The following is a 57,671-nucleotide window of genomic DNA, read 5'->3' on the forward strand; positions in this document are numbered from 1 at the left end:
GTGACGAGCATTGGGCAGCCTGGCGTTTGGCCCGGAAGCTGCACGGCAATGGCTGGACGATCTGGACGGAGGAAGCAGACGCGCTTGATTCAGACGCCGTATGGACGCACGATTCCACTGGAGACAGTCGTATTTCTCGGTTTATCCGCCATCAGGACAAGGATGCTTATGCCGAGGATATGCTGCTCAAAGGCGGATACGACCGACATGGCGATAATGGGTTTATGGGGTGGCAGCGAGAGCGGGATTTAACGGCTGTTATTCGCGCTTTTTTCACAAAGCAGCTTCCTTATCGTTATCTAATGCACTTCGCTATCCTCAAATGGAAGGACTCGGAAGAAGTCATTCTAGAAGGAGGCGTCTCCTCCAAACTAGAGGAAGGCGTTGCAGTCATACGCAAAAAACATCGAATAATCGCACAGGGAGATACGCTCTTTATTCCATGGGATCCGATTGGTGAGACAAAAATATACCACTGGAACGCTAAGGGAGGAGAAAGCACTTGGCTTCTTCCAGAAAGCTGGCCAGAGGACGGGACGATCAAGCTCTATCGGCTTACGAATCAAGGTCGCGTATACGTCCGCGATGTACAGGTTGTCTCCGGCACTGTCTCGGTGGAAGCAGAGGCTAACACGCCTTATGTTCTCTATAAGACAGATGCGCCTCCGGTTCAAGACATCGATTGGGGAGAGGGCAGTCCGGTTAAGGATATGGGCTTTGACAGTCACGGTTTCCGCTGGTGGTCGAAAACTTCAATGTATGAAAACACGGATCATATCGCGATTTCGGAAACGAGCTATGGTCAATCGTACTTGCGAATAAGCGGTAATGACGGAGCCGATGCTCGCGTATATCAGTCGCTTTTAGGCTTGGAGAAAGGCAAATCCTATTCAGCTTCGGTATGGGTGGAAGTGTCGGAGGGGAGAAGGGCGTCGATCAGTATAGACGGCTTCGGGGGACCGGAACAGATACGATCCATTAACCGTACGGATTTCGTCAACTGCGATGCAGATTCGGATAAGCGGGGAACGTATTATCAGCGGCTGCAAATCCGATTTGAAATACCGGTTTCTGAAGAAGATTTTTCGCCTGTTATATCTCTTGTTGCGGATAAAGGCGAGCACAATTCCTACGTGCATTTCGATGATGTTCGAGTTAAAGAAGTGAGTAAGGCGATTCAAACGGAGCATGACTTTTACGAAAATTTTGAAAATGTGGATGAAGGCTGGGGTCCGTTCGTCAGTGCCAGCTTCAATGTTGGCAAAACGCATCTCGCACAACGTCATGAGGGATATACGGAAGATACAATCGAAGGAGAATGGTCGTTCAAAACGATGGATGAGGTTTCCGGTGAGCTGATTAGAACTTTGCCATCTACTCTGGAACTGCTTCCCAATCAAAAGTACCGATTGTCATTCGAATACAAAACAGAAGAGGAAGCCCAATATTCGGTTTCTGTAAGGACAACGGATGGAGGAGCTTCGCAGGAAGTGTTCAATGAACCACTCCGTAAGGGACTGCAGCGATTTTCAGCAGAGCTGTTGACTGGACCCTATACAGATTATTATTTCGCCATCATAAGAAATAACGTTAATAAAGGTTTCTTGGTAATCGATGGTTTCACTGTCGATCAAATCTCGTTTCAACCAATCGATGGTGGGCCGGAAGGAGAAATACCAAATGGCTGAAGTTTTAGTTGAGGAGTATCGGGGTGGTGAGCATAGCGGCAAGGGATCAACTGATCGCAACGGGAGATCGTTGCCGTGCTGGCCTATTTGGCGGATATGTTAGAAAAGGACATCGTGCTAGGTGTCGACGGCTGTGGATGTCCGGTATTTGCTATACCGCTCGACCGTCTGGCGATGGTATATTTAAAGCTGGAACGATCGGAAATAATTGGTGATGCTGACATTCGCAGGGCGGTTCTATATAGTGATGGACGGTTCTGAGGAGGAATGGCCGATCATTATGGCGAAACGGCGACGGGGGCTCTCATCAGCCACGCCGGAGGAGAATTGCCGGATGAGCTGGACACGGTTATCGAGCTTGAGATGATTGAAGAGTAATTGAAGCGCAATCTTAAAATAGTGAATAGAGAGCGAGGCGATTTTTCTCATGATAACAGATCAAAAGTTAGTGCCCACAGCGAAGCAGCTTGAGTATCAGGATTGGGAATTTGGATTGTTTCTACACTTTGGTCTAAGAACTTTTTATGAAGGTTATGCTGACTTCGATGAAAGGGCTATGACACCAACTGCTTTCAATCCAGTGAGTTTAGATTGCGAACAATGGATTCGGACTGCAAAGGAAGCCGGGATGCACTATGCGGTTCTTACGGCGAAGCACCATGACGGATTTTCCAATTGGCCGTCCAAGTACAGTCAATTCTCCGTAGAAGCATCACCTTGGAAGGATGGAAAAGGAGATGTCGTTCGCGAATATGTAGACGCTTGCCGCAAGTATGGCGTGAAGCCAGGATTGTATTATTCTCCTTATGATGGCTCGGCAAATTTCTATACGCAGGACGCAAAGGCCTATGATGATTACTTCGTGAATCAAATCACGGAGCTGCTAACTGACTATGGCGACATCGACATTCTTTGGTTTGACGGCTGCGGCTCTGAGGATCATCAATACGATTGGGACAGAATAATCGGTGTAATACGTCAATTGCAGCCGAACATATTAATTTTTAATATGGGAGATCCAGACTTCCGCTGGGTTGGAAATGAGGATGGTGTAGCGCCGAGTCCTTGCTGGAATGTGGTCGATTCTACTGAATTCTCAATATTGACCGAGGAGAAGGAGAAGCTGGATAGTCAGCTGTGGCTGCCTGCTGAATGCGACGTACAAATGCGTCACAACAGCAACAGCTGGTTTTACAGCGACGAAGATGAGCATATGGTCAAATCTGTCGATGAGCTGATGGGGCTTTATTACCTATCCGTTGGTCGCGGAACCAATTTGCTGTTGAATATCGGGCCAGACCGTGAAGGACTATTTCCTCAGAAAGACTTGGAGAACCTACAAGCGTTCGGAGAAGAAGTTCGCAGACGGTTCGGAAATCCAATTGCGACACTTGCAGATTGTGCTGTGGATGAGCTGAAATGGTCATATACACCGAGAGAATCACATTTAGTCGATCATATTGTCATTCAAGAGGATTTAACGAATGGAGAAAGCGTTCGTAAGTTCGCAGTCTCGATTATAACGGCGAAATCCCGCCGTCCGATCACTGTATTCGAAGGCACAAATATCGGTCATAAGGCAATCATCCGAATTCCAACAGTGAAGGTTTCTGGTGTAATTGTAGAAATTCTAGAGGTGGATGGAGTACCTGTAATTCGCGATCTGTCGATCCATTATGCTGGGTAATAGAATCTGATTGTCTAGGTTATTGATCATATAATAAAGAAGAAGTCCGGGACTCCAATGATGGAGAGCCCGGACTTTTTTGACGAAACCAAAGGATTTGTGTTGAAATTGTAGAAACAATATTCATGATGTCAAAAAGAAAATTGTGCTTATCATTGTCTGTACCGAAATCTAAAGGAGTAGATCATTATGCAATATAGGCGTCTTGGCAACAGTGGGTTAAAGGTTTCCTTATTAGGTCTGGGGACAAATGCATTTGGCAAACGGGCTGACTTCGAGGCAACCAAGCAAATTTTACACCGCGCTTTAGATAACGGAATTAACTTTATTGACACGGCTAATATATATGCGGCTTCTGAATCAGAGAAAATGATTGGGAAGCTGCTTGGAGACAATCGTCATAACCTTGTATTGGCAACCAAGGCAGGCTTGGTTAAAGGGAAGGGCGTTAATGAAAGCGGCTCGTCCCGGTATCATTTGCAGACAGAGCTTGAAAGCAGTCTGAAGAGATTGAAAACAGACTATATTGACCTTTATCAAATTCATACGTTCGATCCCCACACACCTCTGGAGGAAACATTGCGTACACTCGAGGATATGGTGCGGTCGGGGAAAGTACGCTATATCGGCGCTTCAAATTACTATGCATGGGAGCTGATGAAGGCACTGGGATTAAGCGATCGGCTGGGGTTGAATCGGTTTGTTTCTACTCAAACTAGCTATTCCCTCGCTGATCGTACACCGGAGAATGAGCTTATCCCGATGTGTATCGATCAAGGAGTGGGCATTATTCCGTATTTTCCATTAGCGGGCGGCATCCTCTCGGGCAAATATAGTTCGCAAGATAAGACTCCTGTAGGCTCAAGAGCACATACGGATCCTAACTTTGGTCGATTTATTAATGATAATTCGATTGCGTTAGGAGAGAAGGTTAAAAAAATCGCAAATGAGCTCGGATGCACGGCGAGCGTGCTTTCACTGGCATGGCTTATGCAAACCCCTGTCGTTTCAACCGTCATCGTAGGTGCTACAAGCGAACAGCAGGTCGAAGAAAATTTAAAAAGTATACAATTGCACCTTGAGCCAGCGGTTGTGAAGGAGCTTGATCTAATAAGCAATGGTTATCGTTTTGGCGAACCATTCGCGGTTTATCGGCTGCCAAAGCCTTAATTTCACTGTTTAGGACTTTTTGAATAGATAGGTCAATATAAGTGAAATTGAGGCATATAACAAGAGGGAGAAAAAACCAAAAGTGGAGATGGAAATATGAAATGGAGTAATGCGTTACGTTGTCTCTCCGTCCAAAGAAGTTTGATTCGTACGGCCATTGAAGTACACTCTTCGCCTGACTACTACAGAGCGAATTGCACAACCATTATTATTTCTGCAAAAACTTCGACAATATCACATGCTGAATGAGACAATCCCGAATATGTAATGAGAAAGCCTCCAAAACCTCAGCGAGAGTTGTGATGGAGGCTATATTTTCTTATGATTCGTATTCCATAGTGGGCAAAGATCAAAAAATAACTCTAAAATAAAATAAATGGCATGAGGCAGGCTAAAAGATCCGATGGCTCCAGCCGTTAAGCTTGGCGAATGCCTCCACGAAGTAGTAGTCTCCGTATACAAGCGATACGTTGATGTTGGCGTTCTCAGGCTTATGTCCAGTGCCTTGGAGAAGAATCGCTTCATGGTCCGGATTGTCCCAGGTCGCATAATTCTCGCTAAGTGAATAAAGGATTCTCTCGGCAGCCGCGTTATAGATCCGGCGTTCCACGGATGGAACCAGCTCAGCAAGTTCGAGCAGACCGGATGCTGCGATGGCGGCAGCGGAAGTATCGCGCGGCTCGTTTTCTATGTTTTCTACGCGGAAATCCCAATACGGCACATAGTCTTCCGGCAGGGCGGCGACAAAGTAATGCGCTACCCGCTTCGCCGCGTGCAAATAACGCTCAAGTCCGGTGCATCGATAAGCAATCGCGAGGCCATGAAGCGCCCAGGCATTGCCTCGACTCCACGCCGAGGAGCCGGAAAAGCCTTGACCGCCCAGCGATTCTATAAACGCGCCCGTCTCCGGATCAAAAGATAAAATATGACATACCGAGCCGTCCTCGCGAATGGCGTAACGGAGGAAGGTGTCCGCGTGACGTATCGCGATATGCTTGTAACGCGGGTCGCCGGTCGTGCGACTTGCCCAGAACAACAGGGGGATATTCATCATGCAATCAACAATGGCCCAACCGAGCGCCCCTTGCCCGTTCCACGCACGAATAAACTCGCCATTCACGTTGAAGCGGCCCGCGAGGAAGTTTGCCGCCTCCAAGCCGATTCGCAGACCTTCCTGATCGCCCGTTAATTCGTATTTGATAACAGCAGTCGGCAGAAACTGAAAGCCGACATCGTGATGCAATTGTACGGGATGCTCGTAGAAGCAGCGCTCCAGCTTGGCGTCCCATTCCCAAGCGGCTGCCTTGAATGACTCTTTCCCAGTTGCATCATGCATAACCCATAGCAGGCCAGGCCAGAAGCCGGACGTCCACCAGTTATCGTCTGTGCTGTCATAGATGCCGTTGGCTTTTGCCACATGTGGCGTTTTATCTCCAATTTGGTTTATCATGCGCTCTACCTTTTCGGTTAAATGCGCCAATATTTTTTCTTTGTATGCCTGATTCATTTTGTAGTAACCCTCCTCGTTGACCCATGATTGTGGTTAAACTGCTTGGTATCATTATAGTCTCTGACAAATGGGCAAAGTTACGCTACAATGGTTAAAAATGTTGTTCTGTTGACTTGTTGAAATGAAGGGGTGCAGTCAGTGAAGGGGACGCTGTTTCAGGAAATGGACTACGAGGGGCTGTCTTTTCTTTGGTCATATCGCAACTGGTCGCAGCAAGATTTCGAGGGGTATTACCATTGGCATCGGGGCTTCGAGGTGCTGGCTGTGCATCAGGGACACGGCTCGGTTACCGTCAACCAGAAGACGTACGAGCTTAAGCCAGGCATGTTGTTTTATTTTAAACCCTATCAGCTGCATAGTGTTTATGCGGAAGTGGATGAAAGCCGGCCGTATGAACGAAGCGTCTTTCATTTCGACCCTGTATTTATGAAGGGCTACTTAAGGACGTTTCCGGCTCTTTATGACGTCTATAAACGAATGCTTCAAGGGCTTATCTCTTTGCAGGGCATAGATATGATCGATTGCAATGAAGAGTTGAATGCAGCTTGCTCCGCATTCCAGAATAGCTTGCTCACTTCCTCCGCCAGCAGCAAGGACGAGCAGAGCGCGCTTTATTTGTTAAACGTGTTGTCGTTAATTAAACGAAAGGTTATTCCGGGGCCCAAGCAGGAGGAGCATATGAAGCCGATTCGCCAATCGGAACATGTTATGGCATGGATTGAAAATCATTACGGGGAGCCCTTTCAGCTGGAGCTGCTTGCGGACGAGCTCCATATGTCAAAATCTTATTTGTCCCGGCTGTTTCGGCAAGAGACGGGTAGCAGCATTACGGGCTATTTGACAGCCCGCAGAATGCAGCAGGCTTGCAGTTTGCTTCAAACGACGAACAAATCCGTAGAAGTGATCGGCGAGCAGGTAGGGTTTACGAGCACCTCTTATTTTATTAGCCTGTTCAAACGGATTATGGGCGTTTCTCCGCATCAATACCGCCTGAGACTGTAGCGGAGAGCAGCGGTAATATAATAAGATGCTTCGTTCCAATTAAGGATTCTCTACCTTGCGAAGCTGGTTCCGAACGCGGTATTTGCTGGGACTGGCGTGAAAATGAGCCCGGAAGGCGCGACTGAAATAAGGGTAGCTGTGAAACCCGGAGGCTTCGGCGATATCCTCCAGTTTCATGTCGCTGTACAGAATTTTCTCCGAGGCAATAGACAGCCTGATCTCGATGACATAACGCATTGGAGATTGCCCGAACGCTTGCTTGAACAAGTGGGAGGCTGTCGATACGCTGATGCCATAACGTTCGGCGATATGGGTCAGCGTCAGTGGCTCGGTAGCATGCTTCTCCAAATACTGCTTCATTTTGTAAGGAATGTTGAGCTCCGGCTTGGAGGCCGCCGCCGTCTGCATCCGTACATACCTCTCGATAGTTAGACATAAAACTTTGATCAAAGCGTCCATCATTTCCGTATTATCCCCATGAATATTCCGCTTCTCATAGATCAGTTTTCTCCACAATGCCAAGAAGTCTTCCGCCGTATCCAGATGAACCTTGCTTGGAAAATCGTTCCGGCTGCACCACTGCTGAACCCATGCTCCGCTGCAGGATAAGTAGTAATCGGCGCTCTCAATTGGCTGAGAGGCGTCGGCGTCTTTATCTGCCTCAACCACTAAACGGTAATATTCCCCTGGCTTGCGAATGATCAGATCGCCGGTCCGCACAACATGAGTCTCATCGTTAATCTCGACACGGCATGTCCCTTTTACCTGGAAGCGTAGGAGCAAACGATTGTCGGCTGAGCCCTTTTGCAAGGAGCCGGTGAATGGAGAAGTGTGATGAGAATAACCGATCAACAGGCAATCGATCCACGAAGCGTCCATTATTTGCTGCCACCTCCAAGTGAGTAAACTATTTCTACTATCATAAATGTTGCAAAATAAGTCAACAAGCAGAGAATCGGATATTCACTTCTAAATCAGTTGTCACTATACTGGGGATTAATGAAGTGAAGGGAGATGGTCGTTTGTTGAAGGATAAGATTGCGGTTCAATTGTATACGCTGCGTGAGGAATGCCAAGCAGATTTCCCGGGAGTTCTTCGTAAAATAAGTCAAATTGGCTATGGCGGCGTACAGTTTGCGGGCTTTCAAGGTTATGACCCGCAGGAACTCAAAGCGGTTTTGGACGAAGTTGGATTGAAGACCGCGGGTATGCATGTTGGTTTCCATGACATTGTTGCGAACACAGGCAAAGTGGTCTCGGACGCCAGGCTGTTCGGCACACGGGATATTATTTGCCCGAGTATTCCCTCTGAGCTGCGAAATGAAGGCGGATATAAACAACTGAAGAAAGATTTGAACGGTATTGCGAAGCAGCTGAAGGGCGAAGGTTTTCGAATCAGCTATCACAATCATGCTTTTGAATTTGAAACGGTGATAGAGGGGCAGGACGCGCTTTCGTACTTGCTTGAGGCTGCTGTAGACAATGAAATCCTCGCAGAGCTGGATGTATACTGGCTTCAGAAGGGTGGTTTTGAGCCAGCATCATTCTTCAAGCCATATGCGGACAGGATGCCGATTGTCCATATGAAGGATATGACCGCAGACGGTGAGCAGGCATTTGCGGAAATCGGTACAGGATTGATTGAATTCGAACCGATTATTCGCTGGGGAGAGGAGAACGGAGTCGAGTGGTACGTAGTAGAACAGGATGTTTGCAGAACAGCACCGATGGGCTGCGTGCAAACTAGCTTTACCAATCTATATCATTTAATGTCAAATCTGCAACCGAATCTGTTCGGTGAAGCCTGAGAACGCGACTGCCGAAAAGGCGCACCTCAGTGAGCGGCGAATCGAACAACCGGAATAGCTTTGCTGGCTTTTTTTGCAGAGAGAGGACAGCTCGTCCGAAAATCAAACCATCCGGCGCTTCTCAACTGAAGCGCCGGATGGTTTGCCCGTTATGGAAAGGGCCGGCAATACGGATATGCTCGCAGGGCTCGCTCTGGTTGGCGAGGCGCCACAGCATTTTGTCAGCCGCTTTATATCCGGTCTCCCTGATTAGAAGCTGGGGGCGGCTTAAATGCGGCAGCGCCGCCACCGGTCCGTTGGCCAAGCCGACTAGGGAGATGTCCTCCGGGATGCGATAGCCGAGGGAGGTAAGGTTGTCGTACAGCCTTACGATATCTTCATCGATGCCGGCAATGATTGCTGTTGGTTGGCCGCTGCGCAGCTTGTCGATCAGCATGCACTCGTCCCAAATGTCGGTTATTTGCAGTTCTGCGTCATGATTCAACTGAAGCTCACCCATCATTTCCTCAAACGCCTGCCATCTTCTTGTATACCCTCGTTGGCTGTGAATATCTCCTACGTACATAATACGGGTATGGCCAAGCTGCGCGAGCCGGTCCACGGCCATGCAGACGGCTTCGAACACATCCCAGATTACGCTGTCGATTCGGGAAAGCGGTCTCGGATAATTAATTAGCACCTTGGGTAAAGGCAGCTCGAACAGCTTGCGTTCCGTGGAGTCTGAGAGCAGCCGAGGCGCAATGAACAGACCGTCCGCCGTCGGCAAATTGCGCTGCTCCATCCAGCCCGAGAATGCGTGATCCGGCACATCCTCATCCAACACATAGCATTCCAGTCGATGCTCCAATTGATCGAGCCTCTCTCTTAATCCCTCTGTCAACAATACGTTGTAATTCATAGATTGCCGGGATTGTATCAATACAAATCGAAATTGGAAGGTAGGATAGGGCGTGATGCCGCGGCTGACCATCTCACGTGCCTGAGATACAGTCAAATAGCCGCGTATGAAGGCTGTTCGGGTAATACGGCTCCGCGTTTCCTCGGACATGCCGGCTCGTCCGCCCAGCGCTTTGGATATGGTCTGAATCGAAAGACCAAGTTCTTTGGAAAGATCGTGCAGAGTAATCGATTTACGAGTCCCCAAGTTCAAAACCGCCTTCCTCTTTTCTCCGTGTGGTTAGGGGATGTGAACTTAAAGCTATCGTCCACGCTAACGCTTGACAGCTCTATTTTAAACTAAAGTTAAACTACTTTAGAAGTCCTCCGGCTCCTATAATGAAAATACTTTCAGAGGAGGGGTTAAGCATGAGAAAAATAGAGACGGATATTGTAGTATGCGGCGGAGGGCCGGCGGGGATCAATGCGGCGCTGGCAGCTGGAAGAAGCGGGGCGCGAACGCTGCTGATTGAACGATACGGTTTTCTTGGCGGCATGTCGACTATAGCTCTGGTCTATCCATGGATGACCTTTCACACGATGGATGGAAAGCAGGTCATTGCCGGAACGGCGCAGGAAATTGTAGACCGCTTGATGGCCGAGGGAGCTTCGCCCGGCCACGTTCGCGATACGGTAGGCTTTGTAAAGACGATCACCCCTTATGATCCTGAAGTGTATAAGGTGTTAATCATCGATATGCTGCGCGAGGCTGGCGTGAAGGTGTTGCTGCACAGCTTCATGGACGAAGTGCAGACAAGGGACGGCCTCATTGAAACGGTACGATTGGCTACCAAGTCCGGGAAATATGAAATTTCGGCGAAGCAGTTCATCGATGCTACAGGGGACGCCGATCTGGCCTATCTGTCAGGCGCGCCGTGCTTACAGGGACGCGACAGCGACAAATTGACGCAGCCGATGACGATGAAGTTCCGAATGAGAGGCGTTGATCTGGCGAAAGTAAAACGGTATATGATCGAGCATCCGGACGAGTTTTACAAGAAGACGCCTTTCGATGAGCTGGAGGAACTGCCATTATCCGGCGTATTGGGTTACTTCAAGCATTGGAAGGAGGCTGACTTGCCCATTAACAGAGACCAGGTCCTGTTCTTCACAGGTCCGGGACCGGACGAGGTGCTTGTCAATACGACTCGTGTTCAAGGGCTGGACGGAACTGAACTGGAGGATTTGACGGAAGGAGAGGTGCAGGGCAGGAAGCAGGTGCGCATGGTCGCGGATTTCATGACCCGCTGCTTGCCAGGCTTCGAGAACGCTTCTATCTCTTCGGTCGGAGCGCAAATCGGCATACGCGAGAGCCGAAGAATAGACGGCTGCTATTCACTCCAGGTACAGGATGTTGTGGAAGGACGCGCGTTCGACGATTGCATTGCACGAAGCGGCTATCCCATCGACATTCACGATCCGTCCGGCAAGGGCGTACAGGCCGCATGGGTCCAGGGAGACGGGGCATACGATATTCCTTACCGCTGTTTGCTGCCGAAGAGGATTGACAATCTGCTCGTGGCAGGGCGCTGCATCTCGACGACGCATGAGGCACTGGCAACGACGCGTCTGACACCTAGCTGCATGGCGACGGGACAGGCTGCGGGTACGGCGGCAGCAATTGCATGGGAGCAGGGTATATCACCGGGAAAAATAGACATCGGACAGCTGCAAGAGCGGCTAGTTCATAACGGCGCGCTGCTGCGCAGCGGGCAGACAGTATAGCGCGTATCCACCAGCGAGATAACGGCCAAATGCAATTGAAGAAATAATTGGAACATGTTAGACTTTTTCATTAGGTCGCCTCGTATCGGAAGTTTGTTGAAAAACAAACATTCTACCGGATGAGCGGCCTTTTTCACCATGTGTTTGCGCTTAATATCTGTCAGGAGGAATTGGTGAAATGAAGCGGTATATTTCGATACGAGCCAAATTTATAACCATGTTCGTTCTGCTTATCACCATTCCATTCCTGATAAGCGGAATCAGCACTTACAATAAATTTGCAGAGGAAACCGAAAAAAACTCCAGGGCGTACTCTATGCAAATTATGAATCAAGTGAAAATTAATTTGGAAAATACGATAAAAGACGCGGACAGAATAACTGTGGCTCCCTTGTATAACGAAGACGTGCTGCGTATTTTGGAGAAGCACAGTTATGAAGAACTAGGCGAAGAGAAGCTTATTCCATCGGCGGAAATTACCAAAATGGCAAGAGTAGCGTCTTCGCTCACATTGGACCAGCCCGGAATTGAACGAATGATCTTTTTCACCCGCGACGGCATTATGTACAGCGTCGAAGAAAAACTGACGCAGCGTTATTGGAACGAGAAAGGGAATAGCTGGATGCAGGAGGTGCTGGATGCGGAAGGAAGGCTTGTCATTATCGAACCTCACGAGACGACTTATTACAAACGATCGGAGCGGGTTATTTCCGCTGCCAGAGCATTGAATCACCCTGCAACGGGCCAAAGCATCGGAGTCGTCAAAATTGATTTTAACATGAAAGAGCTCGAAGCGTTATTGTCAGAAGTATGGTTGAGTGACAACAGCCAATTTTACTTGACAAAGGATAACGGCGAGCTGTTATTTCCGGATGAATCGGTTAATTTTCCGGATACCGGTCCGGGTGACGGAACGATAGATTGGAACGGCCAGACTTATCTGTACACAACCATGCACTCCAAATCAACGAAAGTGAATATTCACGGACTTATCCCGATGGCCGATTTGCAACGGGGCGGCAAGGAAATCGTCGGATTTACGATCCTCATTTCAGTCATATCGCTTATCATTGCCTATTTGCTTGCGATCATTACGTCAGAGCGGCTGGTCAGGCCGATCCGTTATCTTCAGTCGCGCATGCGGCGGGTAAAGGACGGGGCTTTCAGCGAACGGGCAGATTTAAGCTTGATGAATCGCGATGAAATCGGGCAATTGGCCCAGGGTTTCAATCTGATGGTGACGGAAGTGGAGCGGCTGGTCAAGGAGGTATATGAAACGAAACTGCGCGAACGCGAAGCCGAGCTGTCGGCTCTGCAAAGCCAGATTAATCCGCATTTTCTGTACAACACGTTGGAATTGGTAAGCATGCAGGCGCTGAAGGAGAGAAATCTCGAAATCAGCGACATTGTTGCCAGCTTGGGAAAAATGCTGAGATACACGGTTGACAAGCAGGAACGGCCGGTGCAATTGAAGGAGGAGATACGGTTCGTTAACGCTTATTTGCAAATTCAGTTATCCAGGCATATCGAGAAGCTGAGTTCGAAAATGTATGTGGATCCGTCCTTCGAATCTTGTCTTGTACCAAAGCTGCTGCTTCAGCCGCTGGTTGAGAATGCATTGGAGCACGGAATGGGGAATAGCGGATTAACGATAACGATCAGGGCATCCGTGCTGGATCAGGATTTGCTCCTGACTGTACAGGATAATGGGGTGGGGATGCCGCCGCAACGTTTATATGAGGTTCGAGAGCAGATGTTGTGCAAGCCGGAGCGGGACGGCAGCCGTCCAAAGTTTGGAGATACGCTTAAAGGCTATGCCATCAAAAATATTCACCATCGCATTCAACTGCTTTATGGCGTGGAATACGGCTTAAGCGTGGAGAGCGATGAGGCTTCCGGAACACTATGGAGAATCCGGCTGCCATTACGATGGGGGGAATTGGAATGTACAATGTGATGCTGGTAGAAGACGAGAAGAAAATTCAGGAAGGGTTAAAGAAAATGATCGAGGAAGTGATCGGCAGTTACAGGGTAACCGCAGAAGCGGAGCACGGTTTAGCTGCGCTGGAGCTTCTCAGAATGCAATCGGTAGATTTGCTGATTACGGATATCCGTATGCCCCAGATGAACGGAATCGAGTTATTGCGGCATGTCCGGGGGCTGTATCCCGACCTTCCCGTATTAATCATCAGCGGGCATGAAGATTTCACTTATGCCAAGGCGGCGATGCGTCATAATGCGTCGGATTACATCCTGAAGCCGGTGGACCGGATTGAGCTCTCCCATTTTCTATTGAATTTGAAAGCGCGGCTGGACCGCGAGCGGGCGGTAGAGACGCCTAACGCCGAAGCGGCCCACGAAGATCTGACGATTCGAAGAGTGAAGGAACTAGTCGTCTCTTGTCTGGATCAGGATGTTTCACTTCAATTCATCGCGGAGCAGGTACATTTGAATCATCAATATTTATCTACGTTATTTAAAGTGAAGACCGGACAAAATTATTCTGATTATGTGACGGCCTGCCGGATGAGTAAAGCCAGGGAGCTGTTGACCCATACACATCTGAAAATATACGAGATCGCCAACCTTTGCGGCTATGCCAGCGCCAATCACTTTATGGCCGTGTTCCGGCAGCATTGCGGAGTGAAGCCTACCGAATATAGAAAAAGGCCGCTGGGTTAAGGCCGGTCAGATCAATGAGCACAAAACAAAACAAATGCTATGAATATCGTAGTTTTTCTCGAAAAATCGTTGTTTTTCACTGACAGGCTGACTTGTATACTTATTGTTAAGCGCTTCCAATTGGTGCAGAGACTTTATGTATTGCGACAGAATGATTACATTCGGATGTTCGGGAGGTGTAAGTGAAAGCTCGGGTTATATTGGTAGCGCTTACAAATATACTGCAAGAGAAGAACAAATGAAATAACATGAAAGAAAGGATTTGATGGATAATGACTAGTCTTACAAAAAGATCTACAGTGTTATTATTAATCCTGAGTATGCTATTAATGGGTTTGATGGGCTCGAGCCGCGTGCAGGCCGAAGCCGATACGGAGTCTGCAAACCGAATCGTATTCGAGGAATTTGAGAACGGCGCTCCGGATGAGTTTGTTCTCGATTCCGATACGGACACCTGGAGCGCCACGGCGCGCAATTTGACTCCGGAGACGGCGTACTCCTTTAATGAGGTGATCGTATCCACACCGGCACTTAGCGGAGATTCAGCAACCCCGCTGACGATCGCGGGTTATCGGGCCAGCGGCAGCGATTCCAATATTCCGGAATATGTCATTGATAGCGATATTCAGACAAGGTGGTCGGCGTATGATGATGGGCAATGGATCGAACTGGATCTGGGATCGGAACAGCTGATTTCTTATCTGGGAGTCGCTTTCTACCGAGGAGACAATCGCAGCAAGACCATTGATATCGAGGTTTCGAACGACCAGACCAACTGGACCCGCGTATACAGCGGCGACAGCAGCGGCACGACGATCCAGGTTGAAGCCTTTGGTTTTGAAACCGTCACCGCCCGATATGTACGGGTTGTCGGGCGCGGAGTAAGCGAATGGACAAGCATTTCGGAAATTCAGGTTTACCCTCCCCATGTGGACGGGTTTATATTAAGTTATGTGGAGATTCCGCCAACGGGACCGGATCCGGATTCCCCAATTCCGACAAAGGCAGGTCTCTATTATGCGGATGGCACACCGCATGTGCCGCATGAGGCTCAGACAGTGACCGGCTCTACGTATAATGTCCTGGACTTCGGCGCCGATCCTGCCGACAACGGATTAGATGACGCTCAAGCTATCCGGGCTGCACTGGCTGCAGCGGTGATTGGGGACGAAGTGTATATTCCGAACGGACACTATCAATTAACGAGCACAGATATGGATGGAGTTACCCATTTCATTATGAAATCCGGCGTGCAGGTGCGCGGCGAGAGTCAGGATGGCGTTCTGCTGGTCTCCGACCATGCTAATGAACAGGGAGAATATGCTACGGTAGAAGGCATCGTATTCCGCATGACCGGAAAAAACAATATTAAGATCAGCAACATGACGATTACATCCAGCTGGGACTTAAATTATTCAACGAATACGTCGGTTGCGAATCCGAATCGGGGCGGGCCTAAGCATGTGATCATGATTACCTCCTCTTCCGGCAAACCGTCCTATAACATTACGCTGGACGGACTGACGATCGAGAAGTTTCAACGGATCGGCGTTGTAATAACGAACAGTCATGATGTTATCGTGGAAAATTCACTTTTTCGCAACGCGACGGACTTAGCCGAGGGCGGAAACGGATATGGCGTTTCCATCGAAGGCAAGTCCAAGGAAAGCCGGCTGGGCAGAGAGGACGACTCTCGTTTCAATGTCGTTCGCAACAACGAGTTTATCGGTCCCTATCTGCGTCACGGAACGATGGCGCATTCTTACACGCATAACAATCTCATTGAAAACAACTACTACTTGAACTCGGCATTAGACGCTATCGATTTCCACGGAGAAGACGAGTATATGAATGAAGTAAGCGGCAATCATATCGTTGGCGGCGGCGAAGCGGCTGTCGGCGTCGGCAATCCGGGCGCTACGCATGATGCCGCTGGACCAGGCAATTACATTCATAACAATTTAATCGAGAATGTGAAACGGTATGGGGTACAAGTGTACTTGGGATCTCCTGATACGATTATCGAGAATAATACCATTACCGGATTTACGAACGCGGGGAGCCAGGGAATACGTCTGAAAAATGCGCCCGGAACGATTGTGAAGGGCAATCAGATCGTGAACAATACGGCTTCCGACTTCTGGGGTATAATTGCAATGAAAGACGACGGTGATCCGACCAACGCCGGGAACGGCGCAGGCATACCCGAGAATATTGTCATTCAGGACAATCATGTTACGGGGAATACGAATGGCGTTATGATCTCACACGGCACGAATATTCGTCTCTTCGGCAATGAGATCAGTGGAAATACCGGGACGGATTATGAGAATCAAGTGGTGGTTTCCGAACTGATACCGGCAACCAGGGCGGCAAGCGTACAGCAAAATGCTCAGAACGCCCCGGTTGCGAATCTCTTACAGATTAAAGGCGGAAAAGATAGCGAATCGGTGAGAAGTTATCAGCAATTCGATCTGAATTCCATTGAAGGCAAGCTGGCTACCGCATGGCTCTACGTGTATGGACAAGCGCTGGAGAGCCCTGCTGGAGAGACGGGAGCTGCAACTTCTCTCTATGCAGTGGATAGCAATGACTGGGACAGTGATACAATGCAATGGAATACGTATCAGTCTCCGCCAGAGCTTGGTCAGAAGCTCTCGACTGTGCAGCTGAATAATAAAGGCGAGTACGACTGGTATGTATTCGATGCGACTGTGCTCGTGCAAGAACGTCTGAATGGCGATCGGACGATATCGCTTGCTTATGCCCAGAATGCCGATCAAACCGGTTACTTGACGCATCTATACAATGGATCCGACTCCAGCTATAGGCCTTACCTGCGGGTTGAAACTTACCCTCCCGTCGAACTAGCGGCCGTAGCGGTAACGGCGGATCGTTCGCAGCTGGTGCCGGGCATGACTATCCAACTGCATGTGACCGGCACATACAATACAGGATCGGACGTTTCGTTGGAAAATGCGGACATATCTTTCATAAGTCTGACGCCGGATCTAGTGACTGTTGATAATACGGGCGTGGTTACCGCGCTTCAAGCTGGAGAAGCAACATTGCAGGCAACTGTCGTCTTGGATGGCGTTGCTCGCACTGGAACGTTCGTTCTTAATGTAACCAATAATCTGGCGATTACTGCGCAGTTATCGGTCGACTCCACGCTGGGTACAAATACAAAAGATAGAGTACTTGACGGAAGCTTGGAAACTCGGTGGATATCAAACGGCTCCCAAACGCCTTATCTGATGCTGGACTGGACAACGGAGCAAACAATCAACGAAGTGAAGCTATGGAGCGGACATGTGCCGATTATAGGCTCGGCCAACTGGCATGTCAGAGATTTTGATCTGCAGATCTTGGAAGACGGAGAATGGAAGACGATAGCCGAAGTCCGAGATAATGATCAGGACGCTTTTTTGGGTCAGTATACGACGTTGAATTTGGAAACCCCCGTCGTGACGACTGCCTTGCGCTTCCATTTTGTCCGTCCGTCATGGGGCAATGGCAATTCGAATGATAGGATCGCCAGAATCAATGAGGTGTTTGTCGGCTTCGTCAACGATTAGGAACCATCTCGGCCTAAGTCCTTGTCACGAGGGCTTAGGCCGAAGTTCTGTTATACAGCTGGTTCTATTAAAGTACTCGAATTTACATAGTTTTTCTCGATTTCGTGTTATTTTTTCTGGAGGCCATCAAATCTATACTAGTAATAGAAAGCGATTACATACATTGAGAGGGGCATAAAAATGAAGAAATACGGGTTAGTCTTGCTGTCTATTGTATTGCTGCTCGGCTTGCTGAGCGCATGCGGAGGAAAAGGAAATAACAATAATGGCGCCTCAAAGGCAAACAAGGAAAATACGAACAATACGCCGAGTGCGGAAGTGGCTGCTGAGTCAAAAGATCCTGTGGAGCTTGAGATGTCCGTTTGGGGCAGCGATGCCCAGGTGGCGTTGTATGACGAGCTTGCTGTGGAATACAATAAGCTCCATCCGAATGTGACAGTCAAAACTTCCGTGATTCCGTGGGCGGACTACCAGCAGAAACTGGCGATCATGGCAGCGACCAAAACCTCGCCTGATATCGTATGGATCTCAGAGCGCATGATTCCGCAATTTATGAATGGGGGCCAGCTGCTGGATATTTCGTCCGTGAAAGAGGATGCGGCTTATGCGTTCGATGATATACTACCATCCACGCTCACTGCATTTGAAAAGGAAGGCAAACTGTACGGCATTCCATTCTCTACGCCGCCTCAGGTCGTTTTCTACAATAAAAATCTGTTTGAAGCGAATGGATTGAAGTCGCCAATGCAGCTTTATGAAGAGGGCAACTGGACTTACGATGAGATGGTCAAAGCGTCCGAAGCGATCTCCAAACCAAAGGAAGGGGTATACGGCGTAAAGTTCATACAAAATTCCTCCAACTGGTCCGACAATCTGATTCCATTGATTTGGGCGATGGGCGGCGAAATCTTCAACGAAGACACAACGCAGTTCGCTATGAACACACCGGAGGCGGCCAAAGCGATCAATCTTTTTAAAGGGCTGCTCGATAAGAAAGCGCATCCAAGCATAGGCGAACAGTTAACTTTCGATACAGGTAAGCTTGGTATGGCGTTTGAGAACGTTACCCGTACAAGCGCTTACCGTGACAAAGTCGATTTCGAATGGGATATTGCTCCGCTTCCGAAAGGCGACCATGGCGTCAAGGTGCCTATCGGCTTTGCAGGCTATTCGATCTTCAAAGACGCAGAGTATCCGAAAGAAGCATTGGAATATTTAAAATTTATAAGTAATAAGGAAAATGCAGCTAAAGTAGCCCAGTTTTTTGTGCCGCAGAGAGAGTCTGTTCTGTACTCCGATGAGTATCTGAACAAGTTCCCGTTCCCGACTGTTGAAACGATGAAATTGGCTGCGTACGATCGGTTGGCCGAAGGTATAATCCGGCCTTCCCATCCGAACTGGGTCAAGATTGACGAGCAGGTGACATTAAACATGGACGCGATTTTGCTCGGTTCCACGACAACCGAGCAAGCGTTGAAAATTATGGAAGACAGCATTAGTCCTCTATTGAAATAACCCTCCAGAACGATGGAGCATTGCGAGATCGCCATATGAACAATAGGGCGATCTTGCATATTAAAGGGAGGGTTGCGTCATATTCACAACAGGAGGTAGGCGCGAATGGCCGGAGGTAAGTCAGCAGGTTTAGCAACTATGAAATCAAAAGAAATGTGGATGGGATATTTGTTTATACTGCCTATTGTGGCGGGATATTTAATCTTTCTGTTTGGTCCGATCGTTTACGCTTTCGTGATGAGCTTTACGAATTGGTCGTTATTTGGAAATACAGCGTATATTGGTTTGGATAACTATATTTACGCCATGCGCGATGATCCCGTCTTCTGGGATACGGTCGTGAATACCGTATATTTCTCTGCAGGCTTGGTCCCGCTGAACATTGTTTTATCGCTTTCGCTGGCCATGCTGTTGAAACGGAAAATATGGGGCATCGGCTTGTTTCGGACCGCGATCTTTACGCCGGTAGTCGTTTCCCTCGTGGTTTGGGGGATCGTATGGAAGTTTATTTTCTCTACGGACGGCGGATTAGTCAATCTGCTGATCCGAACGTTTGGCGGAACAGAGATTCCCTGGCTTTTCTCGGAAATTTGGACGATGCCTACCGTCATAGTGGTCAGTACGCTTAAAGGCGTGGGTATGAACATGGTCATCTTCCTGGCCGCTCTGCACGATGTGCCGAAGGATTATTACGAGGCTTCCAAAATTGACGGGGCTTCGCGCTGGGAAACCTTTAAATCCATTACATTGCCTATGATTACGCCAGCCGTATTTATGGTAACGATAATAACCGTTATCGGTTCTCTTAAAGTGTTCGGACAAATCTATGTGATGACAGGCGGAGGGCCGGGAACAAGCACGTACGTGATGGTCTTCTACATTTTCAAACAAGCGTTCCGCTCCTACGAATTCGGTTATGCATCGGCACTGGCATTTATTTTGTTCAGCATTATCCTGGTTCTGACTTTGATACAGTGGAAACTGAGAAAGAGATGGGTACATTATGAACAATAAAAAGATAACATCCAGCCTTGCATCCTATCTGGTTCTAACAATCGTTTCCTTCATTGTGTTGTTCCCTTTTTTTTGGATGGTCAGCACATCCTTGAAGACGGAATCCGATGTGTTTCTATTTCCGCCCCAGTGGATACCCGAAGCTTGGGAATGGATCAATTATATTCGCGTGTTTACGGAAATGCCGTTTCATCTCTACTTTTTTAATAGTATGTATATCGCGGTGCTCGTCACGGCAGGCACTTGTTTCTTGTCCGCATTGGCAGGCTATGCGTTTGCCAGATTGCACTTTCCATTCAAAAACGCGATCTTTCTGTTCCTGCTCAGCGGGATGATGATTCCTACGGAAGTTACGGCCATTCCTTTATTCAGCTGGATGTCAAAGCTCGGATTCATCGATACGCATATTCCTCTGATTCTTCCGCCAATGCTTGGAGCGGGAGGGATGTTCGGTGTATTTCTCGTACGTCAGTTTCTAATTACAGTTCCTATTGAACTGGATGAAGCAGCCAAAATGGACGGGTGTTCGCCGTGGCGCACGTTCAGGTCGATTATGCTCCCGATCTCCACGCCCGCATTGGCAACCGTAAGCATCTTTACATTCATGAATAGCTGGAACGAGTTTTTTGAACCTCTTATTTATTTAAATACGAAGGAATTGTTCACGCTGCCGATCGGCTTATCACTGCTGACTACGGATGCCGGCGTGGACTGGCCGCTGCTGCTTGCCGCTTCGACCATAGCAACTGTCCCGATTTTGGTCGTTTTCTTCCTGGCTCAGAATAAGTTTATTGAAGGCATTGCCAATACGGGCTTGAAATAATGCGTTTTCTCCAAAAAGGACTGCCAAAGGTCAGGACAAGATCAATGGATCTTGAGGGAAAGCGAAGAATATAGCTGAAAAGTTTGGATCAATAGGAAATTGGCTGTAAGAAAAAGGAATGATACCGTCTATTCTTCAAAAAAGAGCAATTCCCAGTTGAAAAAGGGGATTGCTCTTTTCATGTTTAGCGGCTGTAGCAAATCGTCACGGAGTCAAAGTTTTGCTTTTAGGTTTCCCTAAATAGTGAGGTATATTCAGAGTTCCCTAAAGATTTTCAGAATAGGAAAGGCAGCGCATAACAGGATGTGAACTGGTTATTCTATAAAAATGTTAGGGTTGATTTCACATAAGAATGCATGTAATGCGGGGTGATTTTGTGAATATTCAGGAGGATCTAGTCAACCACTTGGCTGAGCTGCGTAAAAGACTGCTCATTGTTTTCTTTTGTTTCATTGTCGCTATGAGTGGCGGGCTTTATGTTTCCCCCGGTATATTGCGGTACATCAAGTCTGGCTTAACCGCCCAATCGGTAGAATGGAATGTCTTCTCGTTCACAGATGGTCTGTTCATCTACTTGCGCTGCGCCTTTCTATTCGCCATCCTGTTCACGCTGCCTGTCGTGCTCTACCAAACCTGGGCATTTGTACGGCCCGGCTTAACGGAAATAGAAGCAAAAGGAACGCTGGCTTATGTGCCCATATCCTTTTTGTTGTTTCTTGCAGGCGTCTCGTTCAGCTACTTTCTCGTCTTTCCTATGATGCTCGGGTTCATGATTGAAATGAACCATACCGTAGGTGCAGTCGAGACTTACGGCATAGATCGGTATTTCTCCTTTCTGTTCAGCGTCGTGTTCCCGCTCGGCGTAGCCTTCGAAATGCCGCTTGTCATATTGTTTCTGACGAAGCTTGGATTGTTGACTCCTGAGCGTTTGAAAGTTTCACGTAAATACGCTTATGTCAGTTTGGCAGTCGTCGGGGCTTGTATATCACCGCCGGACTTCGTCTCTCATCTGTCCGTAACGGTTCCGCTGCTGCTGCTCTTTGAGATCAGCGTGCTCATTTCCTACAGGTACGCCAAACGGCTTGCCGCAATGCCATCACCTACTTGACGAAAAAAGGAGATTTGCGTATGTTTAACAACATTGGCGTTTCGGGGTTAATTATCATTCTGTTTATTGCGCTCATCGTGTTCGGGCCATCCAAGCTTCCCATGCTTGGCAGAGCATTCGGTGACACACTGCGTGAATTCCGCAGCTCAACGCGCGGCATCGTAGACGAGGAGCAAAACAGCGCGTCTGCGGAAAATAAGGATGACGTGAAGAAGCTGTTGTAGATTTAGATTTAGACTTAGACTTCAGAAACATAAACAAGAAAAAAGGCCGTTCCCGTATCGCTTCGGGAGCGGCCTTTTGTAGCTTCTTGACACCTTGTACGATCAGACCAGCAAGCCGCCCTTATCTCTATATTTCAAGATTCCCTCGGCCGCGCGGTAGGCCAGCGCCCCAACTGTATTCGTAGGGTTGTAACCGGCATTTTGCGGGAATGAGCTCGCGCCTACGACAAAAACGTTATGAGCATCCCACATTTGACTATAGGTATTAACCGCTGACGTGGCTGGGTCAGAACCCATTATAACGCCTCCGGTGTTATGCGTGGATTGGTAGGTCGTGATTTCGTAGGGACCAAGCTTCTTTAAATAATCGACCTTGTCCGCGCCCATTTCCTTCACAATATTCATGCACTGCTCTGCCAAATATTTCGCCATCTCGCGATCCTGCTCCTCGAAATCGAAAGTGATACGGATCAGCGGATCACCGAAGGCATCCTTGTAGGTTGTATCCAAATCGAGAAAATGATGCTTGAACGACATAGAGGCGCCCTGTGTCCCTACAGCTAGAGATCTGTTCGCGTAATGCACCGACTTCGCCTTGAAATCCGCGCCCCAGGCGGCAGTGCCAGAGGGAGTAGGATTGTTCTGAATAGGGCGAGCGCCACTCTGAGTTAACGCGATAACGCCGCCATGGATAAATTTTAGATTGGAGTGGTCGAAGTTGTCGCCGTTGTAGTCATCGATAGAAACACCAAGTGAACCCGCGCCAGCATAAGTATTGAATTGCTGATCCTCGAAGAAGCCAATCGCGTTGCCCTTTGAGACCTGATAAGCGTAGTTCTTGCCGATGACACCAGTTCCTGACGAAGATTCGTAAGGCTTGCCTAGATTCGACATAAGCAGCAGACGGACATTGTTGAATACGTAGCTTGTCATAACGACGATATCCGCAGGCTGAATAATTTCCTCACCAGTCGTTACGTCCGTATACATGACACCGGTCGCTTTGCCGCCCTTATGTAGAATCCGACGAACGTTGGAATGGGTGCGGATCTCGAACTTCCCTGTTTTATTCGCGACTGGAATAACGGTGACTACGGGATCGGCTTTGGCTCCGTATTCGCAGCCAAAGCGCTCGCAATATCCACAATACTGGCATGCGCCGCGGGAGATTCCGTCGGGATTCGTGTAATTTTCCGATAGGTTGGCAGATGGCATCATAAATGGGTTCAGCTTCAGACGTGTGGTCGCGTCGCTGAACAGCTGCATAGCAGGCGACTTTTTCATTGGGGGAGTCGGATAAGGCTTGCTTCTTTTGCCTCCTAGCGGATTGACCTCTCCTGAAATGCCGGCCATTATCTCGAACTTGTCGTAATAGGGATCGAGCTCGTCGTAAGTAATTCCCCAATCCTGAATCGTCATATCAGCCGGGATTTTGTTCTTTCCATATTTCTCGATCGTCTTGCTGCGGATTTCGAAATCATAAGGCAAGAAACGATAAGTCTGCCCATTCCAGTGAACGCCGGCCCCGCCAAGCCCATCACCAATTAGAAATGAGCCGTATTGCCGCATCGGCAGCGCGCGAATTTTTTCAGTACTTCGGAATGTGATCGTTTCTTTGGACAAGTCCTGCATCATTTCGAAGCGCAGCGCATAACGCAGCTCATCATGCACCATGTAATAATCCTCGGTCTTCCGCTCTTTGCCTCGCTCTAATCCGACGACATTTAATCCGCTCTTCGTCAGCTCGGCGGCAATGATGCCCCCGGCCCAGCCAACTCCTACAATGACTACATCGGTTTTCGGTAATGTTTTGGCCATATTATCCAATATCCTCCGCTTCGCTAGTGAGTTACCAAATGGTCCTGCAGACTGTTCGGTGCGATTTCTTTGAAATCCTTGTCGATGCTGTCTGTATAGCTCATCTGATTACCCGGATACTTGCGCATTCGCCACCCGTTCATATCAAGATTCCCGCCATAAAGCGGGTCGCTGTACGCACCTTCAAGCGTGCTGCTGCGCAGCATTCTGAAGAAACCGCTCGCGGATATTGTCGTCAGCTTCACAGTGTCCGTATCGAAAGCCTTAAGAACCTCATCCTGCTGCTCAACGGTTAATTCCGTGAAGCGCTTCTGGTATTGCGTCATGCCGTAATTTTGCATTTCACGCAGACCTATATCAAAAATTTCCCGACGTTTCAGACGGCCTTGGTAGCCTTGTTCCTTTTCACCAGCAAAGAACGGAGGCGTCATGTAGTCACGCCCGTTAAACCCCCAATCCCCAGCCAGCTGATGATCGATGAAAAAAGCGACTCCCAGCGATTTAGCGCCGGGACCATTTTCATCCTCGGGAAAGATTCTCTCAGTAGCGCTCTCGACGATGCTAAACTGCTCTTGGGTAAAGAACATAAGCGCGCGGTTGTAGTTTTTGGGTTCAGCCTTCTGATTTTTATCAGGTGCTGTGGTCTCCGTTTTCTTCGTTGGTTTTCTGTTGATTAAGGAGCCGAGCGCTCCGCCTACGACGATACCGCCCAGCGCGTAGCCCGTATTGACTAGAAATTTGCGTCGGGAGTTGCTGTTGATCGTCTCATTGCCCTTGTCTTTCTGTTTGTCACTTTGATCCAAATGCTGCACCTCCTAGAAAGTTGTATCGATCCCCTTTATTATTTTCCAAGAAGTCATGAATATTCATTTCATGGATAGGGTCATGCTAATATCAGGCTATTCATTTTATGGAGGAGGATAATTAGATGACTATTACCAGTAAACTGCTCGTATTTGCAGTAGCGTCAATTGCTTTGACCGGCTGTGCCAATGGGACGCCAACCAACATGCAGTCGCAAACTGTTCCCAAACAACATGCGAAAATGATCCACGATCCGTCTGTCATTCCAAATGAAGCGGGGCCGAAGCTGTATACGACAAATGAACATGGCAATACCACTTATGGAAAGGGTACTAGCGTCTATAGTACGATTGGCAGTTCTGGTCTGCACTCGAACGGCTTCTCAGCACATCTTGAATCCAGGCTTAGCACACTTGGCATTTCTGACGTTCGCGTATTCGTATTCGATGATACGGTCGTGCTTGCTGCGGAGAAGCGAGAGGCTTCCGCTTCGCAATACGATGAAATACAGAAGAAGCTGCTTACCCCAATGGAAGATCTATCGGGCAAAGAGAACTCGTCGAAGGCTGGCCACAGCGGAATGAAAAGCGCCGGCACGGGCGAGCATGACAATTTATCAATGGCAGCGAGCCAGATTAAGACGCTCATAGGCGGGGACGTTAAAGTAATGACAGTTACGGGGAAAAGAGCGGTGAAAGCAATCGAACAGATTCGGGCGGACGCGCTGGCTAAGGATATATCCCCAGACAAAATAGCCAGCGGTATCCGTGTACTGTTAAAGCTAGTGAAGGAAGATCGAAGTAATAGATAAAGGTGATCTAGGCTTTGTCATGCTAAGTAAACCAAATATCACGAAAACGAACCCAGCCCAGCGATTCGAGTGATATGCCGCGAATAGATGGATGAAACGCCGTTTTCAGATGCTTTTGGTAAAGGAACAGTAAGCTATGTCTATCCTTGAGTTTCGTCTCGATTTGCATGAATAAGCTTGCTCTATGCTTAACAGAAGGCTCCGATAAAATAAGTGAAATGCTGTGTTCAAGCGTTTCATGCATATCTGGAAGCGTATGCTGCTGCATGCTCCTGAATAAATCAATGAGCCGAAGCTCCCGGTGCTCGTCCAGCATGACGGCGAAGAGCAGCAAGTCAGCGGTCATGCGGGCTGCACCTTTAAATTGTTCAGCGGCTATGAGCTTAATTTCCAGTGAAATTCCCGCTTTAACGCATATCTCTTGAATGATCCTTGCATCTGTCTCGTACTGAGGGATCGTTGCTATTATTAGTTTCTCGCCGCGATAGCCTGAATCATCAAGCTGTTGCTGTATTGAACGGTAATTAGTTTGGATAGGAACAGCATGAAGGCTGCAGTCATCCGGCTGCGGCCAAAAGCTGTCTGCTTCCGTAATCGCATCCCCTGACAGTTTATCTAGAAGCTCACCTCGATTTATAGCAAAATCAATCGCCGCGCGAATCGCGGCATTTGTAAGCGGTCCATTCTTCAGCTCGTTGACAGTAATAAATTTACAGGTCATTCCGGACTGTCTCACCTGCTGCCATTGTTCAGCCGCCATATCCGAGAGCCGAACATTATGCATCACTTCGTACGGCTGCAGCGCTGTCGATTTATCCTTGCGGTCACTCTCCTTCATCGTCCAAACTTCTACCCGATCCAGAAATGCTCGACCTTGAAAATAAGGGGCAAAGGCTTCCAGTATCCAAATGCCCTGTTCATTGCCGGCCAGTCGAAAGGGCCCAGTACCAACAGGCTTGCTCCCGAACTGTCCGCCGGCAGCCTCGCAAGCATCCTGAGGAACAATTGACGCGCGATTAGACGTTAAGAAGGCTAGAAAAGTTTCATTTGGCTGGGCTAATCGAATTTGTATAGTCGTATCATCGGGCGTTTCCATAGATACGATGTCAGCATAGACCCAGCTGTACAGCCCAAACGGAGCAAGCTTCATAAGGCGCTGCAGGGAATACGATACGTCGGTGGACCGCATTTCGCGGCCATGATGAAATAGAACACCCTTACGCAAATAGAAGGTCCAAAGTGTCCGGGTATCATCAACATCCCAAGCGTGCGCAAGATGCGGTAACAGCTGCTCACCCTTCGCATCCATTCGCAATAACCCGTCATATAGCTGATTTACGAGATGCGATTCACCCGTATAATGAATCGTTGCCGGGTCTAAGGAGTGGATCGTTTGCGGAAGCGGGAATCTCAGCACATCCGTTCGCCGCTGGCCATCCACCTCTGAATGAAAACCGAATTGACTGGAAAGCCAGTCTTGAAATTGCTCGCGCAGCATAGGTGTATCATCAATTCCATTTAGAAGCTCAAGCGCCGAATGTATATCTTGTTTCTGTACCATCTCTTGCGCTTCCTGAAGAGCAATCGATTCTTTGCTCTCCAAAAAAGCCAGCAGAGAACGATTGCCCCGTCCTCGCTTAGGAGTCCAAGTTATCCAGTTTTCCTGCTGCATTCTCTTCAAGAGCAGCACCATATTGCGGTGCGTGCAATCCAGTATGGCTGCGAGCTCCTGTGTCGTCGTTTCGAAGGGAATGTCTTCTTGCAGCTCTGGGAAAGAGCGCCGCAGCGTCAAATAGTGCCGCCGTATTTTCATAGCTATATCTCCTAACCTTTAAAATATGAAATTAGGTAAAATTAACTTACACTTTTTGTTCTTGTTTTATAGGTTACAATAAAAGGAGGATATTAACAAATAAGGAGTGAACGCGATGAGAGATCCGGCACCTTGGAAAAAACGGTATGAAACGATACTGTTACTTGCCCTATTGTTTGGTTTAATCAGCCAATATTTATTTGTTGGAAGAGCAGCAGGCGTTTCAGTCATTGTATTTGTACTTGGATTCTATAGTCTGTTCTTTTATGCGGTTAAAGGAAGGATGGGCGGCTTTGAAAAGTGGCAGGGGCAATTCAGCTCAGGCTGGCTGCTTATGATTCCCATCGTGCTGCTGACATTGTCGTATGCTTTATTCGCCAATAGCTTCTTCCGTTCACTAAATATTGCAGCCCTTCTTGCACTCATCATAGCGCAAACGATGCTCGTAACACGATCTGGAGCACAGCCTTGGCATCGGGCTAGATTTTATAAGGATATGATTATACAGGGGATCGCGAAGCCGCTTTCTCATATAGCCGTTCCTTTTAGTTTAATTGGTGGGTTATTGAAGACGGACACTAATGAAAATAAAACGAATAGCCATATTCGTAAAATAGGGCTAGGACTATTACTTGCAGCACCGCTTCTAATTGTCGTAGTTGCTCTGCTCGCTTCTGCCGATCAGATTTTTCTTTCATGGCTGAATGAAATTCCAGAACTATTTCATCTGAACTCCATGGGAGACGGTATTTGGCGGATGATTGTTGCAGGGAGCATAGCTTTGTACACCTTTTGCTACATATGGGGGTTGCTGTTCCGCAAGCCTAAGGATGATTCGAATGGTTTAGAGCAGCCCGCTGTGCTCACTTATGTTGAAGGTATCGAGAAGAAACCGAAGGAGAGATTGGAGTTTGATCCCATTACAGCAGGCACGCTCCTGTTAAGTATTAATCTCGTTTACTTGCTGTTTGTAGCTATTCAGTTTTCTTACTTATTCGGCGCGGCCAATGGGATGCTGCCTGAAGGTGCGGCATACGCCGAGTACGCTCGAAGGGGGTTTGCAGAGCTAGTTATGGTTGCGCTTATTAATTTAGGCGTGCTGCTATGCGGCCTGTATTTGATTCGTCCAGCAGGTAAAACAGCGGAGCTAATCCGTAAGGTGCTGCTCAGCCTGCTGATTGGCTGCACCTCGGTCATGCTTATCTCCGCATACAGTAGGCTGTCTTTATACGAGGAAGCGTATGGATTTACGCAGACTCGTCTTTTGGTTCATGGGTTTATGCTATTTTTAGGTATACTGCTCGCTGTTGCTTTAGTTCGTATATGGAAGGAGCACTTTTCCTTAGCTAAAGTCTACATCTGTACAACAATCGCTGCTTACTTAATCATGAACTATGCTAACCTGGATGCCCGCATCGCAGCTAACAACATCGATCGATTCGAACGAACGGGAATTATCGATATTGCCTATTTACGCACATTATCCACGGACGCGGCGCCTGCGCTGTATAAGCTTTATGACAAGCATCCTGATTTGGAAGGATTAGAAGCTGTAATTAAACAGCAGAAATCTGCTGCTCTTAATGATAATAGCTGGCAATCCTGGAGTGTGTCTAAGCAAAGGGCGAAGTAACCGGTCGGGGGCTGTAATTAGATCCTTCAAAAGTGTAACGTTAAAAGGTGGACACCATCTCCGCCTATTGAATGGAAAAGGGGTTTATTATCGATGCGTTTAACGAAGAAGCGGTTGCCGTTGTATCTTATAATTGTCGTTTTTGCTAGCATTGCCTTTCTTTATTATCAAAATAACGCGATTGGCATTACTAGATTCAAGGTAAGCACGGATAAACTGCCTGTGGCCTCTGAATCTTATCGAATCGTTCAGTTGACCGATTTGCATAGCAAAGCGTTTGGCAAGGGGCAGCAGCGATTAGTTCGTAAAGTGAATAAGCTTAAGCCGGATCTCATCGTTGTAACCGGTGATTTAGTAGATAGCAAACGGTACAACGAAGAAGTAAGCATGACCCTTATGAGGGAAATGGTGAAACAGGCTCCCGTCTATTACGTAACAGGAAACCATGAGTATTATTCGGAACGCTTTGAAAGTTTAGAACAAAAGCTGGTGGCTGCAGGTGTTCACGTCATGCGTAATACGAGTGAGCTTCTTCAGATTGGTGCAGGTGATGAAAAAGGGACGATTCGAATCGCTGGCATTGACGATCCTACCTTTTATAAAGAGGCTGACGGCGATTTTGCAGCAGTGGATGAAGAGATAGCGATTGCGCTGGAGGGAAGTAATAATGAGGATACATTTACGCTGCTTCTATCGCATCGGCCGGAGCTATTCTCCATGTATCAGAAAAATAACATTGACCTGACTTTCTCAGGTCACGCACATGGCGGACAAGTGAGACTGCCTTTTGTTGGAGGTCTTATTGCACCAGGCCAAGGCTTATTTCCAAAGTACGATGGAGGCAAATATGCTGAAGATGGCTCAACAATGATTGTCAGCCGAGGACTTGGAAACAGTATCATTCCACAGCGATTGTTCAATCGTCCGGAAGTTGTTTTGGTTGAGCTGATAGCCGCTAAGTAAGTTGTAGCTTACAAAAAATCACGCCTGTTGATTAACCAATATAGGTATCTGAAAGCAGAAATGGTTACTCGGTGAGTAAATAGAACGATTGGTTACAACTATCTATTTGTCGAAAGGATATTGCTTTGTATGTGATTAATCATTGGGAGCTTGGAGGCCATATTCAATTAGTGTCACAATGTGAAACTAATTAGTATCTTTATGGAAATAGCGATGGTGTAATTTCAGAATATGCAACTAATCCATCAAAAAGAGGGCATAGATCGCGCTTTACCAGCAATTACGTTCATCCGTTGACACTAAATCGCCGTTTACCCTATTACAGCCTCATATAGTTTCAGAATTTGAAACTACGCGGCACACGGTAAACGGCTGGGCCTTTTTCTGGCGGCATAAGCTCATTTCACGGCGAAATATAGGAAGAGCACAAGCGTGAAACTTTTACTCTCCAATATTTATACAAACCGTTTTTGAGCTCCTTATTGCTTGTTATTGGTTTTCAGTATTAGGTTAATCAACAGGCTTACAAAAAAATAAACAAAAAGAGACCCACAGCAACGGGCTGCGGGTCTTAAGGTATTTATATATTAAAAAAGGGGGTCGAGTTCTATTATAGACCTAGTTCATTAAGGGTTGATGAAAGTTATGTTTCAAATTGATTACAATTAAGTGTAAGTATTTAGTAATTAAGATTGATTTTGTCTTTAAGAGGAGGCAAGCTCCTTGATCTTCTGCCATTCGTTTAAATGCTTCTCTAGGTTGTTGATGAGTGAGTTTACATTGTTCAAAAAGTTCTCTTGTTCACTCGGCTTAATACTTTGAAGAGATTGAAGAATGGCTGGCGATAGCGGACTATGCTCAGGAAGGGCGGCGATTAGCTGCTGCAGCTTCAGTTCAACAGGTAACACCTCTATTACGAAAGCATTGGCTGTCTCCGATTTGGAAGCTGTCCCAGGCTTGGCAGTTGACTCAGACTTATCAACTTTTATCGGCGCAGCCTTTGGTTCAGGTGGCTTCGCTCGCTCCGCTTTGTTCTGCTCATGGGTAGACCAGGTTTCCAGAAGTCCGCTGCCTGTCTTGAAGAGAAGCTTGTCCTTAGTGCTGTCTGAGATCGTCTTATCTTTGAAGAGCTTGGCAATCTTCTTCACGTCACTAACCGGCATCTCGTCTCTCGCAATGATGAGCGCGAGTGAATCGCGGTGCTCTAGCGGGAGGTCCTTCAAAGGCAGCAGCTGATCTTCCGTCAGCTTATCCTTCTTAATTTCTGTACCGCTAACGATTAGCTTCTTCACCGAATTGGCGAATTTCAAAAGCTCGCATTTGTTCTTGATGTAGGATTCTGGCTTGCCTAGCTTTCCTGAAAGGTACTTGGTTGAGCTTCGGAATTTCGGATCGTTAAGCAGCTTGTTGAACGCTTCCGCTTCCTCAATTGGGGAGAACCCCTCGCGAGTTAAATTCTCCGCTATTTGCTCCAAGTAAATTTCCATTTCATCCGTTACGGTAGATACGATGCAAGGAATAGTTGGCCGTCCAAGCATTTTACTAGCTTTGTAGCGGCGATTTCCATAAATGATTTTATAACGACCGTTTGTCGTCGTTCTCACCTTGATCGGAGAGAGCAAGCCGATTTCATCGATGCTTTGCATCAATTCCTGAAGCGCCTCTTCGTCAAATTGGTATCTGGGCTGGTCCGTATCTTCATCAATTAAATCTGTTATTATTTCGACAATGTCCATCTGATTTCTCCTATCGTTCGATTAGCTAGCCTGTTTAAGCGTCCGATGGGGACTTATCTATTATATATCACAGATGAAAATGAGCCAATGATTACGCGATTTAATAGACTACAAATACACAGAATTGTATGTTAGTATCTATCTCATGATTAAATTTCCAATTAGGAGATGAGTTCGCATATGCATGAGGAAGAAGATATTTTACAACTTGTTAGAGACGATGCATGGATGATGGACATTTTGAAAGCTGCTAAATTATTGGATCTTCCTGATTGGTGGATATGCGCAGGCTTTATACGCTCGAAAATATGGGATACCCTGCATAGGTATAAGGAACGAACGCCCCTAGACGATGTTGATGTTGTTTATTATGATCCTGCTCATTTGAATGAGTCAGAAGAACAAAGATATGAACAAATGCTAGAAAGCGTGCTGCCAGGTATTCCGTGGTCTGTAAAAAACCAGGCTAGAATGCATCTTGTAAACCATACTCCTCCCTACTCATCCTCCGTGGATGCAATATCCAAATTCCCCGAAACAGCAACAGCATTAGGCGTTTCTTTAGATGAGGAGAATAACCTTATTTTAACGGCACCATGCGGCATAGACGATGTGCTCAAGCTAGAGGTAAGGCCTACTGCTTATGTTTTACAAAATGAAGAGTGCGCCAGAGCCTACAGAAGACGATTAACTCAAAAAAACTTTAAAAGCAAATGGCCAATGATAAAGATTGAGACCATCTGAACTGCGTTCCTCCAATACAAATCTTTTAGCAATTTAGATAACGATAGAAGAGGATGAAATGTATGAATCTTAGATTAGTTTTATCATCCATTATGATTATAGTGATTACCTTCTTGGCATCAAGCTGCAGTAATATCTTTACTATAAAAGAAAAAAATAGAGCACAACCTGATAAAACGAGTTCAATATCTATCGTAATTAACAGCCTAGGAGCAACATTTCCCGCTGGACTTGATGAGAATTCTAATCCCTATTTAGACTATATCGAGAAAAACACAGGACTTACGGTGAAGGTTAATCTTCCTCCAAATGAAGTGTATGAGGATAAGCTGAATGTTTTTATGTCCTCCGGTAATGTACCCGATTTGCTGCATGCGTATGATGCTGTCTGGATAGACAAGTATATGAAACAGGATGCTTTAATGCCGCTTGATGATCTGCTTAATAAATTCGGGCCCGATCTGAAGGAGAAAATACCGGAATATGTATGGGACAGAGTACGTTATAACGGGAAAATATATGCCATTCCGAGTTTGAATGAGGTTATGGGTGTAGAGTTGATGTATGCACGCAAAGATTGGTTAGACCGTTTAGGCCTAAAGCCGCCTGTCACACTTGACGAGTATTATGAGGTGATTAAAGCATTCACGCTTAATGATCCTGACGGAAATGGGATCGATGATACATACGGACTCATTTTGACAGAAAACATGGGGAGATCGGCTCCTTTTTTCGGTGCATATGGTGTTCAACTGGATAGTTGGCTTGAAAAGGACGGAGAGCTTGTAAACGGCGGTGTTATGCCGGGGACGAAGGAAGCGCTTTCGTATTTGGCGAAGCTCTACAATGAGAAGCTTCTAGATCCCGAGTTTCCTTTGAATCGGTTGAATAACTTGAATGAGAAAATAGCCAATGGAAAGGTTGGTCTATTCTCGGCTGCCTGGTATGATACCCGTGGTCCAATTGCGGACAACAAAAAGAAGGATCCGAATGCGGAATGGATTGCGCTAGAGTATCCGACGGGACCGGATGGCCAGAAGGGCGTGTATGACAGAGATGTTATTCGCGGTTACAACATTATTCCAAGAGGCGCAGTTAATCCGGAAGGCGTTATTCGTTTTTTAAATTTCATCGTAGGAGAGGGCTATAAAAGTTTGAAGCTTGGCTTCGAGAATGAAATATGGAGCATGCAGGATGGGGTCATGGTGACAAACTTTGAAGAGCATGATAAGCATGTGTACAGAGGAATTTATCAGTCACTTGTGGACGTAGAGGATGCAGAGCTATCCAAAGAGCGATTAGATTCGTTGGGTGACTATAATCTTTACAATAACTTGCAAAAGATTAACGATAATTTAATAAAAAATAAATTTTATGGTTCACCTACTCCGGCGATGATTACGTACAAGGAGATTCTGCAGACCCAGCAGGACATGTTTATTAAAATCGTCATGGGCATTGAGCCGATTGATAGCTTTGACCAATACGTAGAGAAATGGAAGCATGAGGGCGGAGATGAAATGACGAGAGAGGTAAACGAGTGGTTTAAGAAGCAGGACAGTGTCGAGGTGCGAAAGCAATGATAGCTTTGGTACGCTTGCTGCGTGACAGATTTTCGCGGAAAATTCAATTCCGGCTAACTCTCTATTTTTTGTTTATATTGCTTCCACTTGTTCTAGTAAGTTTGTATGCAATCGAGAAATCTAGAAGCATTATTTATGAACAGGCTGTTGATCGAACGGAAGTGGCCTTGTCGTCGGCAATGGACTATATTGATCTGACCCTGCAAAACGTTGAAGAAATATCAACTCTACTTGCTACGGATCCCGGATTCATAAGTTTATTAAACAATAACGGTTCTGACTTATCGCCAAAAGCTATTATGGAATTCTCTGGAATGCTAAAGCAGTTGTCCAATGTAAATTCGGTCAATCATATTGTCTCACAAATTTCTTTGTACCATGTGCCCTCCCGCATGATTATTTCAACTGGATTTGGAGGGAGAAGACTCTCTTCACAACTTCAGCATGAATGGATGGTCAATACGGCACGAAATAACGGTACAGGAATACGCTATATATTGGCGGATGAGGCTATTAAGGGTGCAGGTTCGTTCGGCGATATCGTTGCTTCGGACAGCATATCTTTGCTGCGATCGATGGATTTGTACAATGTGGACAGGAAGCCTAATTTGCTCATTATCACGTTGAATAAAAGCAAGCTTATTGGTGTGATGAAGACGCTCATATCTTCCAAAGGGGCCAATGTTTTTTTGCAAAATGACAGCGGCAGAACGGTAGTTGGTACAGGGAGTACGGACGAAAATGCTGGTCTTCCTGTTATTTCAGATAAAGAAATGACGGTATCGATAGATTCCAAATATTCAAACTGGCGGCTTACACTGATACAACCAAAGGAAGACCTGTTCAAGGAAACCAACCAGCTGCGAATATTCACCTTTATCATTATCGGCATCAGTGTACTTCTTGCCCTAGGTATTTCTTGGGTTGTCTATAGCGGCATAGCGTCTCCTGTACATAAGCTTTCACGGGGTATGAAGCAGCTTGGAATCGGGAAATTAAATTTTCAATTGACTAATAACAGGAAGGACGAGTTTGGATATCTTATTGATGCATTCAACCAAATGGTCATGTACCAGAAGCATCTGATTGAAGACCATTATGAGCAGCAGCTGCGTATGACGAAGACGGAGCTGAAGTTTTTGCAATCGCAAATTAATCCGCACTTTCTGTATAACACACTAGATTCCATCTACTGGAGCGCGAAAAATTATGAAGCGGATGAAATTAGCGAGATGGTCATGAATTTATCAAGATTTTTCCGATTGAGTCTAAACAAAGGGCAAGAGGTATTCACGATTGAGGAGAGTATCGCCCATCTCCATTACTACATCCGAATTCAACAAATTCGTTTTCTTGAAAATTTTACAGTGGACTATCAATTACAAGAAGAGACAACTCATATTCCTATTCTTAAACTACTGTTACAGCCTTTGGTAGAAAATGCGATTATTCATGGGATGGAAGGAAGGGAATACGGAGGCAAGCTGCTTATCTCAAGCTGGATCGAGGATTCTCGAGAGGTGAGAATAAAGGTTAGTGATAATGGCTCAGGAATGGACAATGATCGACTTCTCTATATTCAACATGAGCTAGATCGGTTCAGCAAGCGAAATCACCAGCTATTATCCAAGGAAGAAGAGAGTATAAAAGATTTATTCGGACTTCGTAATGTCATTACGAGAATGAAGCTGTATTATGGGCCGGAAGCTGAGCTTGTGATAGACAGCAGCAAAGGTGAAGGTACAAGTGTCACGATCGTTCTGCCGCTCGAAAGATGCAGAGAGGATCTCAGTTTCAAGACATCTAATTTTAATGTTCAGGAAGAAGGGGAGCAGCTCATATGAATTTGTTGATTGTGGAGGACGAACCTCGCCTGAGAAATGCTTTAGCCTATAACATTCCTTGGGAAGAGCATGGCATCGAGGTAGTGGGTCTAGTCTCTAACGGGATAGAAGCTTTACGAGTAATTGAACACAAGAAGCCTGATATTATGCTTATTGATGTTCAGATGCCGGAGATGGACGGTATAACTCTCGTTCGCAAAATTCGAGAGAATGAGACCGCGAGCAGCTTTATGAAAATGATTATATTGAGCGGTCATGATAATTTTAAGTTTGCTCAGGACGCGATGGAGCAGGGCGTGTCCAAATATATGCTGAAGCCTGCGGGCGATCAGGAAATATTGGAGGCGGTGCTGGAGGCAGCCCACCAGCTTCGCAAGGAGCTGGAGCATTGGCAAAGCCAAGCAGCACTGCAGCAGAAATGGCAGGAGCATCTGCCTCATCTGCAAAATAGCTTTTTTCAGCATTGGGTGAAAGGGGATTTTGCCGATTGGGAAGTGCTGCAGAAAAGCAAAGATTTATTTATCGATCTGGATAGCGATAAGCAGGTTGCTGTAGCTGTTGTCGATATGGATCCGCTTCCGGAAGGGGATACACGGTTCGGGCCTAACGATATGGGGCTGTTGAATTTTTCTATGAATTGCATAGCGAAGGAGCTGCTGGATCATCCTTCCTGCTGGGTGTGCATCGATTCGCAGGGGTATACGCTTCTTGTATTTCTGCTCGATCCTGGGCTAGAGACGGAAGAGCATAAGAGTAATACGATGCTACGAATTAATGCTGCTGTCGTCAAGCTGCTCTCCCATACGAAGGAAGTGCTTAAGCTGACGGCAAGCGCTGGAATTTGCTCGGGCGTTGGAGGAATTGGCGATGTAAGCATGCTTTACGCGCAAGCCTGCAGAGCGCTGCAGGAGCGGATGATGTATGGTCGTGATATTGCGATACCATACCGTGAGCAGGATAGGTTGGATCAAGGATTACAAGCTCAGCCGAATCTAGAAAAAACGTTGGAAATCGCTTTGGAAACCGCGGATGAGGAAAAGGCGATGGAAGCGCTGAATGGCTTGTGGGAAAGCAGCTTCAGTAAGGCGGAATCAGCCGGTGAGATTCATGAGGCAGTGCTTTACTTGAACAGCTTGTTGATTCGTATGATTCAGAGGCAGGGCTGGTTAGTTAAAAACGTAGTGGATAGTGACATTGCCTACTTTCAGAATATTAAGCTGTTAAGCACCAAGGAACAAACATGGTCTTGGCTTGCTCGCACAGTCAAAAATATCTCAGCATACATGCAAACACAAAGGAAAACGACAAGCAATCAGGTTGTTAAGTCCATCCTATCTATTTTGGACCAGGAGATCGATAAGGAAATAACGCTGCATATGGTTGCCGACCGGCTGTACGTAAATTCATCGTATTTGAGCAGGCTGTTTAAGCAAGAAATGAGCGTGTCGTTCTCGTCTTATGTATTGGAGAGGAAAATGGAGAGGGCTAAGCTGCTGCTTCAGGAAGGACGAAAGGTTTACGATGCGGCCAGTATGGTCGGGTATCGGGATGTCAGTTATTTTACCAAAGTGTTCCGTAAATATTGGGGTGTTAATCCCGGGGAATTTAAATCTTAATCTAATAAATGAAAAGGCCTTCAGCGTAATTCCTAACGGAAACGCAGAAGGCCTTTTTTTCTATGACTATAGTGCATCAAATTACGCATCAAATTACCACAAATAGTAATGACACTCACCTACTCTTAAAACGCGCTAGCCACTAAAATTTTAAATAACAAGTAACCCAATGAGCGAATACAGAAGGAGGAGTAAGAAATGAAACAAACCATAGCGGAACCAAAGATGATCCGTAAGAAACAAAACTACCGAATGCAGCTATGGTTCGATGTAAGGAAAGAATGGGATCTCTATTTGCTGCTTATCCCAGGCATATTGTTCCTTCTGATTTTCAAGTATACACCTATGTACGGAATTATTATTGCCTTCAAAGATTTCAATATATTTGACGGTTACGGTGCCAGTCCATGGGTAGGCTTGAAGCATTTTGAGAAATTATTTACTTCACCTGATTTTTTTCTAGTTTTAAAAAATACGATCATTATCAGCCTTCTAAAAATCGGGATATTATTTCCACTACCGATTGTAATCGCTATTATGCTGAATGAACTGAAAAATATGATTTTCAAACGCACGATTCAGACTGTCATTTATTTACCGCATTTCTTGTCATGGGTTATCGTTAGCGGTTTGTTTATAGACATGCTTTCGGTTAACGGGGGATTAGTCAATAAGATGCTCGCTTCTTTTGGAATAGAGCCTATTGCCTTCTTCCTTGATAACAGCGTATTCCGCAGTGTGCTGGTTACGTCGGCGGGCTGGAAAGAGACAGGCTGGAGTACAATCGTTTACCTAGCTGCCTTCACGATGATTGATCCACAGCTTTATGAAGCTGCCAAAATCGATGGAGCAGGTAAGCTCAAGCAGCTATGGCATATTACGCTTCCGGGTATTGTACCAACGATCCTCTTGATGTTCATTCTACGACTGGGCAACATTCTTGAGGCGGGTACGGAACAGATTTTGGTCATGTACAATCCGACCGTATATAAGGTTTCCGACGTGATCGGCTCCTACGTTTATCGTATGGGTCTCGGCAATCAGGATTATAGTTTTACAACCGCAGTTGGATTGTTTGAAGCGGTTATATCCTTCACGCTTGTCGTTGCGGGCAATAACTTAAGTCGGAAATACTTGCAGCGGGGAATTTGGTAGAGGAGAGGAGCAATCACATATGGCTAATACGAGTTTAAACAATCCTGTACCTGCAGGCGGAATAGCAAAGTCTAATGCAATCAAAAGTAAACCGTCTGAGAAATTATTTACAGTCTTTAACTACGTGTTTTTTATACTCGCAGGTATCACCACATTGGTGCCCTTCATCAATCTGATCGCCAAGTCGTTCAGCAGTGAAGGAGCCGTTGTTTCAGGGAAAGTAGGATTACTTCCGATAGGCTTTCAGACTGGGACATATGGATATGTGCTGCAGGATTCCATGTTTCTTAATTCTTTGAAAATATCGATTCTCTTGACGATTGTCGGTACCGCTCTCAGTCTTCTCTTAACGACTTTGACTGCGTATCCGCTTTCGAAGACTAGGCTTCGCGGCAGAAAATGGCTTCTGCTTATGTTCATCTTCACGATGCTATTCAGTGGGGGACTTATCCCGGTATACCTGCTAATGAACAATTTGCATCTTGTTAATACGCTGGCTGTACTTATATTGCCAGGGATGGTGAGCGTCTTCAATATGCTGATCATCAAAAACTATTTTGAAGGCTTGCCGGATAGTTTGGAGGAATCAGCCAAGCTTGATGGAGCGGGAAACATTAGGACTCTGATATACGTCATGCTTCCATTATCTTTACCGGTTCTAGCTACAATCGCCTTGTTTTTCGCCGTTGGCTTTTGGAATGATTATTTTGCTTCAATGATCTACATTACCGATCCAGGCCTCAAGCCGCTGCAGCTATATTTGAAGGAATTACTTGTATCCTCTAGCGGTGAATTTATGAAGGAAAACATAGACGCTGCCCTTAACGTAACCCCTCAATCGATTCAGGCTGCATCCATCTTGCTTGCTACATTACCGATTCTAGTTGTCTATCCTTTTCTACAGAAGTACTTCGTTAAAGGCGTGTTAGTGGGTTCAGTTAAAGGATGATTTGATACGGCTGGAGAGGTGGTGGTGCTTCCATTACTGGCGGTATGGCTTGTGCGCCATATTCATCTACATGTGCAAGTGCTCGAGATAGCTAAACTTAAAGTGACTATGGGAGGTCCAACTATGTTAAAAAAATCAAAATCAACATTGCTTACTGCTGTTCTCGCAATAAATCTAGTAATCGCAGGCTGTGGCGGATCAAATGATCCAGCTCCATCTCCAACAAGCAAGCCTGCAGACGCAGCTACAAATGCTCCGTCTACTACGCCAGATGAGAAGAAGCCTAAGCTTCGCATGCTCCTACAATATTCGAATTTCGATCCTAACGTGGACTACACAGCGGGGTACCTGAAAGAGAAGACGGGCTACGATGTTAACTATGAGATGCTTCCTGCGGAGAACTATGATGAGAAACTAAATTTAATGGTTGCGAACAAAGAAGAATTTGACGTAATGAAGCTGAGCTCAGTCCAATTTTACAAATTGGCAACGTCAGGTGCCTTGGAACCGCTTGATGAGCTGATAAAAACTAATGGTAATTATATCAATGAAGCCGTTGATCAAAGTACATGGGAAAGTGCAACGATAGACGGCAAAGTATATGCCATTCCTGAAAAAGGATCAGGTGTTAGTGTCGGCGAGGAGCTGGTTGTTCGTCAAGACTGGATGGATGAGCTGAAGCTGATGGCACCTACAACTCCAGATGAGCTTTACACTGTGCTGAAAACGATTAAAGAGAAGAAAAAAATCGTACCACTTACAGGCAGCAAAGATTCAATTTATGGTGATATCGCGGCTGCATTCGGCGTGCCATTCGAATGGAAGGACGTGGATGGACAGTTGCTTCATAAAGCAGAGCTTCCTGCAATGAAGGATTTTCTTGCTTATATGAACAAGCTGTATGCAGAAGGTTTATTGGATCTTGAAATGCCGATTAATACTGGGGCTAAAGCGATAGAGAAGTTTACGAGCGGCAAAGCTGCTATGTTCAAGTTAGCATGGTGGAGTTCAACCGCTACGACAAGTGCTCTAGCAACGAACTTCCCTGATGCGAAAATCGGAATCATTCCTTATTTAAAAGGATCTGACGGTAAAGCAGTTGTTAGCGCGAATAATGCAACATCTTGGTTTATCGCTATTCCAAAAGCATCGAAACACAAAGAAGACGCGATGAAGCTTATAAATGCAAAGCTGGAGCCAGAAACATTTAAAGGTCTTGCGATTGGTACTGAAGGTGTTCACCATGAGTTCAAGGAAGATAAGTACTTCCCTATTTTGCCTAAATTCAATGATGATCTAACAAATGCTAGTGCGTACATGACGGGTGTAGATGAGAAAAACTACCCTACTTACTGGCAGGCGCGTGTAAGAAAAGATGCTAGTATACAGTTTTATTATGAATCATTCCAGAAAAATGCAGAAGGCCTGATTGTAGTTGATCCGTTGTCTTATGCACCACCGATCAATGCGGTTTCAACTAACAAACAAAAGCTGACTAAGCTGTTAGATGATAATGTAATGAAATTCATTAGTGGAGCTGAGCCTCTTGCTAATTATGACAAATTCCTTGCACAATGGAAATCCGAAGGCGGCGCAGATATGGTCAAAGCGGCCAACGAATGGTTCCAAACTACAAAGTAACATCGAGTCCATGGCTTGATGTTAGGTAAGAAGAAGGAATAGAAAAGCAGTTGCAAGCAGCAACTGCTTTTTCTTTTCAGAAGAATGTATCCGTTTTCAATGTGATGCTTATATTTCACGGTGCACCAAGATTCTACGTATAAGGACGGCGATATGTGTTTGTATTTAGATTAATTTATCATATGAAGGGTGGTTATATTTATGAAGAAACGCATCTTAAGAGTACTTCCCATGCTGCTTGTTATTCCAATGATCTTATCACTCATTTTTCCAGGTATATCTGCTTTTGCTTCAACAACCCCGACATCCTCTGACCCTGCTCCGAATGATGAACCCCAATTTGTGACAGATACCATTGCCGAGGCAGCAGCTGGCGTACAGCTAGTATCCAAGGACGGCAGCTATTTGCTAGAGATCAATCATACTAATAAAAATACAAATGGCCCTCCTCAGATGAGTAAATATGTAGCGTTATTTACAAGCGGTGCAAAGGTTACGAACACCACCAATGATAACGAGGTGTATGTTAAGCAGAAAAACTTAGCTATCCAAGTGAATGCAGACGGGAAGATTATTAAAGTGATTGGACCTGACAAGAATCACACGGGTGCGAACCCGCCTGCCGTGTGGGATGCGGATGAAACTATCGTGATTCCTACTGGTGGATATATCGTGCTAGCGAGCGATGATTCGTGGGGTAGCTCTATTCATCGTAAGCCATTATTCGAAAACTATCGTGAGGGAGACATGATTAAACTATTGAGAGAAGGGGTGGAGGTTACCGCGAGTGATTTCTTAAAAGCCGAGCCAAGTCCAAGCTCCAGCCCTAGCCCAACACCAAGTCCAAGTACAAGCCCGAGTCCAACACCAAGTCCGAGTACAAGCCCGAGTCCAACACCAAGTCCCGGAGCGGGTGATAAACTTGAAGTGGAAGCTGCTCCAATTGATATTACTATCGGTGTTGAAGGTCCGAAAAAAGTAATCAGTTATGTGGATAAAGATGTAACAGGGATAAGTAATATTGTTGCACTCTTTACTACTGATTTCGGACCGAAAATCACGGTGGCTCAATTTAATGTAGCAGTACAAGTAGATAAGAATAGTCAGGTGCTAAAGGTAGTTAACCAATCCTTAAATGGAAATCCGCCTAGTTGGACTGGTCCAACAGATCTCGAAATCCCAGATGGCGGTTATGTGCTGCTTGCTCAGGACGACAGTTATGCCACCAAAGACATCAAAAGTTATTTAGCTACCAAATTTAAAGTGGGAGACACGATCAAGCTGCGTAAAAATGATGAGGTCGTACCTGTGCGATATCTAATGAGCGGGAACGGCCCGATAGCAAAGCTTACTGTCGATAATTTTAAAATGTACACCGTAACGGAGAACTCAACAACCATAACAGGTATGGTCTCTAATGTTAAGGATTTCAGTAACATTGTACTTACACTGAATGAGACCGTTGTTCCAATTGCATCAAATGGTTCATTCTCTTACGCTTATCCAATTGCAAGCGGTACAAATTATGTAGATGTGACGGTAACTAAGAATGGGATGGAGCAGGACAAGCAGCATGTTGTCGTCTTTGGAAGACCGGGATTCTCATCAGAGAAAGAGGTCATTCTCTGGGTCGACCAAGCTGCTAATGCGAGGAAATTCCAGTCGAGCCAATCTGTTTTGAATTTTTTGAAGAAGGCTAAAGACAACGGAGTTACCTCTGTCGTATTTGATGTAAAGGGTGTCGAGGGGTTCGTTTCTTACAAAAAGAATGATCTGACGGGCAGGCCTTATGTGAGTGAGATTGAAGCGCCTGAGAAAGCAGGCTCCAATCCAGATTTGGATTTGCTGCAAGAATTTATTGATCATGGCCATGCTTTAGGATTGAAGATACATGCTGCAATTAATGTATTCGCGGAAGGATCTATTGCAAGCAATGAGTATGCGGTTCTTGATCAGCATCTTGACTGGGAAGAGCGGTTTTATTCTATCAAGGATAATGGTGTTATTAAACCTGTTCGTGAGAGTGCTGGGCGGGGGCTAGTCGCCTTTGTAAATCCAGCAAACAAGGATGTCCGTGAATATGAGCTTAAAACGTTCGAAGAGATCATCAAAAATTATGATGTAGATGGGGTTGTGCATGACCGTGGTCGTTACGACAATGAATCAGCTGACTTCAGCGAGGAGACGCGCATCCAATTTGAAGCGTTTTTAGAGGCGAGAAACAAGACGTTGGACAATTGGCCGACTGATATTTTTAAATATGAGAATGGTGCTCGGGTTGACGGTCCACTCATTCAGGATTGGTGGGAGTTCCGCTCCGGCGTAATCAAAAGCTTCTTTGGGGAAGCAAAAGCACTAGTCGATGATTATGAGATATCGAAGAAGAGAACGATACAAATATCCTCCTATGTTGGATCATGGTACGAGTCTTATTATCTGAACGGCGTGAATTGGGGAAGCACAAACTTCCGTAATGATACTAGACTAGGCTTAAATAAGGATGCTCTCTATACACCGGAATATTATGAAACGGGTTATATCGAAAATATTGACTTCCTAATGATCGGGGCCTATCAAACGACTCAGTCAGAGGTGGAGAAGTATATTACTTTGGGCAACATCGTAACGAATGGGGAACTACCTCTTTACGCAGGTATTGCGTTAACCAATGTTCAGGCGCCTGCACTGCAGCGCGAAATTTTCCAAGCAGGACTAAAGAATACAAATGGTTTAATGCTGTTTGACGCTTCGCAGATCAACTGGCCGGTTGCTTCTGCCGCGATTCGTGATGTGGAGTACGTGAAGGACTACCAGCTAGGAATAAGCATTCCAGGCAGTGAAAATTCGTTCATAGAGGGCAATTACCACAATATTAATTTGATTGAAGGCAACATAAACGTGCTATCGGATTCCTTCGGTTATTCAACCGGATCGTCCCGTTTCGGGGTAGAAGCGGTGGTTGACGTGAGTGGAAAGGTAACCAGAGTAGCGAATAGGAACCAAGCGATTAATTGGAGCTGGAATACTCCGGAAGAAACGAATAGCATCATTCCGCAAGGAGGCTTTGTCGTATCGACACTTGACCCATCTGGGACGAGAACGAAGCGACAGCTGATTGCGAACACTTACAAAATAGGAGATCAGGTAAGGTCTGCTTTGTTGAGTGGTTATCTAGATGATGAGGGTAAGGAAACAACCCAAAGCAATATCGAGTTGAAAGGACAGGTGGAGGTGCTCGGGAAAGGGCAGGCAACCATTCTGGTGAATAATAAGCCAGCTGTTCTAGATAATGGAAGCTTTACGGCCAACGTTGATCTATCCCTAGGTGAGAATACAATTGTGATTGAAGTATTTGTGGATGATTTATTAACCAATCGTAAATCGGTGAAGATCGTTAGAAAAGCGTCAGGTTCTACTGATAATGGCGGCAATGGCTATGTTAAGCCAGAACGTATTGCGGTAAAACGAGAGCTTGGCAGTGACGGCCGAAGCACGGCGATAGCTGCTGTGAATGAGAGCCTTATGCTGGAGGAATTAAAGCAGCTGCAATTGAATACTAGTTCTCTTCCTATCTTCACTTATACAGTAGAAGGCAAGGATGACCAAATTCAATTAAGCCTACCTGTCGGAGCATTAATGAAAGTTCTGAAGGAGCTTCCGGAAGGAATACTTGCAGTCGAGACTCACTTGGGCAGATTAGAGATTCCTATCCGTGCTTTGGAAAGCGCATTTGCTGGAGGAAGCGAGACAGATACACTGCAATTGGTTGTAGGGAAATCTAATGCTAAGCAAGCGGAAGACATGAATAAGCTGATCTCTCTAGGGGGCGGCACTCAGCTCGGTGATTCACTAGAGATTAAGTTGATACTGGTCGCAGCACAAACGAAGCAAGAGAGAACCTTGTCTATTTTGAATGGTTATGCTAAATGGACAATGGCTGTTCCAGCGGGGACGAATTCGGCTCGAATGACAGCTCTTTTATCTCGCTCGTCAGGCGGAGAGTTATTATTTGTTCCTGCCTTAATAAAAACAGAAGATGGAAACTCCTATGCAGAGCTGCTCTTAACGGGCAGTGGTAATTATGCAGTCATCAAAATGGAGAAAATCTTTGCCGATGTGAATGGACATTGGGCAGCAGATGATATTACATTGCTAGCTTCCAAATGGATTGTTCAAGGAATGGGCGGAAGTAGCAGTAAGTTTGCTCCTAATGAGCCGCTAACTCGCGCACAATTCGCCACACTGCTTGTACGTGCTCTTGGGCTCAGTGAAGATGCGGGATCAGCGAAGCTATCAGATGTGAAGGCTGATGACTGGTTCGCTGGTGCGGTAGGCGCGGCGAAAAACGCAGGATTAATCGCAGGCTTCGAGGACGGAACCTTCCGTCCGAATGCGGAAGTGACAAGAGAACAGATCAGCATCATGCTGCTTAATGCATTGAAATTTGTTGGAGTTGAGACGAAAGAAGTGGGTTCCGATGCTTTGGATCGTTTTAAGGATCGTGAAGCATTAGCGGCATGGTCAGAAGCGGCGGTTAATATTGTGGTACAGTCCGGTCTTATGGAAGGACGTCCGGATAATGGCTTTGATCCTCAAGCATCAGCAACTCGTGCCGAAGGAGCAGTAGTATTAAAAAGATTGCTGCAGCTCGCGGGTTTTATCAATGGGAATGGAGAAGCAAAGTAAGAGATTTTGAAAAAATATGACAGGTAATAGGGGTAGACAATTGCAGTAAGTGGCAAGCAGTAAGTGGCAAGCAGTAAGTGGTTAGAAGGTAGCGGTAAGTGATTAGCAGTAAGTGGTAGGTAGTAAGCAATAAGCAGAAGGTAATAGTCACATTGTGATGAGGTAATAGTTAAATGGTGGAGAGGGACCAGTCCCTTCTCTACCATTTTTTTTTTTGGTAGTAGTTGAAGTTTATGATAATAGTGATAGTTAAGATGATGATTGTAATTGTAATTGTGATGGTGGCTCAGCTTCTATTGTCACTCATTACGGGCAAATTTTTTATCCGGCCCAAAAGCTTGAATAGCATAAATGATGAGATCGATTAGGGAAAATAAAATGGCTACAAATAGGACGGAACTGGTAATTCCAAATGCAATTAATACCATAGGATCAACCAAAATACCAAGAATGATAAGTAAAAAAGCAAAGCAACCGTTTAGACTGATATAAGTACCACAGCATACCGTTGCGATTAGGAAAGGATGATAATCGGAAATTAACTTTTTGAATTTTAAGCTTAATACTTCACTAGATATGGAGCAGGGCATTCCGAAGAGTAATAATAAAGCGCCAGAAAGTACCGCTCCGGATATATAGCTAATAAATTGCTCTGTAAAAGCATGAATAAGTATAAACGGCATTATCCCTAGGGACAGGATGCATACGACTAGTAGTTTTCTTACAATTAATCGTTTCCAGTCCACTAACGTTCCTCCTCAATGTGGTTAAACATATCATTTTAGATTTACCATCTCCTGTTACATAAATGGCTAAATCCAGCGTGATTACTTAAAACCTTATGCGAACGGGGCAGTGCGGTGTGTGCAATGTGATGAGATGCGATAGTGTGCGATAGTATGTAAAGCATCCAGTTACTAGCTGTATTTGAATGAGTAACAAGGGATTGGCGATTAGAATGGAAATTGTACAATCAAAACCTGGTATTTTCATTTTTTCAGAGGTTTGATTGTAAATCATCCAATCAAATAGGTAGTTAGGAATGTTTTTTCATCAAAACGGACGATTAGGTTGGATGAAATACAGTCTGAGGTCTACTATCACGTTTTAACGTAGATTTGATTGGATGAAATACAGTCAAATCCGGAAAAGGATCAATAAAGATGAAACAATTTCCACTTTAAAATTCAAAAATTGTCACATGAAGATTCAGTAGTTATTAATTAAGATTTAAAAATTGTCACATGAAGATCTAGTAGTTATTAATTAAAAATTAATAACTTATCACTTAAAAATCCAATAATTATCACATAAAATATGAGCCATTCAAACCATCAGTCATCCGTTGTTTATAGTTTTGATTTACATAAATAGTAACTAATCTAAATGGATTCAGACAGTCCTATCTTTTATAGAACCCATTTCCAACAAGCTACTACCGCCACTGCTGCTGACAACACCAAAAAAGCCGCCGAATTCTAGGTGGCAGCCGGGCGCAGTAGCTCTAAACAATTTACTTAATGATAACAGCCTCTCTAGACTCAGAGGACAGGTAGATAGCGTCGATGATTTTCATAATGGTTAATGAATTTTCCAATGTAGTATAGGGCTGTTTATTTTCTGCAATGGAAGAAGCAAAGTCTCGTATAGGGCCGTCGTGCACGCCGCTCCATGGCTCAGAACCGCTCCAGATTACTTTAGGAATTACGCCATGCTCGGCGGAAGCCTCATGGAAAATCAGTTCTTTGTTGTCTCCGGGCAGCAGTTGCAGTGTTAGTGTGCCGCGACTGCCTACAATTTTCCAAGCTTGCTCAGATGAGCCTGCTACCTGAGTTCCTCGCTCATAAGATAGAATGACTCCGTTTTCGCATTGAATGAAGGCCGCTGCATGTGTCTCAGCATCTGAGCCTGGGGCCAAATAAGCATTAAACTCCTCTGGAATTGTCCATAATTGTCCAAGTACCGTAGTCGGTATAATCGACCAGCCAGTAATGCCAAGCATATAATCCAAGTCATAAACGCCCCAATCTGCGAGTACCCCTCCGCCGTTTAATGATTTTTTTAACTGCCAAAGCGGCGGGATTTGCTGCGGCCTGCGAGCTGCATTTATATTCCGGCAGCGGATGATCCGAATGTCACCAAGCTTCCCGCTGCTTATATATGCCTTAGCAAAACGAGCGGAATCAAAATATCGGTAGCGTGCTGAGCAGCAACCGGCTATTAGATTTCCTCGGGCCCGGAGCAGCAGCTCGATTTCTTGCGCATTCATAGCTGTAGGTTTTTCAATTAACACATGCTTACCCGCTGCGAATGCCTGAAGTGCTAGTTTTGTTCGTATGTGGGTTGGAAGGGCTAGGACGACACCTTCAATATCTGCTCGATTTAACATTTGATCTATTGAAGTATAAGAAGATGGGATATTAAAGCGCTCCGCAGCCTGACAAGCTGCTTCCTCCGAAGCGTCACAGACAGCAACAACCTCGATTTCTTCTATAGCAGAAGCATATTGCAAATGAACCTGACCCATAACACCGCATCCCACGATACCGAGCTTAACTTTACGCATCAAATAGCTCTCCTTTTTCTTGATAAGATTGTCTTAATTCGAGATACTGTACGGGGACAAAAGAAACTGGTGCAAGGGCTTTAAGAGCCAGTTGCACCAGTTGGACGTTCTTTATTATGAAGAAGAGGGTACCAAAAATCTGCTCGATTCTATGAAGAAGAAACTACTAAGAACATGCGTACAACGCCTTCGTGACTATATACGATTAAAGGTTGAACACCGTTCTTATTCACGGTCACATTTCCGGCTGCATCGACTGTTACGGCATCAGGAACCAAGGACAAGTATCTGACCTGACCATTAGGGAAAGAAGCGGTAAATGCTTCACCTACTAGCTGGGGCAAATGTATGGAATTACCGGAGGTTACTTTATACCGGAATTCCGATGAACCATTACCCTTTCGAATAGGCCCATGCCAGCCCTCCATAATCGTATGGATGGATTGGAGCGTACCGCTGATTATAGCTGTTCTACTGCGAAGCTCATTAGCCCTGCTTTCTAGTACTGGCGAAATCATATTTGGCAAATTCGCTACTTTGGAGCTGGCTTCGTCGGAGAGAGACTGCGACTCGTTAAATACTGTCTGAATCGAGTTCGGAACAGCTCCTGTTCCAGCTGATGAAGCATTCGATTGAAGTAGAGCGGCGAGCTGATTTAACGAAGCTTCAGCTAATTCCACTGACTTGTTAGTGTCTATTATCGATGTAAGAGCAGCTAAGCGGGCTAATAGACTCGTCTTTTCAGTTCCATCTGGCAGTAAGTTCACAATGGCGGCAGCATTTTTGCGATCTGCCTCAAGCAGCGTATGCTCAGCCTTCATGACTGATATTTCATTGGGTACTTTATCCTCTGTACCTCCCGCAAAATAGATGGAGAAGGGTAGGGAAGCAGAAGGCATAACCATCATCCGCAACTGATAGCTATTATCCGTCGTAACCGAAACTGTGGTATTACGGGCAAAATGATTGTTAATGGCAGCTCCGCCATTCAGTTGGAAATTGACGAAGCCTGGATTAGATCCATTGCTGCCGTAAAGCGTGTGAACGACCGGATATCCGGTACTATTTTGAATTCGAACATTAACCTCATAATCGGTATACCAATAAGCAAGCCGCAGCTTATTCAGTGTTGATGTAATAAACCGAACCTCTCGTTGCTCCACAGCATTCCCATTTGTATCCCAACGAGTCATCAGCTTCTCTTGCTCGCCTGAATAGCCCATATCTGCCTGATTAATACCGAGAAACGGATTATCCGGGGTTAACTCAATATCAATCGTCCCATTTCGTCCCCAATGATCCAATAAGCCACGGTAATCATCAGATCTGTCGGCTGTTGCATTCGTACGAGCTATGGTATCAGCTTCCGCATAAGGAGTTGGGTCCGATATATCTGAAGTCGTCACGACGTGGGACATCAGAATAGAGGCATCCGAACCATCAATAGCATGCTCTGCTTTATACTCTGCAAAAACAACCATTGCTTCCTCTAAGGCCACGTCGTCATCATCAGAAAATTTGAAGTAAAATGAACCGTGAGCAGGGATCGTAGCTATCTTCTGCTTGCTCGGTACCGCGTTCATAAATTGCATAGTCGTGTCGCTCGCTGCAACAGTCACATAAGTATCACTATAGGCTTCAATTACACGGAAGAAGTCTACAGCTTGATCAGAAGTGTTTTTGATATGAAGCCAGAATTTGAGTGTGCTGCCGGTATTGTTGTAATGAGAAGCCCAAAAACGGAAGGGCCCTGTTACAGTGTCACGGTACAGTGTTGTGTTGTACTGACCGGTAATCACACTTCCATCTGGCCGTAACGATCCGTTCTTATGAAGCGATTCAGGGGCATTAGATACAAACACCTGACCACCAGTGGGTGTGAAGGCTACGCGATCTGTGTTAGCAGGCAGTATGTTTTTTGGAAAGTTGATTGGAATTTCTTCTCCTGGTGAATAGGCTAGAGCAGCCTGATTGCCTGCTCCTCCAAATACGATAAGCATGATCAGTAGTACCAGCATTCCTTTAGGTTTCTTCATAATAAATAACCTCCTTAGGATGGGGAACGGCCTGTGATCGTTCGTATATGAAACTTTCTTCTTATGAGTAATGAATAAAGAAATGAATTAAGAGAAATGAATTTCTTTACCCAAAGCTGCTGATTCATAGATACCGCATAAAATTTTCATCATTTCCACACCGTCTTCCACTGGGCTAAGAGTTTCTTTTTTCCCTTGGCAAACCTCTACGAAGTAGTTAATCTCATCCTGGAATCCGACCATGAAGTCAAAGGATGGACTATCGATTTGAGGAGAAATATTAAGTATCGTATCATGCTTCTCAGAAACGAAGGTCAGCTTTGGCTCTAGCTCTACTCCTCCTGTTTCTCCAAATAGCTTAACCGTAAGCTCATCTTCCTTGGCGTGCAAAGTGAAGCTGACATCAACGTAAAGTGAAGCGCCGTTCTCAAAGCGGATAAGCGCATTAGCCATATCCTCTACAGTATTGTGTTCCGCGTCATAATCAGCAGCTTTATAAAATTTAAGATTGGATACGTTAGCGCGGTTGCCAAGTCGGTTATACGTATTGCCGCTGATTGATTTGACTTTGGGTCTGCCCATCAGATACCAGCATAAATCGATAACATGTACACCAAGGTCAATAACTGGCCCGCCGCCCGAACGCTCAATATCGGAGAACCAACCGCCGGGATTGCCTAGTCTGCGAATACAGGAAGCTTTGGCATAATAAATTGGTCCGATCTCGCCGCCGTCCATAAACGATTTAACGATGCGCGTATTGGATGCATAGCGGCGAACGAAGCCTACCTGAAGCGTTTTGCCGGAATCACGAACAGCCTGCTCGACTTCCAGAGCTTGCTCTACAGTTTGACATAACGGTTTTTCAACAAGGACATTTTTACCGGCCTTGAGCGCTGCTATGCTAATCTCGGCATGCGAATTATTCCACGTACAAATGCTAACCGCATCAATGTCAGGGTTGGACAAAAGCTCATTGTAGTCAGTATAGACATGACGAATGTCGTATTTCTCTGCCTTTAATTGTGCGCGTTCTTCTTTTAGATCACATATGGCAAGAAGCTCGACGTTTGCATTTTTATGGTAGGAGCTAACATGCATTTCAGAGATGGATCCAGCCCCAATTACACCAATTCGAATTTTTTTAGTCATCGTCATCACCTCAACAGTTATTTGTAGTACGTTAAACCGGGCGGATAGAAGGCCAGCTGAGCTCAATGCCCAAGGAGACAAGATAGCGTTGGAAATCAGCTAAGTGCTGCTCGCTATTTCGCAAAGTCCTCGGCAGAATACCGTGATCCAAACAGTAGCTTGCGCATAAGCCTGCTGCTTCCCCGATATTCCATTCCACGGGATGAAGTCGGTAGCAGCCGTTTGTAATATGTGTAACGCCGATATTTTTGCAGGCAGCCAGCATGTTGTTTACACGTACTGGAATGAGACTGCCGAGCGGAATCTGAAAAGGTAGAGAGGATATATCGATATAAGGACGGTTGCATGTACTCGGATGGAGGTCGATACGATAGCAGCCGATACCGACTGAGTCGTAGAATGTTTCGGCTTTTCCATCAGGGCGTGAGTCTGTCGCTACATGCTGCTCAAGTACTGTAAATTCAGCTTTGATCCGTCTGGATTCACGTATGTATGGATACATTGCGAGTCCATCCTCAGTGCCGACAACATCTGGTCTTAAGCGTAAGCCGGGATATCCCGATCCGCCGTCAGGCCGAGGAGCTTCGGTTTGCAGCCAATATAGCAAGGAAAGACTAAGTTGTTTTGCTTGATAGAGATGCAGATCGCGTTCTTCATCAGATACATCAATGATAGAGCCAAGCCAATAATCATTCTGAGGCCAATTGACCAAAGTAACCGAGCTATTGAATGTTCCTTCTTCAAAATGCAGCTGATCGAGAATTTGTCTGTATAGGAATAGTGGGAATCTGTCTGTGCCCGGAAAAATTTCATAGGTTACAGGATCCATCGTAGCGGGCTTGGCTCCAACCAAGCTAAGCAGACGATCCGGCCAGAAATCAGCTTTGTAATCTTTCCAAAAGTCATAAAGCTGCGGCTTGTCGATGGTATGGTCTTCACCTTCTAAATAGTCCATTGCAAAGCAGTAGGTGAAGCCCTGCATATCCATCGGCAGTGCATCACCATCCACAGCATGCGGTTCGCCCGTTTGCTGCTTCGATTCCGCTCCTATAACATACTCGACGTCAGCTGCAGGAAGTAGATCGCCAAGTTCCGTTGCATCTAGAAAGTAGGGAGCAATGAGTTCCACAGTATCTCCTGAATCCAAGCTTCGAACGGTTACAGATACAATATCGTCACCATCAACATCTGCTTCTTGAAGCACATGACGATCTAGTAGGGTGAGACGGCCACTGTGCACGTATGGAGCAAGCATTTCATGCAGCACTGCAACTGCGGCACGTGGCTCGTGGCAAAGTCGACTTACGATTCCACTGCCAGGATTAAGCTGCTTATTAGCTCGAGCTTTAGGCGTTACGGGGAAGTTGCGCTTATAGTAATCACGAATACCATCGCGAAATTCACGATAGCTTCTTGTGCATCCGAACGATTCAATCCATGGATGCTCATCGGGCGGAACGGCTTGGCTTGTTAATTGTCCACCAATCCAGCCAGTCTCCTCTGTCATAATGACTTGCTTGCCTGCTTTTGCTGCTGCAAGGGCTGCGGCAACCCCGCCGGTGCTTCCGCCAACTATGACAATATCGGCATACATTTTGCGTTCCATATGATTAGTCTCCTTTGTGGTCACTTGCTCTAGTTTGCTTTCATTATAGAAGCGCACCTCATGTAAAAGTAGGGTAGAGAGATGACCATTTATGGTAAATTGATGTGGATTTCGCAAAGGACGGATTTAGTTCGAGGTGTGGTAAAAAATAATGTAGGTAAGAGAGAACTTTTCTATCGCCAATAGTTTTTCTGTATGTTAATATTTCCCTTAAATCATTAGTGCGGAAGGGGATCAGAATTAGACATGAAAATGGCATTTATACTTTTTGATGGCATGACGACAATGGACTTTATTGGTTTTTATGAGGCAGTAACGAGTATAGGTATAATGAAAGCTATTGATAATGTATCGTGGGATTTCTGTTCCAATAAGGAGGAAGTAACCGATGATAGGGGGATGACCATAAAAGTTAAGGATGTGTATCCCGATCTGTCTGTTTATGACCTTCTATTTATCCCAGGAGGATTTGCTACGAGAAAGCTTAGATACGATACTGATTTTATTTCGTGGATTCAAACAGGGGAGGCTGTTGAATATAAAGCATCCGTTTGTACGGGAGCTTTGCTGCTTGGCGCGGCTGGGTTTTTGAATGGAAAAAAAGCTACAACGAATCCAAAGGCATACGATTTATTAACACCCTATTGCTCGGAGGTCATCAAGGCTCGAATTGTAAGGGACGGTAATCTATTTACGGGCGGCGGAGTAACGGCATCCATAGATTTAGGCTTGTATTTAATCGAATCACTTACAAACGCTGAGTTTGCGCAACAAGCGCGAGTGATGCTGGATTATCCGTACTATAAGCCAGGTAATTTAACGGATATTTATATGCCTCTTGATTAGTCTAAAGAAACATGAAGTAGTTTAGCGTTCTATGACAGTTACTCTATCGTGGATGATGAAAATTAGAGTAGGGAGGCTTCCAATGATGGAGCTGCCTCCTCGATCTCCTTCTGAATGCCCCTTAACGTGAAGCAGCTGTTGATCGGTTAACAACCTCCACGTATTATCACCCCTCCTCCCGAAACTGGGTTGGTGTCATTCCAATCGTTTTTTTGAAAATTTTCGAGAAGTAAAAAGGGTCTTCGTAACCGACTTCCTCGGCAATCTGATTAATCAACTTATCCGTTCGACGAAGCAAATCTTGTGATTGTTGTATACGTAAAAATTGAATATAGGTGGTAATGGTGATGCCTGAGTATTTCTTGAATACATTGCATATGTATTCATATTTAAGATTGAGAGTTTGCTCATAGAAAGCTTTAGTCTTATCTTTAGTAAACGATTCCTCTAGAAAATTCACGATTCTCCTATAGGTTAGGAATGAAGCTGGTAAAGCGGGGTCAACATTGCGATTTCGAAGCGTCTCGTCTGCGACCCTCTCAATAATAGTCCACAATAAGAGGGAAATACGGACATGAAAGTAGCCTTGCGGGCGTTCTAATTCTCGTAATAGTCTCTCAAACAAGACCATAAGCTCGAATCGTCCTTGCGTCGGCATTCTTTGAGGGATGAGTATGCGTATCTGATTTCCAGAGAAGGTGCGCAGCTCATTGGATTCGGGCATCAGAAGGTGGAAATCTTCATTATTCAACACTTTGTCATCAATAAGCTCGAGCTTTATGTCAGAGGAAAATTGAATCCAGAAGAAACCTGCATGCTCCTCTAATGGCTTCCAGCCCTGATGCTCCTGCCAAGGAGCGAGTAGAAGGAACTCTCCTGAATGCAGCGTCAATTGAACGCCATCCATTTCTAGATAGACGGGTCCATCAATGACGAGAATAAGATTATAGTGCGGGTTGCTGTGAGGTGTTTTGAAGAATGAAGAGTTCCCTTTGTGGATATTCGCCCACTTCACCTCTAAGTGCGTACGGCTATTTAACGAGAAAAACATCCAGTTCACCTCTAAGATTTAATGATGCGAACATCTTAATACCGTCCATTCTCAGCAAGAGGAAATGGAGTTAAGTTGTAATTATAGCATTATATTTAAGTTTGTGGGAGGATGGCTGACGATGAGTAAGCTTGTACTGAATGAGAAGGATTACTACCGTAAGGTGTATGGAGGCTGGCTCGGTAAAAATATTGGAGGAACACTCGGTGTTCCTGTAGAGGGAAAAATGGAGTTGTTAGATCTTACTTTTTACCCTGTGCTTCCAGATGAGCCTCTTGAGAATGATGATTTGGACTTACAGTTGGTATGGCTTCACGCATTGGAGCAATATGGGGCAAAGCTTACTTCTAAAGAACTCGGGCAAGAGTGGATGGAGCATATCTTTTTCCCGTTTGATGAATACGGTTATGCGCTTGCCAACCTTAGAAGAGGATTAGTTCCTCCAGTAGCGGGATGGTTTAATAATCCTTTCAAAGATTGCATGGGGTCTCCGATTCGATCCGAGATTTGGGCGATGGTATCACCCGGAGCGCCTGATAGAGCTGCGGCCTATGCTTACGAAGATGCAATAGTCGATCATGCTGGGGGAGAGGGCGTTTGGGGAGAAGTATTTTTCGCTGCGATTGAGAGTGCCGCTTTCGTGGAAAGTGATAGAGATAGGTTAATCCAGATCGGCTTATCGTATATTCCTAAGGATTCCCGTACAGCAGTCGCTGTCAACGACTTACTTCGCTGGCACCAAGAAGGCATCGATTGGATCGAGACAAGAAGGTTGATATTAGAGCATCATGGCCACCCGAATTTTACAGATGCACCGCAAAATATCGCATTTACGATACTTGGCTGGTTGTACGGAGAGGACTTTGGCGACGCGATTCTGAAGGCGGTGAATTGCGGATATGATACGGATTGCACGGCTGCGACCTTGGGATCAATTCTCGGTATATTAGGCGGGTCAGATAGCTTGCCACAGCGTTGGATTGAGCCAGTCGGCGACCGTGTAGTTGTTAGTCCACCTATTAAAGGATTCCCGGCACCGATAAATCTAACAGAGTTAACGGAGCGAACGATTCGAATTGGACATGAAGTCATCGCGGCTTGGAACCTGGATATCCGTATCTCAAAAACAGAATCAACATCAGGAGAGCTTACTCCGTCACCGAGTTCGGTCAAAAATAGGATAGCACCATTCCAAAATCGATATTTGTTACCTAGGGGCACGACCGCTCAAGGAGTCGGACTATCGCTTGTTGTGGATTATGGGAGCGAAGGGCCTGTTATCGGCGCGAAAGGCAGCAAGTCAATTTCTTTTACATTGACGAATGAGTCCAGAGAACCATGGAAAGGTATAATTGAGCTCAAGCTTCCGCTAGAATGGAGACAGGCTTCCAGCATCGAGGCTGGCTTCGAAATCGCGCCTGGTGCTAAGGTATCTTGGGAGATGGTTGTTCAGCAAGAGGGTAATTTGTTATCGAATTATCCGCTAGAGCTTCTTATCCACCGGTTACATGACAACTTAATCTGGAATACAGAATCCGTTCCGTTTTCACTCGTGTTAGCGACACATTGGACGATTGAAGCATCGACGGGTGAAATCACACAAGCAACTGTTTCTGGAAACTGTTTATCATTTGGTGAATTAATCGGAACTGATTCGCAAGGAACGTACAAAGCGTCCTCCTTAGTCCGAATTCCAACTAGTCGTAAGGTCAAATGGATCACTGCAACAGAAGCACCGATTAAGCTTCGGATAAATGGAGAAACAGTTATCGAAAGCAACCAAATAACGGATTTCATGCCAGCATTCCATCGTGTGTCTTCTGATAAATATGTAGAGATTGAAATGCAAGCAGGAGATTATCTGATCGAGCTAGAGGTGGAAAAAGGCGCTGCTCCTCTAGATATTATCGTAGTTCCTGTCGCTAGTTGGGAGACAGAAACACCCGGACCGAATTATTTCATGACGGATATTATATTCCTTCCACAGCAATAAAATGATTAAGTTCTGTTTCGAGGATCAAAGTTAGATTTTAATATGGACCTCAACATACGAAGGAGCAGGATACCGCGATAAACGTGGCAGCCTGCTCCTTTTGTCATTTCTGAATTAATTGTGCTGATGTCTAACACTTATTTTAACGGATTTAT

The 57,671-nt window shown here is 45.8% G+C and carries 41 protein-coding genes (1 of these 41 running past the window's edge); 28 read left to right on the plus strand and 13 right to left on the minus strand.

Annotated elements, in window-relative coordinates; genetic code table 11:
* From AC0YN7_RS12155 to AC0YN7_RS12170, 4 genes are all read left to right on the plus strand, one after another.
* Positions 1-1,688, plus strand: the final stretch of a protein-coding gene (locus AC0YN7_RS12155) for an endo-alpha-N-acetylgalactosaminidase family protein (RefSeq protein ID WP_475810264.1). 1,777 nt of this gene lie to the left of the window's left edge; only the last 1,688 of its 3,465 coding nucleotides appear in the window; its start codon lies beyond the left edge, outside the window; it ends in the stop codon at positions 1,686-1,688.
* A gap of 66 nt (positions 1,689-1,754) precedes the next feature.
* The gene (locus AC0YN7_RS12160; protein ID WP_475810381.1) at positions 1,755-1,949 is read left to right on the plus strand and encodes an asparaginase; all 195 of its coding nucleotides are present in this window, start codon (positions 1,755-1,757) and stop codon (positions 1,947-1,949) included.
* 166 nt (positions 1,950-2,115) lie between these two features.
* Complete coding sequence (locus AC0YN7_RS12165) at positions 2,116-3,375, plus strand: alpha-L-fucosidase (protein WP_475810265.1); 1,260 nt, start codon at positions 2,116-2,118, stop codon at positions 3,373-3,375.
* Positions 3,376-3,564: 189 nt separating this feature from the next.
* A complete protein-coding gene (locus tag AC0YN7_RS12170; protein ID WP_475810266.1) occupies positions 3,565-4,545 on the plus strand; it encodes an aldo/keto reductase in 981 nt (326 codons plus the stop codon).
* A gap of 391 nt (positions 4,546-4,936) precedes the next feature.
* Here AC0YN7_RS12170 and AC0YN7_RS12175 read toward each other — a convergent pair whose 3' ends face one another.
* Positions 4,937-6,052 carry a glycoside hydrolase family 88 protein gene (locus AC0YN7_RS12175; protein WP_475810267.1) on the minus strand — a complete coding sequence of 372 codons (1,116 nt, stop codon included), beginning with the start codon at positions 6,050-6,052 and terminating at the stop codon, positions 4,937-4,939.
* Positions 6,053-6,193: 141 nt separating this feature from the next.
* On the opposite strand from AC0YN7_RS12175, the gene AC0YN7_RS12180 reads away from it, so the two are divergent.
* Positions 6,194-7,057, plus strand: a complete 864-nt coding sequence (locus AC0YN7_RS12180) for an AraC family transcriptional regulator (protein WP_475810268.1) — start codon at positions 6,194-6,196, stop codon at positions 7,055-7,057.
* A 39-nt stretch (positions 7,058-7,096) separates the two neighbouring features.
* On the opposite strand, the gene AC0YN7_RS12185 is transcribed toward AC0YN7_RS12180, so the two are convergent.
* Positions 7,097-7,936, minus strand: coding sequence for a helix-turn-helix domain-containing protein (locus AC0YN7_RS12185; protein WP_475810269.1), 840 nt, complete (start codon positions 7,934-7,936; stop codon positions 7,097-7,099).
* Positions 7,937-8,061: 125 nt separating this feature from the next.
* On the opposite strand from AC0YN7_RS12185, the gene AC0YN7_RS12190 reads away from it, so the two are divergent.
* Positions 8,062-8,865, plus strand: a complete 804-nt coding sequence (locus AC0YN7_RS12190; protein WP_475810270.1) for a sugar phosphate isomerase/epimerase family protein — start codon at positions 8,062-8,064, stop codon at positions 8,863-8,865.
* A 121-nt stretch (positions 8,866-8,986) separates the two neighbouring features.
* On the opposite strand, the gene AC0YN7_RS12195 is transcribed toward AC0YN7_RS12190, so the two are convergent.
* On the minus strand, positions 8,987-10,009 hold the full coding sequence (locus AC0YN7_RS12195) for a LacI family DNA-binding transcriptional regulator (RefSeq protein WP_475810271.1): 1,023 nt from the start codon (positions 10,007-10,009) through the stop codon (positions 8,987-8,989).
* Between the two features lie 161 nt (positions 10,010-10,170).
* Between AC0YN7_RS12195 and AC0YN7_RS12200 the strand changes: the two genes are divergently transcribed.
* From AC0YN7_RS12200 to tatA, 9 genes are all read left to right on the plus strand, one after another.
* Positions 10,171-11,526, plus strand: a complete 1,356-nt coding sequence (locus AC0YN7_RS12200) for an FAD-dependent oxidoreductase (RefSeq protein WP_475810272.1) — start codon at positions 10,171-10,173, stop codon at positions 11,524-11,526.
* A 178-nt stretch (positions 11,527-11,704) separates the two neighbouring features.
* Positions 11,705-13,483, plus strand: coding sequence for a cache domain-containing sensor histidine kinase (locus tag AC0YN7_RS12205; RefSeq protein ID WP_475810273.1), 1,779 nt, complete (start codon positions 11,705-11,707; stop codon positions 13,481-13,483).
* Positions 13,432-14,208 (plus strand): response regulator transcription factor, encoded by a 777-nt coding sequence (locus tag AC0YN7_RS12210; RefSeq protein ID WP_475810274.1) that lies wholly within the window; start codon positions 13,432-13,434, stop codon positions 14,206-14,208. The genes AC0YN7_RS12205 and AC0YN7_RS12210 overlap by 52 nt, the downstream gene beginning before the upstream one ends.
* 329 nt (positions 14,209-14,537) lie before the next feature.
* The gene (locus AC0YN7_RS12215) at positions 14,538-17,786 is read left to right on the plus strand and encodes a discoidin domain-containing protein (protein ID WP_475810275.1); all 3,249 of its coding nucleotides are present in this window, start codon (positions 14,538-14,540) and stop codon (positions 17,784-17,786) included.
* 180 nt (positions 17,787-17,966) lie between these two features.
* Positions 17,967-19,301 (plus strand): ABC transporter substrate-binding protein, encoded by a 1,335-nt coding sequence (locus AC0YN7_RS12220; protein ID WP_475810276.1) that lies wholly within the window; start codon positions 17,967-17,969, stop codon positions 19,299-19,301.
* Between the two features lie 105 nt (positions 19,302-19,406).
* Positions 19,407-20,315 (plus strand): carbohydrate ABC transporter permease, encoded by a 909-nt coding sequence (locus AC0YN7_RS12225; protein WP_475810277.1) that lies wholly within the window; start codon positions 19,407-19,409, stop codon positions 20,313-20,315.
* A complete protein-coding gene (locus tag AC0YN7_RS12230; RefSeq protein WP_475810278.1) occupies positions 20,305-21,138 on the plus strand; it encodes a carbohydrate ABC transporter permease in 834 nt (277 codons plus the stop codon). The genes AC0YN7_RS12225 and AC0YN7_RS12230 overlap by 11 nt, the downstream gene beginning before the upstream one ends.
* 376 nt (positions 21,139-21,514) lie before the next feature.
* Positions 21,515-22,246 (plus strand): twin-arginine translocase subunit TatC, encoded by a 732-nt coding sequence (gene tatC, locus AC0YN7_RS12235; RefSeq protein WP_475810279.1) that lies wholly within the window; start codon positions 21,515-21,517, stop codon positions 22,244-22,246.
* Positions 22,247-22,266: 20 nt separating this feature from the next.
* A complete protein-coding gene (gene tatA, locus AC0YN7_RS12240; RefSeq protein ID WP_475810280.1) occupies positions 22,267-22,470 on the plus strand; it encodes a twin-arginine translocase TatA/TatE family subunit in 204 nt (67 codons plus the stop codon).
* Positions 22,471-22,572: 102 nt separating this feature from the next.
* Here the strand turns inward: tatA and AC0YN7_RS12245 are convergent, their stop codons facing one another.
* Together AC0YN7_RS12245 and AC0YN7_RS12250 are read right to left on the minus strand one after the other, a co-directional pair.
* A complete protein-coding gene (locus AC0YN7_RS12245; RefSeq protein WP_475810281.1) occupies positions 22,573-24,288 on the minus strand; it encodes a GMC family oxidoreductase in 1,716 nt (571 codons plus the stop codon).
* A gap of 23 nt (positions 24,289-24,311) precedes the next feature.
* A complete protein-coding gene (locus AC0YN7_RS12250) occupies positions 24,312-25,091 on the minus strand; it encodes a gluconate 2-dehydrogenase subunit 3 family protein (RefSeq protein WP_475810282.1) in 780 nt (259 codons plus the stop codon).
* 125 nt (positions 25,092-25,216) lie between these two features.
* Here AC0YN7_RS12250 and AC0YN7_RS12255 point away from each other — a divergent pair, with 125 nt between their 5' ends.
* The gene (locus AC0YN7_RS12255; RefSeq protein WP_475810283.1) at positions 25,217-25,903 is read left to right on the plus strand and encodes a hypothetical protein; all 687 of its coding nucleotides are present in this window, start codon (positions 25,217-25,219) and stop codon (positions 25,901-25,903) included.
* Between the two features lie 22 nt (positions 25,904-25,925).
* On the opposite strand, the gene AC0YN7_RS12260 is transcribed toward AC0YN7_RS12255, so the two are convergent.
* Entirely contained in the window at positions 25,926-27,716 is a 1,791-nt protein-coding gene (locus tag AC0YN7_RS12260) for an ABC transporter substrate-binding protein (RefSeq protein ID WP_475810284.1), read from the minus strand.
* A 115-nt stretch (positions 27,717-27,831) separates the two neighbouring features.
* Between AC0YN7_RS12260 and AC0YN7_RS12265 the strand changes: the two genes are divergently transcribed.
* Positions 27,832-29,349 (plus strand): DUF4153 domain-containing protein, encoded by a 1,518-nt coding sequence (locus AC0YN7_RS12265; protein ID WP_475810285.1) that lies wholly within the window; start codon positions 27,832-27,834, stop codon positions 29,347-29,349.
* A 93-nt stretch (positions 29,350-29,442) separates the two neighbouring features.
* Positions 29,443-30,312: a metallophosphoesterase gene (locus AC0YN7_RS12270; protein WP_475810286.1), complete on the plus strand. Its 870-nt coding sequence runs from the start codon at positions 29,443-29,445 to the stop codon at positions 30,310-30,312.
* 704 nt (positions 30,313-31,016) lie between these two features.
* On the opposite strand, the gene AC0YN7_RS12275 is transcribed toward AC0YN7_RS12270, so the two are convergent.
* The gene (locus tag AC0YN7_RS12275; RefSeq protein WP_475810287.1) at positions 31,017-32,048 is read right to left on the minus strand and encodes a ParB/RepB/Spo0J family partition protein; all 1,032 of its coding nucleotides are present in this window, start codon (positions 32,046-32,048) and stop codon (positions 31,017-31,019) included.
* Between the two features lie 180 nt (positions 32,049-32,228).
* Here AC0YN7_RS12275 and AC0YN7_RS12280 point away from each other — a divergent pair, with 180 nt between their 5' ends.
* From AC0YN7_RS12280 to AC0YN7_RS12315, 8 genes are all read left to right on the plus strand, one after another.
* Positions 32,229-32,792: a nucleotidyltransferase family protein gene (locus AC0YN7_RS12280; RefSeq protein ID WP_475810288.1), complete on the plus strand. Its 564-nt coding sequence runs from the start codon at positions 32,229-32,231 to the stop codon at positions 32,790-32,792.
* Between the two features lie 62 nt (positions 32,793-32,854).
* Positions 32,855-34,375 carry an extracellular solute-binding protein gene (locus AC0YN7_RS12285; RefSeq protein WP_475810289.1) on the plus strand — a complete coding sequence of 507 codons (1,521 nt, stop codon included), beginning with the start codon at positions 32,855-32,857 and terminating at the stop codon, positions 34,373-34,375.
* Positions 34,372-36,219 (plus strand): sensor histidine kinase, encoded by a 1,848-nt coding sequence (locus AC0YN7_RS12290; protein WP_475810290.1) that lies wholly within the window; start codon positions 34,372-34,374, stop codon positions 36,217-36,219. Before AC0YN7_RS12285 ends, AC0YN7_RS12290 begins: the two co-directional genes overlap by 4 nt.
* Positions 36,216-37,835, plus strand: a complete 1,620-nt coding sequence (locus AC0YN7_RS12295; protein ID WP_475810291.1) for a response regulator — start codon at positions 36,216-36,218, stop codon at positions 37,833-37,835. The genes AC0YN7_RS12290 and AC0YN7_RS12295 overlap by 4 nt, the downstream gene beginning before the upstream one ends.
* 198 nt (positions 37,836-38,033) lie before the next feature.
* Positions 38,034-38,990 (plus strand): ABC transporter permease, encoded by a 957-nt coding sequence (locus AC0YN7_RS12300; RefSeq protein WP_475810292.1) that lies wholly within the window; start codon positions 38,034-38,036, stop codon positions 38,988-38,990.
* Positions 38,991-39,009: 19 nt separating this feature from the next.
* Entirely contained in the window at positions 39,010-39,939 is a 930-nt protein-coding gene (locus AC0YN7_RS12305; protein ID WP_475810293.1) for a carbohydrate ABC transporter permease, read from the plus strand.
* A 123-nt stretch (positions 39,940-40,062) separates the two neighbouring features.
* The gene (locus AC0YN7_RS12310) at positions 40,063-41,580 is read left to right on the plus strand and encodes an extracellular solute-binding protein (protein ID WP_475810294.1); all 1,518 of its coding nucleotides are present in this window, start codon (positions 40,063-40,065) and stop codon (positions 41,578-41,580) included.
* A 201-nt stretch (positions 41,581-41,781) separates the two neighbouring features.
* Positions 41,782-46,266: an S-layer homology domain-containing protein gene (locus AC0YN7_RS12315; protein WP_475810295.1), complete on the plus strand. Its 4,485-nt coding sequence runs from the start codon at positions 41,782-41,784 to the stop codon at positions 46,264-46,266.
* A 299-nt stretch (positions 46,267-46,565) separates the two neighbouring features.
* On the opposite strand, the gene AC0YN7_RS12320 is transcribed toward AC0YN7_RS12315, so the two are convergent.
* The 5 genes from AC0YN7_RS12320 to AC0YN7_RS12340 all read right to left on the minus strand — a co-directional run bounded on the left by AC0YN7_RS12320 (position 46,566) and on the right by AC0YN7_RS12340 (position 53,626).
* Positions 46,566-47,012 (minus strand): hypothetical protein, encoded by a 447-nt coding sequence (locus tag AC0YN7_RS12320; RefSeq protein WP_475810296.1) that lies wholly within the window; start codon positions 47,010-47,012, stop codon positions 46,566-46,568.
* Between the two features lie 767 nt (positions 47,013-47,779).
* Entirely contained in the window at positions 47,780-48,832 is a 1,053-nt protein-coding gene (locus AC0YN7_RS12325; protein ID WP_475810297.1) for a Gfo/Idh/MocA family protein, read from the minus strand.
* 149 nt (positions 48,833-48,981) lie between these two features.
* Positions 48,982-50,868 (minus strand): hypothetical protein, encoded by a 1,887-nt coding sequence (locus AC0YN7_RS12330; RefSeq protein ID WP_475810298.1) that lies wholly within the window; start codon positions 50,866-50,868, stop codon positions 48,982-48,984.
* A gap of 87 nt (positions 50,869-50,955) precedes the next feature.
* Entirely contained in the window at positions 50,956-52,020 is a 1,065-nt protein-coding gene (locus AC0YN7_RS12335) for a Gfo/Idh/MocA family protein (RefSeq protein WP_475810299.1), read from the minus strand.
* Between the two features lie 31 nt (positions 52,021-52,051).
* Complete coding sequence (locus AC0YN7_RS12340) at positions 52,052-53,626, minus strand: FAD-dependent oxidoreductase (protein ID WP_475810300.1); 1,575 nt, start codon at positions 53,624-53,626, stop codon at positions 52,052-52,054.
* Between the two features lie 246 nt (positions 53,627-53,872).
* Between AC0YN7_RS12340 and AC0YN7_RS12345 the strand changes: the two genes are divergently transcribed.
* Positions 53,873-54,472, plus strand: coding sequence for a DJ-1/PfpI family protein (locus AC0YN7_RS12345; protein WP_475810301.1), 600 nt, complete (start codon positions 53,873-53,875; stop codon positions 54,470-54,472).
* A 166-nt stretch (positions 54,473-54,638) separates the two neighbouring features.
* Here AC0YN7_RS12345 and AC0YN7_RS12350 read toward each other — a convergent pair whose 3' ends face one another.
* Entirely contained in the window at positions 54,639-55,523 is an 885-nt protein-coding gene (locus AC0YN7_RS12350; protein WP_475810302.1) for a helix-turn-helix transcriptional regulator, read from the minus strand.
* A 121-nt stretch (positions 55,524-55,644) separates the two neighbouring features.
* Here AC0YN7_RS12350 and AC0YN7_RS12355 point away from each other — a divergent pair, with 121 nt between their 5' ends.
* Positions 55,645-57,516: an ADP-ribosylglycohydrolase family protein gene (locus AC0YN7_RS12355; protein WP_475810303.1), complete on the plus strand. Its 1,872-nt coding sequence runs from the start codon at positions 55,645-55,647 to the stop codon at positions 57,514-57,516.
* The last annotated feature ends 155 nt before the right edge of the window (positions 57,517-57,671 follow it).

This window comes from Paenibacillus sp. J31R122 (genome assembly GCF_056269185.1).

Coding starts and splice junctions, on each gene's coding strand:
- AC0YN7_RS12205 (WP_475810273.1), top strand. CDS start 11,705: ATGAAGCGGTATATTTCGATACGAGCCAAATTTATAACCATGTTCGTT.
- AC0YN7_RS12315 (WP_475810295.1), top strand. CDS start 41,782: ATGAAGAAACGCATCTTAAGAGTACTTCCCATGCTGCTTGTTATTCCA.
- AC0YN7_RS12170 (WP_475810266.1), top strand. CDS start 3,565: ATGCAATATAGGCGTCTTGGCAACAGTGGGTTAAAGGTTTCCTTATTA.
- AC0YN7_RS12310 (WP_475810294.1), top strand. CDS start 40,063: ATGTTAAAAAAATCAAAATCAACATTGCTTACTGCTGTTCTCGCAATA.
- AC0YN7_RS12305 (WP_475810293.1), top strand. CDS start 39,010: ATGGCTAATACGAGTTTAAACAATCCTGTACCTGCAGGCGGAATAGCA.
- AC0YN7_RS12255 (WP_475810283.1), top strand. CDS start 25,217: ATGACTATTACCAGTAAACTGCTCGTATTTGCAGTAGCGTCAATTGCT.
- AC0YN7_RS12290 (WP_475810290.1), top strand. CDS start 34,372: ATGATAGCTTTGGTACGCTTGCTGCGTGACAGATTTTCGCGGAAAATT.
- AC0YN7_RS12270 (WP_475810286.1), top strand. CDS start 29,443: ATGCGTTTAACGAAGAAGCGGTTGCCGTTGTATCTTATAATTGTCGTT.
- AC0YN7_RS12185 (WP_475810269.1), bottom strand. CDS start 7,936: ATGGACGCTTCGTGGATCGATTGCCTGTTGATCGGTTATTCTCATCAC.
- AC0YN7_RS12285 (WP_475810289.1), top strand. CDS start 32,855: ATGAATCTTAGATTAGTTTTATCATCCATTATGATTATAGTGATTACC.
- AC0YN7_RS12345 (WP_475810301.1), top strand. CDS start 53,873: ATGAAAATGGCATTTATACTTTTTGATGGCATGACGACAATGGACTTT.
- AC0YN7_RS12265 (WP_475810285.1), top strand. CDS start 27,832: ATGAGAGATCCGGCACCTTGGAAAAAACGGTATGAAACGATACTGTTA.
- AC0YN7_RS12215 (WP_475810275.1), top strand. CDS start 14,538: ATGGGTTTGATGGGCTCGAGCCGCGTGCAGGCCGAAGCCGATACGGAG.
- AC0YN7_RS12175 (WP_475810267.1), bottom strand. CDS start 6,052: ATGAATCAGGCATACAAAGAAAAAATATTGGCGCATTTAACCGAAAAG.
- AC0YN7_RS12295 (WP_475810291.1), top strand. CDS start 36,216: ATGAATTTGTTGATTGTGGAGGACGAACCTCGCCTGAGAAATGCTTTA.
- tatA (WP_475810280.1), top strand. CDS start 22,267: ATGTTTAACAACATTGGCGTTTCGGGGTTAATTATCATTCTGTTTATT.
- AC0YN7_RS12355 (WP_475810303.1), top strand. CDS start 55,645: ATGAGTAAGCTTGTACTGAATGAGAAGGATTACTACCGTAAGGTGTAT.
- AC0YN7_RS12350 (WP_475810302.1), bottom strand. CDS start 55,523: ATGTTTTTCTCGTTAAATAGCCGTACGCACTTAGAGGTGAAGTGGGCG.
- AC0YN7_RS12260 (WP_475810284.1), bottom strand. CDS start 27,716: ATGAAAATACGGCGGCACTATTTGACGCTGCGGCGCTCTTTCCCAGAG.
- AC0YN7_RS12280 (WP_475810288.1), top strand. CDS start 32,229: ATGCATGAGGAAGAAGATATTTTACAACTTGTTAGAGACGATGCATGG.
- AC0YN7_RS12325 (WP_475810297.1), bottom strand. CDS start 48,832: ATGCGTAAAGTTAAGCTCGGTATCGTGGGATGCGGTGTTATGGGTCAG.
- AC0YN7_RS12230 (WP_475810278.1), top strand. CDS start 20,305: ATGAACAATAAAAAGATAACATCCAGCCTTGCATCCTATCTGGTTCTA.
- AC0YN7_RS12200 (WP_475810272.1), top strand. CDS start 10,171: ATGAGAAAAATAGAGACGGATATTGTAGTATGCGGCGGAGGGCCGGCG.
- AC0YN7_RS12330 (WP_475810298.1), bottom strand. CDS start 50,868: ATGAAGAAACCTAAAGGAATGCTGGTACTACTGATCATGCTTATCGTA.
- AC0YN7_RS12340 (WP_475810300.1), bottom strand. CDS start 53,626: ATGGAACGCAAAATGTATGCCGATATTGTCATAGTTGGCGGAAGCACC.
- AC0YN7_RS12220 (WP_475810276.1), top strand. CDS start 17,967: ATGAAGAAATACGGGTTAGTCTTGCTGTCTATTGTATTGCTGCTCGGC.
- AC0YN7_RS12275 (WP_475810287.1), bottom strand. CDS start 32,048: ATGGACATTGTCGAAATAATAACAGATTTAATTGATGAAGATACGGAC.
- AC0YN7_RS12300 (WP_475810292.1), top strand. CDS start 38,034: ATGAAACAAACCATAGCGGAACCAAAGATGATCCGTAAGAAACAAAAC.
- AC0YN7_RS12165 (WP_475810265.1), top strand. CDS start 2,116: ATGATAACAGATCAAAAGTTAGTGCCCACAGCGAAGCAGCTTGAGTAT.
- AC0YN7_RS12225 (WP_475810277.1), top strand. CDS start 19,407: ATGGCCGGAGGTAAGTCAGCAGGTTTAGCAACTATGAAATCAAAAGAA.
- AC0YN7_RS12335 (WP_475810299.1), bottom strand. CDS start 52,020: ATGACTAAAAAAATTCGAATTGGTGTAATTGGGGCTGGATCCATCTCT.
- AC0YN7_RS12245 (WP_475810281.1), bottom strand. CDS start 24,288: ATGGCCAAAACATTACCGAAAACCGATGTAGTCATTGTAGGAGTTGGC.
- AC0YN7_RS12210 (WP_475810274.1), top strand. CDS start 13,432: ATGGAGAATCCGGCTGCCATTACGATGGGGGGAATTGGAATGTACAAT.